The organism is Pseudomonas sp. EA_65y_Pfl2_P78 (assembly GCF_963970495.1).
Classification (GTDB): domain Bacteria; phylum Pseudomonadota; class Gammaproteobacteria; order Pseudomonadales; family Pseudomonadaceae; genus Aquipseudomonas; species Aquipseudomonas baetica_A.
Window position 1 is genome coordinate 57,672 of record NZ_CAXAON010000007.1, and the last position, 57,169, is coordinate 114,840.

The window sequence follows — 57,169 nt, forward strand, 5'->3', positions numbered from 1 at the left end:
TCCATGACAGACAGCGTCGGCGTGGCAGTGTCGTGGTGAACAATCATGGTCGGCGGCGTCCGTCATACACATGGGTGAAGACTGAACGCTTTTGACTCGCGCCGATACTGTAAGAACTAACAGGTGCAGAGTCGGCGCCGCCCAATTCAACTCAAAGATCCTCGATCAGGCTGTCGAGCCATGCATATTCAGTTTTGCTTCGATGCAACTCTTGCATGCTTTTTGTCGCGCAGATAATGCTGTCAGCATTATTGGCGGCCATGTGCGCGCGCATCTGCGGGTTTGCATTGAAGAGATCAACGGCCGTCTGAAGATCCGGAACGTCGCGCATTCCCAGGTAATGGCTGACCCCCGACAGGAACTCACTGTGGTCGTTCATAAAGACATTCAAATATTCGGCTGTCAGTCCACCGCGCATGATGACCTCGGAAACACCGCGCTCCGGAACGTCGTAAACGGTTAGCGGTTCCGACGTCAGAAAACCACGCGCCTCGACGCCCAGGTAGAAATAATCCGACGCGTTGGGTCCGATGGCCGCGAACCGATCGATTCTGTTGGTGTGCAACATTTCATGGCCCAGCGTCAGGCTCAACGCCCCGGCACGCAGGTATTTGCGATTGATGAACACCCGGCCATGGAAATCACCTTTGTACATCCAGGCCAAGTGATTGCCGGCAGTATCAACCCCCAGGAATTTATCGTCCCCCCAAAACCCTTGATACTCTTTGGAAACTGCCAATCCTCGCGAGACGCACTCAGAGAATCGCGGCGAAACGGTTTGGTGGTCGGTCCCAAAGTAGCTTTCGTAGACGGCATCGGCTTCCTGGTATTTCAGCGCGATTGCCCGACTGGCATCAGAGAACGTGCTTTGGACCACTCGCAACTCCGAGCGGATAATGGCTGCCTGCTCCGCAGGAAATTGCCGCAACCCACGCGCCACCAGAGTGGTGCCCGCGTCGAGTCCGAGCTCAAACACGTCATCCTTGCCGGTATGAATGCGGTCGCGTTCCAGTTTCCAGGTTTTGCTTTGCGGCTCGAAAAACAGTACCGGTCCCGAGGGCTCCAGTTCAGACAACAGGGTCGCTCGATACTCTCCGCTCGTCCGGTCTCGCCTGACCTGGGCGATCTTGCCGGGCGCGATATCGACGTACAGCCGCCCCTTGACCACCCTGAAGCCTTGAGCATTGGCCTCAGCCAGTTTCTCCGGAGGTTTCAACAGATAGTGTTCAAGTGTTTTAACCTCGGGGCGAATAGGCAAAATCCCGGCAGACAGCAACGGGGTAATCGTAACGGCCGGGACTGCAGGAACCGACGCGCCAGGGTCGCGGGCAACCTCCATGTGTGCTTGCTCCGCATCAGGGCGAAAATTCTTTATCGCAGGCCCATCTCCGTCCAGCGGATTGCCGGGTCTTCTGCGGGGTGAATCTACGTCTGCCGGGCTACGGATGGTCGACGAGGTAGTAGCGGGTTTGCGAACAATGCTCATGAAAAAATCCTTTTTTCTAAGTGAATCTCCCCTTAAAAAAAACCGGGCAGACATCGCGACAGTCGTCTATCGCGCAGGCGTCATTACATCCCGAAGCGGACAACGCGGTGCGGTACATATGTATTGCACAGACGTTGGGGTTTTATGCTTTGCCGTGAGTAGCGATTCACACCGAGAAGGAAAAATTTCGCACAGGAAAATCAGAGAACCTACAGGCCTGTTCCCTTTCCTTTGTCATCTGAAAGGCGCGGACCGGGCCAGGGTTTTTTCGGTCTGGCATTTGCTGAAGATGGCCAAGACGATGGTGGATCGTTCGATTGATTGTCTGGGGATGAAACCTTCTGGCTGAAGTACTTTGTCGCCAGTAAAACCGCTTTCGCGGGCAGGCTCGCACAGTCGGAATGCGTGCTCCTGTGTGTGGCGATGAGTTGCGCAGCAGCCCCCAGCCTGATGGCGTATATTCGCCAAACCTCCATCGCCCCACGCAGCCCAGCCATGAAGCAGACGCCCTCCGACCTTCAACAGATCACCGCCACCACCCTCGGCCACTACAACTCGGTGGCCGAAGACTTTCGCGAAGGCACGCGCGATCACGATGTCAGCCAGAACATTGATGCGCTGTTGCGGCACATTCAGGGTGCCGCGCCGTTCACCATTCTTGATTTCGGCTGCGGCCCAGGGCGGGATTTGCAGACGTTCACACGTTTGGGCCACGTCGCGGTCGGCCTCGACGGCTCGCAGGAGTTTGCGCGCATGGCCCGCGAGGACAGCGGTTGCGAGGTCTTGCAGCAGGACTTTTTGAAACTCGATCTGCCTTCAGAGCGCTTCGACGGTGTTTTCGCCAACGCCGTGCTCTTTCATGTGCCCTTGCAGGAGTTGCCACGGGTATTGCAGCAGTTGCGCAACGCACTGAAACCCGGTGGCGTGCTGTTCAGCTCCAATCCACGCGGGGATAACAGCGAGGGCTGGAACGGGCCGCGGTATGGCGCGTATCACGACCTTGAGGCGTGGCGCCGGTTGCTTACCACGGCCGGGTTCGTCGAACTGGAACATTACTTCCGCCCGGCCGGGCTGCCACGCGAGCAACAACCCTGGCTGGCCAGCGTCTGGCGCAAGGCCTGAGTCAGGGAGCAGCCTGCACCCGGTAGTGGCTGACGGCGCCGTCGGGCGTCAACACCGTGATGCTCTCGCCGGGCAAGGTCTGCCCCTGCACTTCACGCGATGCCTGATCAAAATTGGCCAGCAGTCGAGTGCCGTCTTCAAATGAAGTCTGCTGCACCTGCCGATCCTCGCTCAGCCATTGGAAACCGGTGAGTGCCTGAGTGGCCAGCCGCTCATGCAGCGGGCGGAAAAACGCATCCTGCCGCGCAATCAAAGGTAAGCGCTGCGCCAGCGTCGCCGCACTCAGGTGATACAGCGGCGGCACGTTGTAGAGCAACTGCGTGAGTTCGTTTTCTACCCGTACGTTGCTCAGCTTCAGGCTGTCGAACAACCAGTGATGCGTGGTGATGACCGAGCCGTGAAACACCGCCTGGTACAGCGGCAAACGGCTGGCCGGATCAAAGTGAATGCGTCGATACGGCGCTTTAATCGGCACCGGTTTGAAGAACACCGCCGGTTGCTCGGGTGGATACCATTGGCCCGTGAAGTATTCGGAGTCGCGGTTCTTGCTCATGTCGACATCACCCCATCCGATCACGGGCGTCTGCATACCATGGGCGAACAACACGCCCTGCGCCGTCGTCGCGTTGCCGTCCTCGGAACCGCTGGGCAGTTGCAGCGTTTCATTGATCCAGCGTGATGCCTGGACGTTACCTTCAGCGTTTTGCGCCTGGGTCATCGTCGAGCCCGGCCGATAGCTGTCGAACACCATGCCCGTGGCATAGGCGTCGAGGAACCAGCTGTTGAAACCAGCGGCAGCGCTGACCGCTTTGACTCGCTGCTCCAGCAACGGGCGCACGCAACGAGGATCGGTGTAATGGCCCGACTGCTGAAAGCCGGTTTTCGGCTCACCGCTTTGCAGCACGATGGCGCAGTCCACGTTGGCTTTGTCCCCCAGGTGCGCCGTCGTCCAGTCCGGGTTCTCGTCACGGCTCAGCGCCGTCTCGTAGGAGTCGTACGGTGCCATCAGATACCCCGCCGCCACGCCAGCGCGAACCGCCTCAGGATGCCAGAGTCCACCCTCCCAGCCTTCGCCGAGCCCCAGCCACAGGCGTGTCAGCCCGGCACTCTGCAAGCCTTTGATGGTATCGAGCGACAAGGTACTGCCCCAACGCTTAGGATCGTCCGTCAAGGCGTCAACAAACTCAGTGGCCAACTGCGCACGCAGCGCAGCGTACCCGTCGACCAGCGCTTGCATGTCGGGCTGCGCGCGGGCCTGCCAGGTTTTGCGCGCCTGCGTGGCCAGCGCACGGTTGAGACCGCGCAACAGGACGGTTTGCTGGTAGCGGTTGACCACCGTTTGGGTGGCGAGCAGTTGCAATGCCTCACGATCCATCCCGGCGCGCAGCGCGCTGGCGAGCTCGCCCTGGCCGCGTAACTGGCCAAGCAGTGCCGGCCAGTTACGCACATCCTTTGACCCCAGCAGATCATTGCCCCACAGGTAGACATGACTGGCACCCAACAACTTGCTGGCCTGCGGGGTTTTCTCAAGTTTGCTGTTCAGGGTTTCGTAGCGCCCGTTATCGATCAGCCATTGCCGGTAGCGCTTGGCCCCCGCCAACGGCTCGGCCGCGCCCAGGTACAGGCTGAAGGTCAGCGGCGTTGAAGGGGCGAGTGCAGTGAATTGGTGCCGCGCCGCCAACGCCAGCGTGTCGCCGTCAGCGCTGAACAGCAGTTGATTGTTGTAGGGGTTGGTCAGCAACCAGTTGAGGCTGAACCCATCATGCTCAACGCCCCACAGCGGCAGGCTCAGGTCCTGGGTCGTGTTGAATTCGCCCTGCCCCAGCAAAAACTGTCGCCACACCGGATCAGCCCGGGGCACGTAATGTCCTTCGGCCAGTGGCCAGATCAGGCCTTTGCCCATGGCGCTGCCGGGTTGGCGCAGGAACTCCAGTTCGGCGGGGTCGCGCGCGGTGATCGAGAAGGACAGGTCACGCTGATCGAGTTCTACGCTGAGCGACCAGGCGCCATCGTCCCATTGCCAATCGAGGCGATTGCCGCGTCTGACCAGTTGGCTGACCTTGTGCGCTTGCCCCCCCGATGATGCCTGCACGGTCGCGCTGTTGGCCGGGGTGACCCGTAACGCGAGCGTCGCGGGGTCGATCTGCACCTGCCACAGCGAGTTTTCCAACAGCGTTTCGGCCAGCGATGAGGGCGACAGGCACAGGCCGGCCATCAACAGCAGTTGGCGCAGCCAGCAAGCGACAGTCGACATCGGGTGTCCTCCTCCAAATGGAGGAGGGACGGTAACGCAATAAATCATGGTTGTAAGTCAGACCGTTCCCAAAGGTGTAACAGGCGCCCTCAACGGGCCGATGTTGAAGCGTCTTTCTTCGGCTCGCGAATCTTGTACCAGGCCACATACAGCGCCGGCAGGAACAGCAGCGTCAGCAGCGTCGCCACCACGATCCCGCCGATCATCGCGTACGCCATCGGCCCCCAGAACACTTCCCGGGCGATCGGGATCATGCCCATGCTCGCCGCCGCCGCAGTCAGCAGAATGGGCCGGCGTCGATGCTCGGTCGCCTCCACCACCGCATCCCACGGCGCATAGCCTTTGCTCTCGTACTCATCGATTTGCGTCACGAGGATCACCGAGTTACGGATGATGATGCCGATCAGCGCGAGAATCCCGAGGATCGCCACGAAGCCCATCGGCGTACCGGTCGGCACCAGCGCCAGCACCACGCCGATCAGCCCAAGCGGCGCGACACTGGCCACCAGAAACATCTTCTGCACGCTGTGCAACTGGATCATCAGGAAAGTCGCCATCAGGAACAGCATCAGCGGCAGAACCTTGGCTATCGGCCCCTGAGCTTTGCCGCTTTCTTCGACCGTACCGCCGGTGGCGACCTTGTAGCCCACCGGCAGTTTGTCGGCGAAGGCATCAATCGACGGTTTGAGCAGTTTCACCAGATCGGTCGGCTGGATTTCGTCGCGCACCGACGCCTTGATGGTGATGGTCGGCAAGCGGTCGCGACGCCACACCAGCGGTTGTTCCAGCTCATAACGCACCGTGGCGAATGCCAGCAATGGAATCGACGCGCCGTTGGGCGTGACGATCTGCAGGTTCTGCAGGGTTTCTGGCGTGCCCCGCTCGGAGTCCACCGCACGACCGACGACGTTGATCAGGTAGATATCATCATCGACCTGGGTCAATGGCGAGCCGCTGACGATGCTGTTCATCACGTTCGCCACGTCTTCGGACGACAGCCCGAGTTGGCGGGCCTTGTCCTGGGCGATGTCGATGCGCAGGACTTTGCCCGGCTCGTTCCAGTCATAGATGATCTCGCCGATGTGCGCGTTCTTGTCCAGTTCGGTGGCCAGGTCGATGGCGTGCTTGCGCACCTGATCGATGTCTTTGCCGCTGACCCGGTACTGGATCGGACGCCCGACCGGCGGGCCCATTTCCAGTGCCTGGACATAACTGCCGATGCCGACGAAATCTTTGCGCAAGCGCTCACGCAAGCGTTGACTCAAGGCCTCGCGTGATTCGAAATTTTTGCTGACGATCACCAGTTGTGCGTAGTACGGGTTTTGCAATTGCTGATCGAGCGGCAGATAGAAGCGGATCGCACCCTGACCGATATAAGTGCTCCAGCGCACGATGTCCGGATCACCCTTGAGGGTTTCTTCCAGTTTGTCGACGACCTTGCGGGTCTCGTTGATCGAGGCGTTCTGCGGCAGGTTCAAGTCGACCAGAATTTCCGGTCGATCCGAGGAGGGAAAGAACTGGTTCTGCACAAACCGCATGCAGAACACCGACAGCGCGAACAACAGCACGGTGATGCCGATCGCCCACCAGCGGTTGCGCATGCACCACAGCAGACCACCGTTGAAGGCCCGCCCGATACGCCCGGGCTCGGCCTCATGGGGTTTCACATTGGCGCTGAGAATGTGGACACCGATGACCGGCGCAAACAACACCGCCACCACCCACGACACCAGCATCGCCACCGCAATCACCGCAAACAGGGTGAAGGTGTATTCACCGGCCGAACTGGCGTTGAGACCGATCGGCACGAACCCGGCCACGGTCACCAGCGTACCGGTGAGCATCGGGAAAGCCGTCGAGGTATAGGCGAACGTGGCGGCCTGCTCCTTGGTCTCGCCCATCTCCAGGCGCGTGACCATCATCTCCACGGTGATCATCGCATCGTCCACCAGCAGGCCGAGGGCAATGATCAGTGCGCCAAGGGAGATCCGCTGCATGGTAATGCCGCTGTATTCCATGAACACAAACACCATCGCCAGCACCAGCGGAATCGAGCACGCCACCACCAGACCGGCGCGCACGCCGAGGCTGACGAAGCTCACGACCAAAACGATGATCACCGCTTCGAACAAAGCGCTGGTGAAACCGCCGACCGCCTCTTCCACCACCACGGCCTGATCGGACACGGTGTGAACGCCGACACCGACCGGCAAGTCTGCCGTGAGCTGATCGATGCGCTCGTGCAGGGCCTTGCCGAAGGCCTGAACGTTGCCGCCCTTCTGCATGGCAATGGCCAGCCCGATGGCCGGCTTGCCGTTGAAGCGGAACTCGGGCGTGGCCGGGTCGACGTAACCGCGACTGATGTCGGCGATGTCGGCCAGACGGTAGAAGCGGTCATTGAGCTTGAGATTCACCTCGGCCAGGTCTTTCTCCGAGGCGAACTGCCCCGAGGTCCGCACGGAAATCCGCTCCGGCCCGGCTTCGATCACCCCTGCCGGGGTCACCGCGTTTTGCGATTGCAGGCTTTGCACAACCTGACGCTGATCGATGCCCAGCGCCGCCAGTTTGCGCGTGGAGAAGTTCAGGTAGATCACTTCATCCTGCTGACCGACCATCTCGATCTTGCCCAGCCCCGGCACATCACGGATCTCCGCCCGGGCCTGTTCCACGTAGTCGCGCAACTGGCGCATCGTCAGGCCGTCGGTGGTAAACGCATACACCGAGCCGTAGACATCACCGAACTCATCGTTGAAACCAGGCCCTTGAATCCCTTTGGGAAACTGGCCGCGAATATCGTCGACTTTCTTGCGCACCTGGTACCAGATTTGCGGAATGTCCTTGGCACTGGTGGTGTCGCGCAGGTACACGTAGACCGTTGATTCACCCGGCCGCGTGTAGCTTTTCACGTAGTCGAGGGAGTCGAGTTCTTCGAGTTTTTTCTCGATGCGGTCGGTGACCTGCTTGAGGGTTTCCTCTTGGGTCGCGCCCGGCCATTTGGTCTGGATCACCATGGTCTTGATGGTGAACGAAGGGTCTTCTTCACGCCCCAGATTGAAGTACGAGAACACCCCCATGAGTAATCCGACGAACATCAGATACCAGACGAAAGACTGATGCTTGATGGCCCATTCGGAGAGGTTGAAAGAGCCTTTCATTGACTGTCCTCGTCAAGATTCACGGATTGTCCGGGTTTGAGGCTGTTGACGCCGGCGCTGACCACCTGCTCACCATTCTTCACACCGCCAGCCAGCACCACGGTGCCGTCGGTGCGACTGATCACGCGAACGTCGCGAGGGCTGACGGTTTTGCTTTGGGTGTCGATCACCCAGACGCGCGATTGGCCATCGACGTCCTGTATCGCCGTGGCGGGCAATTCGATGCGTGGTTTGATCGCCGAGCTGAGGGTCACGCTGATCGCCGTGCCGAGACGCAAACCGCTCGGGGTATCGGCCAGGGTCAAGCGTGCGCGGCGGGTGCGCGTAGCGCTTTGTGCCTGAGGCTCGATTTCGCGCAGGGTCGCTGTGGCGTTGATGCTCGGGTCGAGTTGCGCAGCGACCAGAAACACCACGTCGCGGGGGATCTGATCGACCAGGGTGTCGGGCAGGTCGATCACCGCTTCCTTGATATCGGGCTGCGCCAGGGTCACCACTTGCTGGCCGGCCGTCACCACTTGCCCGGCCTCGGCGTTCCACGCGGTGACCACGGCTTTGTGATCGGCGCGTAACTGGGTGTAGCCAAGTTGATCCTTGCTCTGATTGACCGCCGCCTGCGCCTGCTCCAGCGAAGCCTGGGTGGTTTTCAGATCCGTATTGGCGATGTCCAGTTGCGCTTGCGCACCGACCCCGCGATCAAACAGTGCTTGCTGACGCCTGGCGTTGGCCTGAGCGTTGATCAATTGCGCCCGGACCTGCGCCAGATCGCCCTGGGCTGAACGCAATTGGTTCTGCTGGTCGGAGGGGTCGAGGGTGGCGAGCAGCGTGCCCTTTTCAACCTCGGCGCCGACATCGACGTTACGGCTGGCGATGCGCCCGCCCACGCGAAAACCGGTGTTGCTCTCGTAACGCGCCTGAATGCTGCCGGCAAAACGCCCAAGGGTCTCCTCGTTCAGCGCTTGAACCCTGACCGACAGCACCGGACGCACCGGCTCCGTCGGCGGCTCGCTTTTCGAGCACGCGGCCAACAACACCGCCATGAACAACAGCCCCAGACGTTTCATGGCTGTGCTCCCGGTTGCAGATCCTTGTAAGTGTTTTCGGCAATCTCGACTTTGATGCCCGGATGCAACAACTGCCCACCGGCCACAATGACCTTCTCGCCGCCCTTGAGGCCGTCGCTGATGATGACTTTGCCGGTCAGGTATCGGCCGACCGTGACCGTGTGCAATTGCGCTTCACCTTGGTCGTCGACCATCCACACCGCCGGTTCACTGACTTTTTTCGTCAGCGCCGACCACGGCAGTTCCACCGCCGACGTGCCACTGCCCTTGGCAGTAGCGCTGACCACCGAACCGAGTTGCATGCCCGGCGGCAGGCTGTCGAGGGTCACTTTGACCTGCACCGTGCCGGACTGCGCCGACACCGCCGGCGTAATTTCGCGCACGGTGCCGGTGGTTTTGATCGCCGGGTTATCCAGCAGGCTGACCACAATCGAACGATCCGAAGGGCGCTCGGCCAGTAGCGACTCGTACACGTTGAACACCGCATCACGAGCACCGTCGCGGGCCAGCGTGAAGATCGGCGCAGTCGCCTGAACCACCTGGCCGACTTCGGCCTGACGCTCGGTGATGATGCCCGGTGCATCGGCAATCAATGAGGTGTAGCTGAGCTGATCTTTGGCATTGGCCAATTGCGCCTGCGCTGCGCTCAACGCACTTTGGCTACTGCGCAATGCCGCCTGCGCGGAATCGTATTCGCTCTGGCTGGTGTAACCCTTGGGCAACAGTTTCTGCTGACGCACGAACGCGGCCGCGGTCTGCTTGACCCGCGCCTGTTCGGCGGTCACTTGCGCCTGGGCGGAGTCGACATTGGTCTGCAAATCCTTGGGATCGAGTTTGGCCAACACTTGTCTGGCGCTGACGCGGTCACCGACATCGACCATGCGCTGGATGATCTTGCCACCGACCCGGAACGACAACTCGGTCTGCACCCGCGCCTGCACGTCACCGGTCAGGGTCACGGCGGCGGCGTATTCGGCGGGTTTCACCACTTGCACAAAGACCCGTGGCAAGTAGTCCTCAGGCGCTTCTTTCTTGCCGCAAGCGGTCAACAACGTGAACAGGCCCAGCATGACTGCTGTTTTCAATCCGGGACTCGCCATGCAGACTCCTTCCTGTGTACGAACGTGCAAGTGACGATACGACTGTGAGCTTAGAACAGGGTTCCGCGTCTGTATGCCCGATCCCTATACTCCCTGCGGTCGTTCACGGGGGCATTCCCACGCCGAGCGCCGGAACGATCAATGAGGAGCCCCATGCTCAAGACCCTCGCGGTGGCCAATTACCGCTCAATCAATAAATTGGTGATCCCGCTGGGCCGTCTGAACCTGATCACTGGCCCCAACGGCAGCGGCAAATCCAATCTCTATCGGGCCTTGCGCCTGTTGGCGGAGACCGCTCAGGGTGGCGTGGTCAACGCACTGGCCCGCGAAGGCGGACTGGACTCAACCTTCTGGGCCGGACCGGAAACCATCAGCCGGCGCATGCGCAACGGCGAAGTGGCGATCGAGCCGACGGTGCGCCAGGGCGTGAAGCGTCTGCGCCTGGGCTTTGCCGGGGAGGATTTCAGTTATTCGATTGCCCTCGGCTTGCCTGCGCCGACCCACTCCTGTTTCTCGCTTGATCCAGAAATCAAAAAGGAATGCATCTGGGCCGGGCCACTGTATCGCCCGGCCAGCCTGCTGGTGGATCGCGACGGCCCGATGATCCGCGCCCGCGACGGCCGCCGCTGGGACGTGCTGGCGCAACACACACCGAACTTCGACAGCCTGTTCGATCAGGTCGGCAACTTGCGCAGCTCACCGGAAGTGTTCCAGATGCGCGAATTCATTCGGCGCTGGCGCTTTTATGACCACTTTCGCAGCGATGCCGACGCCCCGGCGCGCCAGCCACAACTGGGCACGCGCACGCCGGTGTTGCATCACGATGGCCGGGATCTGGCGGCGGCGTTGCAGACCATCGTCGAAATCGGTGATCCCGAAGCGCTGCGCACCGCCATCAGCGATGCGTTTCCCGGCGCACGGCTCGACATCGCTCCGTTGGCGGGAGGACGTTTCGCCATCGAGTTTTATCAGGAAGGGTTGTTGCGACCGCTGTCGGCGGCGGAGTTGTCGGACGGAACGTTGCGCTATCTGCTGCTGGTCGCGGCATTGCTGACACCGCGACCGCCGTCACTGATGGTGCTCAACGAACCGGAAACCAGCCTGCACCCGGATCTGTTACCGGCGTTGGCACGCTTGATTATCCGCGCCTCTGAGCAGTCTCAGGTATGGGTGGTGTCCCATGCGCGGCGGTTGATATCAGCGTTGCAGCAAGACCCGGAGTGCAACTGCATCGTGCTGGAAAAGACGCTGGGCCAGACCGGGATTGTCGGGCAGCGAGTGCTGGATGAGCCGGCGTGGAATTGGCCTGACTGATGCTGATCCCCACGCGAACGGTTTTACGTGTTGGCGGAGAACAAATAACAAGGCTATTTTTCCTTTTGCTGTAGGAAGGATCTTTTTTTCAAAAAAGGCCTCCAAGGACGAACAGCTTTTGGCCAGACTCCCCCGGCCCAACCATCACAAGGAAGAGAATATGGCTGACTTAAAAGTGCCGCAGCGCCTGGATCCGCAGGACATCGTGAAATTGCTGGTGGCGTTGCGAAGGGCATTGAAGGCCCAGGCGGTCTGAGATCACGGTCAACAGCAACCTCACCCAGCCCTCTCTCGGTGGGCGAGGAAACTGAGCACACACAAAAACGCCGATGACTATTTCCAGCCATCGGCGTTTTCATATCCAAAACCTGGAAAGGGTTTGCCGAATCGTCAAATCAGAACGCCGGCAGTACCGCGCCGTTGTACTTCTTCTCGATGAACGCTTTGACTTGCGGGCTGGTCAGGGCAGCGGCCAGTTTCTTGATGGCGTCGCTGTTCTTGTTGTCCTCACGGGCCACCAGGAAGTTCACGTAAGGCGAGTCGGCGCCTTCGATCACCAGGGCGTCCTTGGTCGGGTTCAACTTGGCTTCCAACGCGTAGTTGGTATTGATCATGTCCAGATCAACTTCGTTCAGAACGCGCGGCAGCATGGCCGACTCCAGTTCCTTGAACTTGAAGTTATGCGGGTTCTTGGCGATGTCTTTTGGGGTCGCCAGGGCGTTTTTCGGGTCTTTCAGTTCGATCAGGCCAGCCTTCTGCAGCAGGATCAGCGCACGGCCGCTGTTGCTGCCTTCGTTCGGGATGGCGATGGTCGCGCCGTCAGGCAGTTCAGCCAGGGTTTTGTATTTGCTCGAGTAGCCACCGAACGGTTCAACGTGAACACCTTGCACGGTTACCAGGTACTTGGACTTGTCGTCCTTGTATTTGCCGGCGTTGAAGCTGTCCAGATAAGGCTTGGTCTGGAAGTAGTTGGCGTCCAGGCGCTTCTCGCCCACTTGCACGTTCGGCTGCACGTAGTCGGTGAAGACTTTGATTTCCAGATCCACGCCTTCTTTGGCGAGGGTCGGTTTGATCAGCTCAAGAATTTCAGCGTGTGGGACCGGCGTCGCCGCCACCACCAGTTTCTCGCCGGCCTGGGCCAGGGAAGCCGTCAGCGCAGCCGCCAATGCGGTAAACAACAGAACCTTTTTCATGCAGTGTCCTTATCGAAAATCACGGTCGTCATCGACGACGGCATCTAATAGCGGTGCCAGTGAAGGGCTATCACTGGCGTGAAGCGGACAATACCGGGATTTTTTATTCCCGGACAATAACGTTTATTCAGCTTCATATTCCATTTTGTTCATACAGAGTTACACGGCTCAAAGCCTCTCACTCAGGCTAATCAGCCACTCTTTCAATGCCTTGCGCTCGGCCACGCTGCCGCCAATGTCGATGTGCGTCACCAGCCGTTCGATCTGAAGCTGCGGCCCAGACGCCTCAGGCAGGTTCAGGTGCTGCGGCAAAATCTCGTCGCCGGTGCTCACCAGCAAGGCAAAGTGAATGACGTTTTCCAACTCGCGGGTGTTGCCCGGCCAATTGTGTTGCTCAAGTACATGCTGCGCCGCTGCGCTGATCAACGGCACCGGCAGACCCAGTCGCTGGCTATAAATGCCGAGAAAATATTCAGCCAGCGGCAGAATGTCGCCAATGCGTTCGCGCAGCGCCGGCAATGCCAACGGCCCCTCGCTGAGGTAGTGATAGAGCCGTTCGTGGAATTTCCCGGCGTCCACCGCTTGCGCCAGATCGATGCTGGTCGCGGCCACCAGACGCACATCCACCGAGCCTGACTGATGCGCACCGACGCGGGTGACTTCGTGGGTTTCCAGCGCGGCAAGCAATTTGATCTGGATCGGCAGCGGCAAGTCGCCGATTTCATCGAGGTACAAGGTGCCGCCATTGGCCGAACCGAACCAGCCTGCGCGACTGCTGGCCGAACCGCTGTAACTGCCGGCAGCGTAGCCGAACAGTTCAGCATCGGCGTAGGTCGGGCTGATCGCGCCGCAATTGACCGACACGAACAAGCCGCTGCGATCACTGGCGCGGTGGATGTGCCGGGCAAGCAACTCCTTGCCCGTTCCGGTCTCACCGCGAATCAATACTGAAATCGAACGCGAAGCCAGTTGCTCCAACTCTTCTCGCAACTGCCGCGAGCGCGGATCGACGAACACCAACGCCTTGGCGCGAATGCTCAGGGGGCTTTTTTCCGCATCGGGAAAGGTCAGCAATGGCTGACCGAACGTTTCAACACTCATGACTGACTCCCGCCCACAACCGCCAGGAGACGGGGGCGTTGCAAGAAACAGAAAAATCAGGCGCGACGTCGAGCGTTTTGTTCCATGCGGGTTTGCAGGCGATAGAGATAGGCAAAACCCTGTTCCCAACGCTGATGCCCGGATTTCACATTGATATGCCCGGCGCCAGCGAGAATCCCCGCCTCGGCGCCCCAGTTACGCGCCAGTTCCAGCGCTCGTGGCGCACTGACGGCGGCGTCGTTGTCGGAGCTGACGACCTGGCTTGGGAACGGCAGCAGATCACTCGGAATCGGCGCGAAGTTACGCAGCGCCGGCGCGCAGGTCGCACGCTCGACATCGGCCGGGGCGACCAGCAACGCACCGCGCACCTGAAGCAGGTATTGCAGCGGCGCAGTGGCGGCCCAGTGGGCAACGGTGATGCAGCCCAGGCTGTGCGCGATGAGGATGACGGGCGTGCTGTCGGCAGCAATCGCCTCGGCCAGTGCGCCAACCCAGTCCTCGCGGCGCGGGGTCAGCCAGTCGGTCTGCTCCACCCGTGCGCTGTTGGGCAGGCTGTTCTGCCAGTGGGTCTGCCAATGATCTTCTGGCGATCCTTGCCAGCCCGGCACAATCAGGTAGCGAATTGATTCGTTGTGCATGGGGGCGTTCTCCTGCGTGTCTGTTGCTGACCGAGTATAGGGAGGGGATTTATACCCGCGAAGGAATAAGAAGCTATTTATTAATACCCATATCGAATATCAAATAAAAAACCGGTCGGCGCGAGCAAATAAAAAAGGGCCGCACCCTGCCAAGGAGACGGCCCCGGAAAATCAAAAATTCTTTTACCGCGCAGTGATCACCGATAAGTGAGTGATCCCCGTCCCGGGCGACTTCGCTGTCGCCCAAGTGCAGATGCCAGCCACATCATCATCTCCCCACCGTATAAACGTTTCGCGCGAATTTGGTTTCGGTTTTATGAATCTTGAATTTGATTGGTCCCTTGACCGAGCCGTTTTGGACGACATCTACATTATTGATTGACGCACTCTCCCCGCCAGCACGGATCTGCGGGCCACACTCAGAGTCGGTCTACACTCCAGTCAGCGTCATCGCCTTCATCGTTGAGCACCGTGATAAACCATGATGTTTGCACCTGCTCCGCAAAAAACCCGTACCGCAAACATACCACGACTTGTACAGTACGAAATCGATTCTAAAACCAACCTCGGCGCGCGCCTTCGAAGCCAGCAAAGGCAAGTAAACACTGATCTTTACCCACTTCAGGAGAGTCTCAACCTGTCGCGCCGCAGTACGATTGGGTGTAATCCGCACTCAAATCAGACCGATTTACAAGATCAGTCCCCTCTCCCTCTGGGAGAGGGTGGGTAACAGCAACGTCAGGCCTCCACCGCCTCACCCGACACCACGACCTCATCCTTGCGAACAAACCGATTGGCCCGCCCGAACGTTCCGAAATCATTGAACCGCACGCCCATCTCACGCATCACTTTGTGCGCCACTGGCACGGTCATCTGGCGAATGTAGAACGGCTCCTTCACCACAAAATGGTGAATCCCGTGACTGCTGCCAAAGTTGAAGCAGAACGCCTGCAACGGCCACAACCACCATGGGTTCAACACCTGACATTGCTGCAGCACATTGCCCGGTTCGATATCCCCGTAGTAATGCATGTTCGAACTGATGAAGTGCAGGCAAAACGTGCGCAATACATTCGGGCCGATGATTACCACGGCGGCGATATCAATCACCTGCATCACGGACAACGTGGTCGCCGACCATTCAATCGGCGACCCCATCAGGTAGGCGATGCCATTGGCCGCATGAAAGCCGAGAAACACATACCAGGCGCCCCAATGCACCAGCGCCAGCGGCGCGTAGACCTTCAGCGTGCGTTTGAGGATGCTGAATTTATGCGCCCAGGTTTTCGCCCGCAGCAGGCGGATGATCGCCGACATCACGTTGTCGCCCACCATCAGCAACCGCGCAAAACCCCACGGCTCGCCATTGGTGATCGCCCGCTCTTCCATGTCGGTCTCAGTGCCGGAGACTTTGTGGTGATTGAGGTGCAGATGTCGGCGAATCCATGGGTTGATGGTGCTCGGCCGCGCCATCCACACCAGACCCATCATCACGTTGTGCGGTACGCGCTGTTTGCGGAAATACATGCTGTGGATCAGGTCGTGCTCAAGCTCATGGGTGAGCGAGGCAAAAAACGCATTGAGTAGCAGGCACACCCACCAGGCCATGTAGCCACTGATGTACAGCGCCGCCGAACCGATCATCCCGACCAGGGCAAAGGCCAGAATCCCCGCCCCAAGTGCATCCTGATGCTTGAGAATCGGGTAGCGCTCGCGCAGTTCCACGCCTTTGGCCAGCACCACTTGGCGAATATGCGCTGATCGCTGGGCTGCATTGTGTCGCTGGGGACTTGCAGAAGTACCGTCCATGCTTCCATCCTCTGGTCATTGATACTCGCATCCTGCCCTGTGCCGATTGCGAACGTGGTAGCCGTGCACGCCAACCTGTTGACCGGAAGCGCCAATCAGCATGAAGGAACCGACCTCCCTCGCCAGTTGGACCCGTGCCTTGCGCAAGCAACTCGATGCGCTGGGGCTGGACAGCGCTGACCTGTGCCAACAGGCCGGGCTTGATCCACAGTTGATGGACGACCCCAACGCGCGCTACCCACTGTCCGGCACCACAAGCCTGTGGGAGATCGCGGTGCAGGTCAGCGGTGATCCGGCGATTGGTTTGCGGGTGTCGCGGTTCGTCAGCCCGACCACCTTCCACGCGCTCGGTTATGCGCTGGTCGCCAGTGGCAGTTTGCGCGAGGTATTCGAACGCATCGTGCGCTATCACCCGGTGGTCAGCGATGCGCTGGAACTGGATCTGCGCCGCAGCGACGACCGCTATCTGTTCCGCCTGAAAGTCCCGCCAGGCAATCCCGCGCCGGCCTTCGAAGCCATCGACGCGTTTGCCGCCATCTATGTGCGCACCTGCCGCAATCGCCTGGGGCGTGACTATGCACCGCTGGCGGTGTACTTGCGCCGCCCGGAGCCGGCGGACGCACATCAATGGCACAAAGTCTTCCGCGCCCCCGTGCATTTCTCATCCGCCGAAGATCGCCTGGAGTTTGCCCTCGCCGACTTCGACAGCCACCTGGACGACGCCAACCCGGAACTGGCCGAACACAACGAAGCGGTACTCAAACGCACCATGGCCCAGCTTCAGCCGCTGACCTGGGAGCGCAAGGTGCGCGACGCCATCGAAGAACAACTGCCCGAAGGCGAGCCCGGCGCCGAACGCATCGCCCAGGCCTTGCACCTGAGCTTGCGCAGCCTGCAACGGCATCTGGCGGATGAGGGTTGCCGCTTCGATACGCTGCTCAACGAGAGCCGCGAGAATCTTGCACTGCAGCATTTGCGTGATCCGCAGTGTTCATTGAGCGAGATCAGCTACCTGCTCGGCTTCGCCGACACCAGCAGCTTCAGCCGCGCGTTCAAGCGCTGGACGGGGCTGACGCCGGGGCAGTTTCGGGATGGGTTGCGCTGAGCGATATTTTTATTGGATTCACTGGCCTCTTCGCGGGCAAGCCCGCGAAGGCGTCAGTCAGATCACCACAAAGCCCAGCTCAAACACCGTGCCCGTCGCATCACTACTGACCCGCACCTGGCCGCCATGCAATTGCATGATCGATTGCACAATCGCCAGCCCTAATCCGCCCGAATCACCCGGCTCGGCGCGGGCCGGGTCAACGCGGTAGAAGCGGTCGAACAGTTTGCCCAGATGCTCAGAGGCGATGGCCGGCCCCAGGTTGTGAACCTGTAACCAGCACCAGCCCGGCTCATCGCGACGGCGCAGGCTGATGACGGTGCCGGGATCGGCGTGGCGCACCGCATTGGCCAGCAGGTTGCCGAGGGCACGTTGCAGCAGTTGTTGATCGGCGTGCAGTTCGCCGTGCAATTGGTTTTCCAGCAGCAGGCGGCGGTCATCGGCCAAGGCTTCGAAGTATTCACACAGTTCGCTGCCGACGCCGTGCAGCTCCAGCGTACGCCGCTCGAGCGCTCGTTCGGCCTGTTCGGCCCGGGCGAGGAACATCAGGTTTTCGGCCATGCGTTTGAGCCGTTCGAACTCTTCCATGTTCGAGGCCAGCACGTCCTGATACTCCGATGCGCTGCGCGAGTGATTCAGCGCCTGACCGTTGCTCGCCAGCAATGTGTGCAGCGGTGTGCGGATCTCGTGGGCAAGATCGGCAGAAAACTGCGACAAGCGCTGCACGCTGTCCTCCAGACGCGCCAGCATGCCGTTGAGCGCCTGTACCGGCTCAAGCAGTTCGGCGGGCGTGCGGGCGACGGGCAAACGTTGATCGAGGCTGCGCAGATCAATGCCGCGTAACGCTTCGCTCAATTGCCGTAACGGTTGCAGGCCCCGGCGCAGCAACAGCAATCCCAAACCGAAGGCCAGCACGGCACCGAGGCCGACCGCCAGATACAAACACAAGCGATAGCTGGCGAGCATCTGTTCGCGCTCACTCAGCACTTTACCGGCGATCACCGTCAGCGACTCGCCGTTGGGCCCTTGCGCTTCGCCGGACAGCAGGGCCAGTTCGGCGCCGTCCGGTGCTTGCCAGGTCAGCACGTCGTGGCGTTGCGGGGTTTGCCCACGGGCGATGGCGTTGATCGGCGGCAAATCGCGGTGACGCGGGTTGATGGCGATCACGTTCGCACCATCGGCGCGGCGCACCAGCAAGAGGCTATCGAGATTGCCGAGCATGTTCTGGTACAGGCGCGGCCGTGCCTGCAAAGCGTCGAGGCTGTCACTGTCGGCAAGCAAGGCGCGCACTTGCTCAAGACGCCCGAGCAAGGCCAAGTCATCGCGGTAGGCGATTTGCGCGGCGAGCGAGCGGTAAAGGAACACGCCAATCGCGCTCAGCACCAACGCGCAGACCACGGCGAACGCCAGCGCCAGACGCCAGGCGATCGACCTAGAGCGCATCGTCAGGGGCTTCCAGTTGATAGCCAACCCCGCGCACGGTGTGGATCAGTTTCGGCATATACGGATCATCGACTTTCGCCCGCAGACGACGCACCGCGACTTCTACCATGTTGGTGTCGCTGTCGAAATTCAGGTTCCACACCTGCGAGGCGATCAGCGTGCGCGACAGCACTTCGCCCTGGCGACTGGCGAGCAGTTGCAGCAGGGCGAATTCTTTGTTGGTCAGGGCGATACGCTGGCCGCCCCGACTGACCCGTCGGCGCAGGACGTCGATCTCCAGATCGGCAATGCTGTAAGACTCGGCTTCGCGCATCGGCCCGCGTCGCAGCAGCGTGCGCACCCGCGCCAGCAGTTCGGCGAAAGCGAAGGGTTTGAGCAAGTAGTCGTCGGCGCCCAGTTCGAGGCCACGCACGCGGTCTTCAATGGCGTCCTTGGCGGTGAGGAACAACACCGGCGTGGCACCGCGCTGACGGATCAGTTGCAGCAATTGCCAGCCATTGAGGCCGGGCAGCATCACGTCCAGGATAATCAGGTCATATTCCTGCTGCTCAATGTAATAGCGCCCGTCGAGGCCATTGAGCGCCACGTCCACGGCAAATCCCGACTCGCCCAGGCCCTTGGCGAGGAAGTTCGCGGTTTTGGCTTCATCTTCTACGACCAGCAAACGCATGGCACACCTCGATTGATCAGGCACACAGGCTAGGCGCCTTCGGCGGTGTTGCCCATTACAAACTTGTAATCAGACTGACGAGGTTCTGACGAAGACGGACGGATAAGGTGGCGACCTTCGCTTTCGGAGCCTGCCCATGACCCTCAAATACCTTGTAGCCAGCCTGGCCCTCGGCCTCAGCGGCAGCGTTTTCGCTGCCCCCGAACTGCCGCGTCACGCCGACCTCGACCTGAAAACCGCACGCCTGCTGGCCGATACGGCGCAGCGCAATTGCACCGGCACGGTGTCGGTCCTCGACCGTGGCGGCAACTTGTTGGTGACGATGCGCGGCGACGGCGTCGGCCCACACAACACTGCTGCCAGCCAGCGCAAGGCCTACACGGCGCTGTCGACCAAAACCCCAACCCGGCTGTTCGCTGAACGCGCTCGCAGCAACCCGCAAACCGCCAATCTCAATACCCTCGACGAACTGCTGCTACTGGGCGGCGGCATTGCGCTGTTCGCCGGTGATGAACTGGTCGGCGCCATGGGCGTGGCCGGTTCCGGCGGTGGCGAGCAAGACGAAACCTGTGCAATCCGCGCCGCCGACAAGGCCGGCCTGTCCATTACCCGCCCCCAATAAGGAGCTTCATCATGACCACTTTGCGCATGACGTTCGCCGCCCTCGGCCTCAGCGCGTTTTCCAGCCTGGCGTTGGCCGCTGGCAACCCACTGAGCGTCCACGTACTCAATCTGGAAAACGGCCTGCCCTCAGCGGGTGTCAACGTGACGCTGGAAAAACACGTCGGCCAGAACTGGCAACCATTGGCCGAAGGCACCACCAACGAACAGGGACGCATCGGCGAACTGTTCCCGGCCAAACAGCCTTTTGAGGCCGGTGAATACCGCGTGGTGTTCAAGACCGGCGATTATTTCAAGCAAACCAGACGCGAGACGTTTTTCCCGGAGATTCCGGTGATTTTCGAAGTGAAGCAGACGGACCAGCATTACCACATCCCACTGCTGCTGAGCCCTTACGGCTTCTCGACCTATCGCGGATCCTGAAATCAACACAGATCAAAAATGTGGGAGCGGGCTCGGTTGCCCGCTAGATCGCGGCGAGGGCGCGCAATCGCTTGGCGTCGAGGATCTCGATTTCGCCATACCCAAGGCCGATAATCCCCTGCCCCTGCAAGTCCTTGAGAATCTGGTTGGTGGTCTGCCGTGACAGCGACAGCATCGACGCCAACTGCTCCTGCGGCAGTTGCAGCACCCGGCGCGGCGCACCGAGTTCGCCGTAGCCCTCGGCGATCATCAGCAATCGATGCGCCAGTCGTGCCGGGGCCGGCAGCAGACTCAGCTGTTCGAGATTGATGAAAGCAAGACGCAGTTTATGGCTCATCAGCAGCGCCAGATGCCGCCAGTACACCGGCTGTTCGTCGAGGATTTTCAGCAGCGTGGCAGGCGGGATATTCAGCAGGGTGCACGGCCCGACCGCATAAGCATCGTGAGTGCGTGGCTGGCCATCGAACAGGCAGATTTCGCCGAACCAGTGCGGCGCTTCCACCAGACTCAGCAACGCCTCCTTGCCCTGCTCGCTGACCGCACCGATGCGCACGGCACCGTCGAGCACCGCGTACAAACCGCACGGTGGATCACCTCGCTGGAACAGCCGTTGCCCCGCCGTCAGCCGCCGCTCCCGGGCCACTGCCAGCAGACTATCCTGAAAGGACGCAGGCAGATGGCTGAACCACTGGCCGGTCAGCAGCCGTGAACGCATATCCATGAACACTCCTGATTGTCGCCTGCCTGACAGTACCAACGCTGAACCCTGGGCATGATGCGATCACCCTACAGGAGGAACAACAATGAAAAGCCTCGTCGATCACCTGAGTCAATACGCCGCCTACCACCGTGATCCGCGCAACATCGCCAGCCACTTTATCGGCATTCCGCTGATTGTGGTGGCCGTGGCTGTTTTGCTGTCGCGCCCCGAGTGGTCGGTGGGCGTGTTGTGGCTATCGCCAGCCGTTCTCGTGGCGCTGGCTTCGGCGTGGTTTTACCTGCGCCTGGAAGTGAAGCTCGGTTTTTTGATGACGGTGCTGATGGGCCTTTCGGTCTGGGCCGGGCACGTGCTGGCGCAGCAGAGCACCCTGGTCTGGCTGAGCAGCGGTTTGGCGATGTTTGTGATCGGCTGGGCGATCCAGTTTGTCGGCCATCACTACGAAGGCCGCAAACCGGCGTTTGTCGATGACATTTCGGGGCTGATTGTCGGGCCGCTGTTTGTGGTGGCCGAACTGGCGTTCATGCTCGGGATGCGCCATGAACTGAAAGAGCAGATCGAGGCGCGAGCGGGGGTGGTGCGGGTCAATCCGAATCGGGCGGCGGTGTAGACCGCTTTCGCGAGCAAGCCCGTTCCCACAATGGAATGCGTTCCCACTGCGGGAGCGGGCTTGCTCCGGGCGGCGATGCGACGAAGCTTTTGACGTTAGAGGCTGGCGATTTTCTGCCAGACCTTCGGCTTGAAGAACAGGGTTTCCCCTTTGGCCAGCCCCGTCAGGCTGTCGTGATCCTTCACCACTTCGGCTTCGATCAGATCTGTCTGCCCCTCAACCTTCAGCGTCACCCGCGTGGTCGCACCCAACGGCCGGATATCGCGGACTTCGGCGGCGTGATGATCCTCCAGCTCATGCCGTGACAGCGACACTTCATGGGGACGGAACAGCACATGATTGTCATCGCCCAAGTGCAGACGGTTCGAATCACCCAAGAAGTGATAAACGAAATCGCTGGCCGGGTTTTCGTAGACGTCGCCCGGTGAGCCGATCTGCTCGATCACGCCTTTGTTCATCACCACGATGCGGTCGGCGACTTCCATCGCTTCTTCCTGGTCGTGAGTCACGAACACCGAGGTCAGGTTGATGTCTTCGTGGAGCCGCGCGAGCCAGCGGCGCAGTTCTTTACGCACCTTGGCGTCAAGGGCGCCGAAGGGCTCATCCAGCAACAGCACTTTGGGCTCCACCGCCAACGCACGGGCCAGAGCAATGCGCTGACGCTGACCACCGGACAGTTGCTCGGGGTAACGATCCGCCAACCAATCCAGTTGCACCATGTTCAGCAGTTCATGAACTTTGGTCGCGATCTGGCTTTCGCTCGGGCGCTGGTTTTTCGGTTTCATGCGCAGGCCGAACGCGACGTTGTCGAACACCGTCATGTGGCGGAACAAGGCGTAATGCTGAAACACGAAACCGACGTTGCGATCCCGCACGTCGTGGCCGGACACGTCTTCACCGTGAAAGACGATGTTGCCCTGATCCGGGGTTTCCAGACCGGCAATAATGCGCAGCAAGGTGGTTTTGCCACAACCGGATGGGCCGAGCAGCGCCACCAGTTCACCGCTTTGAATGTCCAGGCTGATGTTGTCCAGCGCCTTGAACGCATTGAAATTCTTGCTGACGTTACGCACTTCGATCGACATGAATTATTCCTCCGCGGCGCTGGCGCGCAGGCGGTTGATACGGTTTTCGCTCCACTGCTTGGCCAGCAGGATGAAGAGCGCCAGGATCAGCAACAGGCTCGCCACAGCGAACGCGGCCACATGGTTGTATTCGTTGTAGAGAATCTCGACGTGCAGCGGCAAGGTGTTGGTCACCCCGCGAATGTGCCCGGAAACCACCGACACCGCACCGAACTCACCCATGGCCCGCGCCGTACACAACACCACGCCATAGATCAGGCCCCACTTGATGTTGGGCACCGTGACGTGCCAGAACATCTGCCAGCCATTGGCGCCGAGCAGACGCGCGGCTTCCTCTTCCTGCGTGCCTTGTTCCTGCATCAACGGAATCAGCTCACGGGCCACGAACGGCACGGTGACGAAAATCGTCGCCAGCACGATGCCCGGCAATGCAAAGACGATCTGAATGTCGTGATCCTGCAGCCACGGCCCGAACAGGCCTTGAGCGCCGAACATCAGCACGTAGACCAGACCGGCAATGACCGGCGACACCGAGAACGGCAGATCGATGAGCGTCACCAGTAGGCTTTTTCCACGGAACGCGTACTTGCTCACGCACCACGCCGCGCTGACGCCGAACACCAGGTTCAGCGGCACCGAAATCAGTACGGCGAACACGGTGAGCTTCAGTGCCGACAGTGCATCCGGTTCAAAGATCGCGGTGAAGAATGCGCCAAGGCCATTCTTCAAGCCTTGGGACACCACGATGAACAGCGGCAACAATAGAAACAGCGTGAAAACCAGCCAGCCGAGGCCGATCAGGATTCTGCGCGAAGTGGCACTGCCACGGCGCGCTGCGTTGGCCGAAGAGGCGGCGGCAATAGACGATTGGGACATGTTCGCGCCTCCTTATGGGGTTTCGATGCGCCGCTGCAGCAAGTTGATCAGCAGCAACAGGACAAAGGACACCACCAGCATCAAAACGCCGATGGCGGTGGCGCCGGTGTAATCGTACTGGTCGAGTTTGACCATGATCAGCAGCGGCAAAATCTCGGTTTTCATCGGCATGTTGCCGGCGATGAAAATCACCGAACCGTACTCGCCGACGCCACGGGCAAAAGCCAGGGCAAAACCGGTGAGCCAGGCGGGCAGCAGCGCCGGCACCAGAATGTAACGGAACACCTGCAACGGCTTCGCTCCCAGACACGCAGCAGCTTCTTCGACTTCACGGGGAATGTCGGCCAGCACCGGTTGCACCGTGCGCACCACGAACGGCAGGGTCACGAAGGTCAGCGCCAGGGTGATGCCCAGCGGGGTGTAGGCGATCTTGAAACCCAGGTCTGTGGCGAACTGCCCGACCAGACCGGTCGGCGCGTACAGCGCAGTCAAGGCGATACCCGCCACCGCCGTCGGCAGGGCGAATGGCAGATCGATCATCGCGTCGATGACCTTGCGCCCCGGGAAGGTGTAGCGCACCAGCACCCAGGCCAGCAGCGTGCCGATGATGCCGTTGATGATCGCGGCACACAGCGCGGTACCGAAGCTCAGCTTCAGGGCGGCCAGCACACGCGGCGCGGAGATGATCGTCCAGAACTGATCCCAGGTGAGTTGCGCGGCGTGGACGAACATCGCCGCCAGCGGGATGAGCACAATCAGGCTGAGGTACACCAAGGTGTAACCCAGCGTCAGCCCGAAGCCGGGTATGACGGGGGAGATACGACGCGACATAAAAGTCCTTGGTTAAAAAGCCTTCCGCTGAACGCATCAGGCTCGTGGTGTGGCTGAAGTCAGATTACTGCGCCTGATAAATCTGGTCGAACACGCCACCGTCGTTGAAGAATTTCGGCTGTGCGGCTTTCCAGCCGCCGAAGTCCTTGTCGATGGTCACCAGTTCCAGTGTCGGGAACTGCTGGGCATATCTGGCGGCGACAGCCTTGTCACGCGGACGGTAGAAGTTCTTCGCGGCGATTTCCTGGCCGGCCGGGCTGTACAGGTGTTTGAGATAGGCTTCGGCGATCTGCGCATTGCCCTTCTTCTCGGCGTTCTTGTCGACTACGGCCACGGGCGGTTCAGCGAGGATCGAGAGTGAAGGCACGACGATGTCGAACTTGTCCGTGCCGCCGTCTTCTTTCAGCGCCAGGAACGCTTCGTTTTCCCAGGCCAGCAACACATCACCCTGACCGTTGTTGACGAAGGTAATGGTCGAGCCGCGAGCGCCGGTATCGAGAATCGGCACATGCTTGAACAGGGTCTGTACGTACTCCTTGGCTTTGGCTTCATCACCGCCATTGGCTTTCAGGCCGTAGGCCCAGGCGGCGAGGAAGTTCCAGCGCGCACCGCCGGAAGTTTTCGGGTTCGGAGTGATCACCGAGACGTCGTTCTTGACCAGATCACCCCAGTCCTTGATGCCTTTGGGATTGCCCTTGCGCACCAGGAACACGATGGTCGAGGTGTACGGCGTGCTCGCCTGCGGCAGGCGCTTGTGCCAGTCGGCCGGCAGGGTTTTGCCGAGTTTGGCGATTTCGTCGATGTCACCGGCCAGGGCCAGGGTCACGACGTCGGCACGCAGACCGTCGATCACCCCACGGGCCTGCTTGCCCGAGCCGCCGTGGGATTGCTGGATTCTCACCGTGTCGCCGGCATGTCCTTGCTGCCAGAACTGGATGAATTCGGCGTTGTAGTCCTGATACAGCTCACGCGTCGGGTCATACGACACGTTGAGCAGTTCGTAATCCTTGGCAACCGCGCAACCGGCAAACGCAGCACTGGCCACGGCGGCCAACGCGTAACGGCGAATCGACGACATGGTGAAAGCTCCTGGAATTCTGGGTGATGGCTTTTTCTTATGAATATCTGCAATCGAGTTGCCGGTCGGGATCTTTTAGCCCGGTTGCTTGCCCGGCTGCTGCAAGCGGAATTTCTCTTTGCGCTCGATCTGGACCACTTGCGCGTTGTGCACAGTGATCTCCACTGCGCCAAAGCGCAGGTCGCGCAGGGCACTCTGGATCTCACGCAAAATGGTGGCTTCGTCCTGACCGTCAACGCTACGCAGGGATGCGCTCATGGTGCTGCTCCTTTGAAGGGGATTGGCCTGGCAGCGGAGGGCACTGCGTTGGCGTGGGAGCAATATAAGAGAGGCACTGTTATTCTTAAAAATACTATTTAAGAATTTTTATATAACCGAAAAGAATTATCTATACGGACAAGGGGTTGCGATCTGTTGATCTTCAATCGATCAATGGCGCTCGCGACCAATCGATCTCCGGCGCCGGTACCGGCCGTCCAAACCAGTACCCCTGCCCCAGATTGCACTCCTGCTCCAACAGAAACGCCGCCTGCTCAACCTGTTCGATGCCCTCGGCATGCACCTGCATGCCCATGCTGCGGGCCAGCGCGATGATCACCCGGACAATCGCCACATCATGTTCGTCCCCGGGCAATCCGGCGACGAACCCCTGATCGATCTTGAGTTTCTGCACCGGCAAGCGCTTGAGCCGCAGCAGCGATGAATAGCCAGTGCCGAAATCATCAATGGCCAAACGAATGCCCAATTCGCGCAAGCGATGCATCTGCTCCAGCGCCACTTCCGGGTCGTCCATCACCGCACTTTCGGTGACCTCCAGTTCCAGATAGGCCGGATCCAGCCCAGTGTCGTGCAGCACCTGCGCCACCTGTTGATACAACTCGCGTCGAGCAAACAGCCGCGACGAGACATTCACCGCCACAAACGCCAGCAACACCCCGGCTTTCAGCCATTGGCACATTTGCCGGCAAGCCTGCTGCATGACCCACGCGTCGATCTCGGCGATCAACCCGGTGCGCTCGGCAATCGGGATGAATTCGGCCGGCGACACCAGGCCGCGCTGCGGATGCTGCCAACGCACCAAGGCTTCAACGCCGATCAGGCGCCCGGTTTTCAGGTCATGCACCGGTTGGTAGTAGACCCGCAGCTCCTGCTGCTCCAGCGCTCGGCGCAATTCGAAAGCGATTTCGACCCGTCGCTGGGCATGGGCCGTCAGCTCTTCGGTGTACAAGGCGTAACCGTTGCGCCCGTTGCTCTTGGCCTTGAACAGCGCAGCATCGGCATTGCGCAGCAGTTGTTCGGCGCTCAGCGCATCGCTGGGAAACAGGCTGATGCCGACACTGGCATTGATGAACAACTCATGACCTTCGATACAAAACGGCTCTTTGAGCGCGTCGAGAATGCGCCGGGCCAACGCCGCTGCCTGCACCAGTTGTGGACAACACTCGGCCAGCACCGCGAATTCATCGCCTCCGAGTCGCGCCAGAGTGATGCCGGGACCGAACAAGTCCTGCAACCGCGCAGCCACGGCCTTGAGCAGTCGATCACCGACGTTGTGACCGAGGCTGTCGTTGATCATCTTGAAGTGATCCAGATCGAGCATCAGCAGGGCGCAGCCGCGTTTTTGGAGCTGCGCCGAGGCCAGCGCCTGCTCGGCGCGGTCGCTGAACAGCAGGCGATTGGGCAGATCGGTCAGCGGATCGTGGTGAGCGAGGTGCTTGAGTTCATGCTCGGAGTGCTTGATCGCACTGATGTCGGAGAACACCGCCACATAGTGACTAAGGCGCCCCTGATCATCGTGTATGACGCGGATGGTTTGCCACTGAGGATAAATTTCGCCGCTTTTACGGCGGTTCCAGATCTCACCGCTCCACTCGCCCTGCGACGCCAGCGTGGCGAACATCGCCTGATAGAAACCCGGCGGATGATGGCCAGACTTGAACAGGCTTGGCTGCTGACCCAGAACTTCCTCGCCTTGGTAACCAGTGATCTCGATGAACGCACGATTGACGTGCACGATCAGCCCACGATGGTTGGTGACCAGTACGCCTTCACGCGTGCAATCGAACACAGCCGCCGCCTGCCGCAGGCGTTCGCGATCAGCATGCCGCTCGCGCAAACGCGCGCCAATCCCCAGAAACGCACACAAACGCGCCCGCGCCAGAAAGATCAGCCCGGCACTGAACGCCGCCAATACATAACCGTTGATCAGTTGCCAACGGGCAAGATCGACGGCGTTATCGAAGAAACTGTTTAATAAATAACCAGCCCCCTGCAGCCAGACGACTGCAACTACAAGATAGAGCAGCGCTGCACGCAAGGCATCGCGATAAGTGGCTGACATTCGGCCGTCCATGTCCCTACAAAAAGGTTGGGATTATAGGTCAAGAAACATCCAGCGACTCTTATCTGAAAGGGTGACTGGTTTTATCTGTGTGCTTGGTGATAATGCAACGGCTGTTTTTATCTTTATCGAGGGCCCTATAGCCTATGTGGTACGAAGGTTTTCTTGGTTTGTCGGCCTGGTCACTGGTCGCCGTCACCCTGCTCATGACCCATGTGACAATTGTCGCCGTCACGGTCTATCTGCACCGTTACTCCGCCCATCGCTCGCTGGAGCTGAATGCCGGGCTCAAACACTTTTTCCGCTTCTGGCTGTGGCTGACCACAGCGCAGAACACCCGCGAATGGACCGCCATCCACCGCAAACACCACGCCAAATGCGAAACCGAAGAGGACCCGCACAGCCCGGTCATCAAAGGTCTGTCCACTGTGCTGCGCACCGGCGCCGAACTGTACCGCGCCGAAGCGCAAAACCCCGAGACCCTGCGCATCTACGGCAAAAACTGCCCCGAAGACTGGATCGAACGCAACGTCTACAGCCGCTATCCGCTGCTGGGCGTGGCCATCATGGGCGTCATCGACCTGCTGCTGTTCGGCACCATCGGCATCACCATCTGGGCGATCCAGATGATGTGGATCCCGGTGTGGGCTGCCGGCGTGATCAACGGCCTGGGCCATGCCGTCGGCTACCGCAACTTCGAATGCCGCGACGCGGCGACCAATCTGGTGCCGTGGGGCATCCTGATCGGCGGCGAAGAACTGCATAACAACCATCACACCTACCCCAACTCGGCCAAGCTGTCGGTGAAGAAGTGGGAGTTCGACCTCGGTTGGGCCTGGATCAAAGTCTTCAGCTTCCTGCGTCTGGCCAAGGTGCAACGTGTCGCGCCGATTGCTCACCGTGTCGAAGGCAAGGGCAACCTGGACATGGACACCGCCATGGCGATCCTCAACAACCGCTTCCAGATCATGGCCCAGTACCGCAAGCTGGTCATCGGCCCGCTGGTCAAGCAAGAGCTGGCCAAGGTCGATCATTCGGTGCGTCACCAGTTCCACCGCGCCAAGCGTCTGCTCTCGCGGGAAACCAGCCTGCTGGAAGATCGTCATCACCTGCGTATCCAGACCATGCTCGAGCACAGCCAGGCACTGAAGGTAATTTACGAAAAACGTCTGGCCCTGCAACAGATCTGGGTCAAGACCAGTGCAAATGGCCACGACATGCTCGCCGCCATCAAGGAATGGATTCACGAGGCCGAGGCCAGTGGCATACATTCCCTGCGCGAATTCGCCGACCAGTTGAAAACCTACTCGCTGCGCCCTGCAGCGGTCTGAGACCGTTGATCGGTGCGTCCGGACTCCCGGGCGCACCCATCGGAACTTAGCCCGCAATCCCCTATCTCAAAGACACTTCGCCACCCCGGCGGGCCGTACTGTGGTCGTTGTCGAATTCCGGCACGCCCTTTGAGATCTGTGCCGATGGTCAACAACAACCAAAAAGACTCATCCCTCCCGCAATGGCCCGAGGCCGCGCAAACCCTCATGGCGTTGATGCACGCCCAAGGCGAAGTCGCCCGGCTGAGCGAGCGCGAGCAACTGTTCAGCGCCCTGCTGGTCAGCGTCAATGCCGTGCTGTGGGCCTTCGACTGGGAAACCCGGCAGGTGCTGTACGTCAGCCCCGCCTATGAACGGATTTTCGGCCGCTGCGCCGGCCTCTTGCTCGCCGACTACAACCAGTGGCGCGACAGCATCTACCCCGACGATCTGGACTACGCCGAACGCAGCCTCGCCGACGTCCTGCACAAAGGCGCCGTGGAAGATCGCGAATACCGGATCATTGCCGCCGACGGCCAGGTACGCTGGATCAGCGATAAATGCTTCATCAATCGTCAGGACGAACCCGGACAACCGGTGGTGATTGTCGGTATCGCCGAGGACATCACCGATAAAAAGCAGATGGAAACCGAGTTGCAACGCCTGGCCACTACCGACGTGCTGACCCAAAGCAGCAATCGGCGCCACTTCTTCGAATGCGCCAATCGCGAATTCGAAGAGGCGCGCCTGCAAGGTTCACCACTGGCATTCCTGCTGCTGGATATCGATGACTTCAAAGTGATCAACGACAGCTACGGCCATCCCGAGGGTGACAATGTGCTGCAACGGATCGCCGAGTGCGGTCGCGGTTCGCTGCGACGAGGGGATCTGTTCGGGCGTATTGGTGGGGAAGAGTTTGCCGCCGTGTTCCCCGGCTGCGCGCCAGACATGGCGATGCAAGTGGCCGAACGGCTGCAACGAGAGATCCAACGCTTGAGTTTCAACCACAACGGCCAGACGTTCGGCATTACGGTGAGCCAGGGTCTGACCTGCCTCAAGGAGGGCGATGGCAGCCTCGACAGCCTGTTCGCCCGTGCGGATGCAGCGATGTACGAAGCCAAACGCCAGGGCAAAAACCGGATCATCTCTGCCTGACAACACAAAACAACTGTGGGGTTGTGAAAACTCCGGTTATTTGCGCATCCGCATCAATTCCGGCAGCCCGATCTTGAGCAACCGCGCCGTGCGGCTCTTCGCCAGTTCCTCAACACCTTCATGCTCCGTCAGGCGAGCCATCTGCGCTGCCATGTTCATCACCAGCGCCTCGCGGGAATACACCCCGCCGCCGAGCTGGTAGACCGAAGCAATCAGCTCACGCAACTCCAACGGCAAACGCCAGCGTGTACGCAACGCCGAACCATACGCCGCGCCAAACTCGGCCAGCGCGTCGCCGACTTCCTCACACTCATCCAGCTCCCCGCCGGCCTGCTTCCACTCCTGCAGACAGCGCAGCAACGCCAGATCGCCCAAACGATGCAACATGCCGGCGCAATAGCAGCGCTCCTGATCCAGATCGAGCAAGCGCGCCAGGGTGCGAGCGTACTCCGCGGTGTGCAGCGACAGGCCCCAGTAACGCTCGGCATAGTCCGCCAGACACGGATCGCTGAGCCTGGTGCTGCACTTGAGCGCCAACCCCAGAATCAGGTTCATGCTTTGCCCAGTCCCCAGCCGATGCAGCGCCTGCGCCAACGTCTGCACCGGTGCACCGTGGTGCTGCGCCGCGCTGTTGGCTGCGGCGATCAATACGGCGGTGATCTGCGGGTCTATGCGGATTTCCTCTTCCAGCAGCTTCAGGTCCAGCCCATTGGGATTGAGGCTGCGTTTGACCGCCACCTGCACATCGGTCATCAGCGGGGCGCCGTCAGTCTGCTCGCGGCGCCGCTCAAGGAACACCGACAAGGTCATGCCCGGCGCGAGTGCCGGCACTTCGCAGAAAAGTTCCTCACCGGCATTGAGCAACAAACCTTGCAGACGCTCCGTCAGGCTTTCCATGTTCAGGGGTTTGGTCAGGTACGCCGTCGGCGCCAGCGGAAGGGCTTCGCGCACGCTCGCGCTGTCGTTGCGGCTGCTCATCAGAATGAACGGCAGCGGCGGATTGCGTTTGCGCTGGCGCACGCTGCGCAACACGCTCAAGCCATCGACACCGGGCAGCTCCCAATCGACGATGGCCAGGTCATAGGGCACTTCGCTGAGCAGCGAGAGGGCTTGCTGGCCGTCGGCACACAGATCCAGCCGCGCATCGCAGCGCACGTTGAGCAGCACTTGTTTGAGCAGATCACGAGACCATGGGTCGGCCTCGGCAATCAGCACTCGGGGTACGGCGGGTAAATCAACGGCAGTCATGCGCGCTCTCCCTTGCAATGCCTGAACCTTAGCCAATGCGAGCTATTCGATACAGCGCTAAACCTGATGATGTGATTCCACAGACGAAAAAAAACCCGCCGAAGCGGGTTTTTTGTCTATCCAGTCACACAGCGCCCGACCTTACAGCTCGGAGAAGCACTCTTCGATGATCGCCAGACCTTTGTCCAGTTGCTCATCCGGCGAGGTCAGCGGTACGAGTACGCGCAGAACGTTGCCGTAGGTGCCGCAGGACAACAGGATCAGGCCCTTGTCGCGAGCCTTGGCCACAACGGACGCCACAGCGGCAGCGTTCGGCTTGTGGCTGTCGCCGTTCTCGAACAGCTCGACGGCGATCATTGCGCCCAGGGCACGGACTTCGCCGATGACCGGGTACTTGGCCTGGATGGCTTTGAGGCCAGTGACCAGTCGCTCGCCGACAGCCTTGCAGCGATCCAACAGTTTTTCTTCTTCGAAAACTTCCATCACCGCCAGAGCCGCCGCGCAAGCGATCGGGCTACCGGCGTAAGTGCCACCCAGGCCGCCTGGAGCGATGGCGTCCATGTATTCGGCCTTGCCGCACACACCGGCCAGCGGGAAGCCGCCAGCGATGGATTTGGCGAAAGTGGTCAGGTCGGCAGCAACGCCCATCTGCTCCATGGCGAAGAAGGTGCCGGTACGGCCAGCGCCGGTCTGCACTTCGTCAGCGATCAACAGAATGCCGTGCTGGTCGCACAGGGCGCGCAGACGCTTCATGAACTCCTTAGGCGCGACGTAGAAACCGCCTTCGCCCTGAACCGGCTCGATGATGATGGCAGCGATGTCACGCGGCTCAGCGTCGTTCTTGAAGATGCGCTCGATAGAAGCGATCGAATCGTCGATGCTCACGCCGTGCAGTTCGTTAGGGTACAGCGCGCGGAAGATGCCGCCTGGCATCAGGCCCATGCCGGCCGAGTAAGGCACGACTTTACCGGTCAGACCCAGGGTCATCATGGTGCGACCGTGGTAAGCGCCGGTGAAGGCGATCACGCCAGCGCGCCCAGTGGCGGCACGGGCGATTTTCACGGCGTTTTCCACCGCTTCGGAACCGGTGGTGACCAGCAGGGTTTTCTTGGCGAAATCACCTGGCACCTTGGCGTTGATTTTTTCGCACAGCTCAACGTACGGCTCGTAGGCCAGCACCTGGAAGCAGGTGTGGGTCAGCTTGTTCAGCTGTTCGGTCACGGCGGCGATGATTTTCGGGTGCACGTGGCCGGTGTTCAGTACAGCGATACCGCCGGCGAAGTCGATGAATTCACGACCTTCAACGTCAGTCACGGTAGCGTTCTTCGCGGATTCGGCGAAGATCGGGTGAATCTGGCCAACACCACGAGGTACGGCAGCGGTACGGCGGGCCATCAGTTCAGCGTTAGTCTTGCTCATTACAGTCCTCATTCGCCGCTCATCGGGCGGCGTGGTTCAAGGATTAAGCGGGAGGAAGCGACGGTGGCAGCATGCGATGATCGACTGCCACGGCGTTCCCGGCCGCAGAGAAAATTCCGGTTTGAAACGACGCAAAGGGACAGCGCTCTCGTGCCCTTTGCGTTTGCAGCAATCCCTTTCCCGGCTTAGATGCCCAGGCAGAGGTATTTGATTTCCAGGTAATCTTCGATGCCGTACTTGGAGCCTTCACGGCCCAGGCCCGACGCCTTGATGCCGCCGAATGGCGCGACTTCGTTGGAGATCAGCCCGGTGTTGACGCCGACCATGCCGTATTCCAGGGCTTCCGCCACACGGAACACACGGCCCAGGTCACGAGCGTAGAAGTAAGAGGCCAGACCGAACTCGGTGTCGTTGGACATCGCGATCACTTCGGCTTCGTCTTTGAAGCGGAACAGCGGCGCCAGCGGACCGAACGTTTCTTCCTTGGCGACCGCTGCGTCTTTCGGCACGTTGGTCAGGATGGTCGGCTCGAAGAAGTTGCCTTCCATCGGCTTGCCACCGGCCAGCACGGTGGCACCTTTGGCCACAGCGTCAGCGATGTGTTCTTGCACCTTGGCCACGGCTTTTTCGTCGATCAGCGGGCCAGTGGTGGTGCCGTCTTCCAGACCGTTGCCGATCTTCAGTTTGGCCACGGCCACTTTCAGCTTCTCGGCGAAGGCGTCGTAGACCGAATCCTGAATGTACAGACGGTTGGCGCAGACGCAGGTCTGACCGTTGTTGCGGTACTTGGAAATGATCGCGCCTTCAACGGCCTTATCCAGGTCTGCGTCGTCGAACACGATGAACGGCGCGTTGCCGCCCAGTTCCAGCGAGACTTTCTTGATGTCCTTGGCACATTCGGCCATCAGTTGACGGCCGATTTCGGTCGAACCGGTGAAGGACAGCTTGCGCACGATCGGGTTGCTGGTCAGCTCGCTGCCGATGTCGCCGGCGCTGCCGGATACCACGCTGAACACGCCCGCAGGAATGCCGGCACGCTGGGCCAGTTCAGCCAGTGCGAATGCGGAGAAAGGGGTTTGCGAAGCAGGCTTGAGCACCATGGTGCAACCGGCAGCCAGCGCCGGGCCGGCCTTACGGGTGATCATCGCGGCCGGGAAGTTCCACGGGGTAATGGCTGCGGTCACGCCGATTGGCTGCTTGATCACGATCAGGCGTTTGTCCGGCTGGTGGCCCGGAATCACGTCGCCGTAGATGCGCTTGGCTTCTTCGGCGAACCACTCGATGAACGAAGCGGCGTAAACGATTTCGCCCTTGGCTTCAGCCAGCGGCTTGCCCTGCTCGAGGGTCATCAGGCGAGCGAGGTCGTCCTGGTTTTCGATCATCAGCTCGAACCAGCGACGCAGTTTGCCGGCACGCTCTTTGGCGGTCAGTGCACGCCAGGCCGGCAGCGCTTTATCAGCGGCTTCAATGGCACGGCGGGTTTCGGCAGCGCCCATCTTCGGCACGGTACCGAGAATTTCGCCGGTGGCCGGGTTGTTGACCTTGATTGTCTGACCGTTGTCCGCATCGACCCAAGCGCCATCAATGAAGGCTTGCTGGCGGAACAACTGGGTGTCTTTAAGCTGCATGTCGGCTTTCCTTAACAGCACCGCGGCCTGCGCGGAGCAAATTATGATTGTAGAAAGGCGCCTCGCAAGGCTGCCGTCAGGGAAATCAGTGACCGGGTGAGGCGCATCAATCGTGCACGACTCGAAACACCTGCGCTTCAACGCCCAGTCAACGAGCGTTTGAAATCTCAAACGGATCGTAGGAGCAAAGGGTTTAAAGGACAATAGGGCGTTCGAAAAAAAGAACAAAAACGGCGTGTTTGTGAAGTTTTTCAGATCAACGAGCAAAACGCCCCCGCCGCAGGAAAACCATAGAACACCCCCGTCAAAGCGCCAAGCGAGGGTTTTGCAGGACGTTACCGCTTTATGGAATACAGCGACTCCAGCCGACACGCGCACTGACAATACGCCCCAAAACCCGGCATGGACGCCCCGAGCCGACCTAGGTATGATGTCGCCCGCTGCACCAGTAGCTCAGCTGGATAGAGTACTGCCCTCCGAAGGCAGGGGTCGTGGGTTCGAATCCCGCCTGGTGCACCATTGATTTAAACGAGAAAGCCCCGGACTGTAATGGTCCAGGGCTTTTTTGTGGGCGTCGGCTTTTCGGGTGAATAATTCCAGCTTTTTGATCAATGAAGCCTCGGCCGGGCGGGCAGTTGTCAACTTAGAGTTGACAACTGCCTTCCAACGCAACGACCAAAAGCCATGAGTTGCTGGGTTTCACCGAGCATCCAAACTTCAACCATCACTCCGTCGTCCAATCAAACTCATCGTAATCCTCATCCTCTTCGTCTTCCTCCCCAACCTCCTCTTCAAAGACGTCCTCTTCCTCAAGCACATCCTCTTCCTGCTGGCTCAGCAGAAACTCCTTACGCGCTTCGGTAATCGCGCGGCGCATCTCTTCGCCCTTTTGCGGGCAGTTGAGGAGTTGGGCGATGCGGTCGATTTTTGGTGCCACGGTGTTCTCCAGCGATTCAGCTATGGCCCGATATTGCGCGTTTTTGCGGGGCAATGCCAAATGGCTGGGCGAACAGGCGATCAGTTCTGCTGGATTTGCTGGAGCCGGGCGTCGAGGTCGGCGTTCGGGTAGCGTTTGTGCAGTTGGTTGAACAGGGTGTCGGCGACTTTTGATTGGCCGGATTCGCGCAGGCGCAGGACTTCGCGCAGTTGTTCGTCGAGGCCGTTGGCGGGGGCGGCGGCGCGTTTGCTGAGTTTGGCTTCGTCGGCGCGGTTGGATTGGCTTTGCATAGGCGCGGCCATTTCCGCCATCGGTGCGGGGGCGGCCAGTGATTGCGCTTCGGGCGCTTGTTTACGGGCCATTGAGGCAGCAGGTTTGGCCGCCGGGGCGAAGTCGAATTGGGGTTGCGGTTCGGGGGCGCGTTGCACCAGTGACAGCATCAGGGCCACGCCGACGAGGCTGGCGAATGCGACTTGCCAGCGTGGTTTGCGGCAGGCGTCGAGCCAGCGTTGCCACAGGCCTGGCTTCGGTGCCGAGACTTCGCGGTGGGCAGCCTTGAGGATGAACGCGTCGAGGTGCGCGGGCGGCTCGGCATTGTGCTGTTCGCGAACATGTTTGATCACAGGATCTTCGGGTGTCTGGCGGGCGTCAGTCATGTCAGTACCTCCTCGGCCAGCAGCCGACGCAGTTTTTGCTGGGCGTAGCGCAAGCGGCTCTTGACGGTTTCCAGCGGTGTTTCGGTGAGGCTGGCGATTTGTGCCAGGTCGAGGTCGCCGTGGGCGCGCAGCAGGAACACTTCGCGCTGGTCGGCGGGCAGGTTTTGCAGAGCGGTTTCGAGGCGTTGGCTGTCGCGGCTGAGGCTCAACAGTTGCTCGGGATCGGTCGCCTCGTCACTGACAGCGTGGGTTTGCTCATCGTAACTGTCGTGCAGCGGTTGCTGGGCGCCGTGCTTGCGCCAGTGATCGATCAGGCGATTGCGGGCGATCTGGAACAGCCATGTACGAAAGGTCGCCCGTCCTTGTGGCTGACTGGCGCTGCGGATCAGGCTCAACCAGGTTTCCTGAAACACTTCGTCGGCCAGTTCGGGTTTGCCGCTCAAGCCGAGCAGGAACCGATACAACGCTTGGCGATGGCGGGCGTACAAGATCTCGAACGCCGCGCCGTCGCCCTCGCGGTAGCGCGCCAGCAACGCTTCATCGCTGCTGGCGGTTGAGCTGTCTGGCGAAGCAAACAGCTGACCGATGAAGCCTTTGAGGCGACTCACTATTCAATCCGTCGCTCAGTGGGCTGCGCATTCGATGCGGTTGAACTGCGCAGGCTCTGCGCCAGTTCGACCAATTGCACGAACTCGTTGCGCAGGCCGAAACGGTCATCGCCTCGCGCGCCACGGGCCAGCGCTTCGGTGTCCTTGAGGCTGAAATCGCCGGTGTAGCGACCGTCCTTGAGTTGCTGGGAAAACGCAGCAACCGCCGCCGCAAAGCGCAGGTCTTCGCTGGCCGGTGCAACCTGATTGGCAATCGGCCGCTCGATCAGCAGACTTTTCCCACCTTCGGGCTGTTGATATCGCACACGCAGCATCGCCAATTCTCCGTTCTTCTGCGCAACAACCGCACTCGATTGACCATAGCGCAGTGGCTCCAGCCAGCCCTTCTCGCCTGCCGGAACAATTTCGTACAGCGCGGTCACCGTGTGTCCTGCGCCGATTTCGCCTGCATCGACTTTGTCATTGCTGAAATCCTCACGCTTGAGTGCACGGTTTTCGTAGCCGAGCAGGCGATATTCACTGACCTGCGCCGGGTTGAACTCCACCTGCAATTTGACGTTTTTCGCCACCACGGCAAGGGTCGAGGCGAGTTGATCGACCAATACTTTGCGTGCTTCGCGCAGGTTGTCGATGTAGGCGTAGTTGCCATCGCCAGCGTCCGCCAGTTGTTCCATCAGGTGTTCATTGTAGTTATCCACACCGAAACCCAGGGTGGTCAGGGAAATTCCGGTTTTACGTTTATCCACAGCCATTTGTTTAAGGCTGTCGAAGTCGCTGACGCCGACGTTGAAATCACCGTCGGTGGCCAGCAGGATGCGGTTGATGCCTTTGGGGATGAACGCCTGTTGGGCCATTTGATAGGCCAGTTCGATGCCCGACGCGCCAGCGGTCGGGCCGCCGGCGGTCAATTGCTCGATGGCGTTACGAATCCTGGCTTTTTCCCGCCCGGAAGTGGGTTCAAGCACCACGCGGGCGTCGCCGGCATACACGACCAGCGACACCCTGTCCTGCTCGCGCAATTGATCGACCAGCAGTTTCAGTGTGCTTTTGACCATCGGCAGACCTTCGCGGCGATCCATCGAGCCGGACACGTCCACCAGAAACACCAGATTGGCCGGGGCCAGTTCTGCCACGGCGCGGTCGGAAGCCTTGATGCCGATGCGCAGCAAGCGTGTGTGCGGGTTCCATGGCGACGCCGCCAGTTCGGTGGTCACGCCAAACGGTGAGCCGTCACTGGGCAAGGCGTAGTCATAAGGGAAGTAATTGACCATTTCCTCCAGCCGCACCGCGCCTTCCGGCGGCAGGCGTCCCTGATTGAGCAAGCGACGGACATTGGCATAGGCGCCCGTGTCGACGTCGGCGCTGAAGGTCGAGACCGGGGTTTGGGCCACGCTGTGGATGGGGTTGTCGGCCAGCGTTTGATATTGCTCACGCGGCTCGTCGCGATAGCCTTGTGGATAACTTTCCCGCGCAGGCATCGCTGCGAAACTGGCAATCGGTGCAGGGCGAACACTGCGCTTGGCCTGCGCACTGTCAGCCAGCATCGCCTCCTGTTGAACCGATGGCTGGGCCGGCGCGGGGACAGCAACGGATTGCGGGTTGGAGGAAACACCGCAACCGGCGATGGACAACAGCACGCTGACCGCAGCAGGTCGCAGAAAAGGCAGGGAACGGGACATGGGGGCTGACCTCGGGATGAAATTGATCATTCATCCACTGAGACGGGCCGTCCGTTGCGTTTGGGTTAACGCCGTTGAAATATTTCTGCTGTGGATAACGCCGCAGACTTCGCAGCGTTCTCGGCGCATTCAAAACAGGCTGAGCGGTACATTCGCCACCAGACGGAACTCGTCGTAACTGCCGTCGATCTGCCCGCCACTCGCGCGGTGGTTATAGACGATACTGCGCAGCGCCGTATTTTTCAGGGTGCCGGACTGCACCACGTAGGCGAGCATCAAGCCATTTTCGTTGTGCTTGGCACCGTCCAGCCCGCGCACGTTGTAGCCTGTGTTGCGTCCGTCGCGGTCGCCGCTGTAGTGGGTGCCATCGATGCCCCAGCCCTTGGCGTGCCACAGGCTGGCGGTCAGGCCCGGCACGCCGTAGCTGGCGAGGTCGAAGTCATAGCGTAGTTGCCAGGATTTTTCGTTCGGACCGTTGTAGTCCGAGTACAGCGAGTTGGCCATGTAGTTGCCTGTGGACTCCCACACGTAGTCGAAATATTCGTTGCCGAACACCTGCTGCCACGCCGTAGTCAGAGCGTGCGCGCCATGGGCGGCGGTGATTGCCAGGCTGTAGGCGTGGTTGTCGATGAAGCCCAGGTTTTGTTCACCCTGATCGCGTGTGCGGTAGTAGTTGAGGCTGGTTTTCAGCGCGAGGTTGGCGCGATCCCCCGTTACGTGAGTCGCGCCCAGATAGTATTGCTGCCACATGTCCTCGAACCGCGAGCCGTAAGCGCTCAATGTCAGACCGTAGGGCGCTTTGGCTGTCGCGCCGAGATAGCTGATACGTGAACCGCTGTAGGCGCGATTGCCGAAGGTGGTGGTCAGGCGTTCGCTGCCAGTGCCGGTACGCGGGATGGCGCGCTCGAAGCTGCCCGCTTGCAGCGCCAGCCAGTCGAGTTCGTTGCTGTTCAGGCCAATGCCCTGAAAGGTTGACGGCAAGGCACGGTTGTCCTTGTAGCGCAGGATCGGGTTTTCCGTGAGCATCCGCCCGGCCTTGAGTTCGGTGCTCGACACTCGCAGTTTCACGTCGCCGACACCCAGACGACTCCAGCTCGGGACCGCGTCGCCATCGCTGTCGACCAGCACCCGGTCACCGCCATTGGCCACCGCACCGTGCCCACGCTCAAGGGTCACTGCGCTGAACAGCGAGGCATCGACACCGAAGCCCACCCAACCTTCGGTGTAGCCCGAGATGTAATTGAGCATCGCGGTCTGCACCCAGGTGTCGCGCTGGCGTGTGGGCTGTGCGACGCCGGCCTTTTTGATCACCAGGTGGGTACTGCGCCGGGTGTGCTGGTTGGAATAGTAGTGGCGCAAATTCAGGTTGAGGTGGCTGCCATCAATCAGACCTATCGCCTGATCCTGCGCTGTGACGGGGTCACCGGCACAAGCGGGCTGGGCGATGAGCAGCATTGGCAGCAACGCCCGACGTACATGTGATTGCATGGAAAAAGGCCTTTAAAAAAGAGTGCACGCAGCCTAAGCGTCTGGCGCTTGAGCGGCCTACGGGCACGGCCAGGGATCAGTGGGGCGGCGCAGACGGCCAGTGTTTGATCGGGCCGCGCCAGCCTTCGTAAGCCTTGGCGCACTGCAACAACCATTGATCGGCAAACCGCGGTGCAACCATTTGCAGGCCGATCGGCATACCCGCTGATGTGAACCCGCAGTTGATCGACAAGGCCGGTTGCTCGCCCATATTCCATGGCAGCGTGAACACGATGTGTTCAAAAGGCTGGCGCGGGTCATTGCCGGGCGAGGGCCATTCAGCGGGAAAGCTGCTGACCTGATTGGTCGGCGACAACAGCAAGTCGACGTCGCCGAACAACTGCGCGCAGCGACGACGGATTTCAAAGGTCTGATTGAAACCTTCAACCGCATGCACCGCGCTCATCTCGGCCGCCGGTGCCGCCCAGTCCTGAATGTAGGGCAAGACGTTGTCGCGTTGCGCCGTGCTCAAGCTTTGCAGTTGCGACAGCTGGCGGGCGCGCCAGAAATCATCGAGGCCGTCGAGCAATTGTCGATCCATCAGCGACCCGATCAAGTGCACCTGCGCGCCATGCGCCTCGAACATTCGCGCGGCATCTCGCACCGCTTCACAGACTTCATGTTCAGGCTGGAAGCCGCAGCCGGGGTCGAGCATCAGCCCGATGCGTAGACCCTGCATCGACGGTGTTTGCAGGTTCCAGTCCAGCGCTTGCGCCGGCAGGCTGGTGGCGTCGCGCGCATCCGGTAACGCCAGATAACGCATCATCAGCGCGCAATCATCCACGGTGCGGGTCATCGGCCCCGCGCAACGGCCGGTGTAATACGGATCAATCGGGATCCGTCCAAGCGTTGGCTTGAACCCCACCAACCCACACCAGCCGGCCGGCAAGCGTACCGAGCCGCCGATGTCGGTGCCGACATGCAGCGGACCATAACCCGCCGCCGCCGCAGCCGCCGCGCCGGAACTCGAGCCGCCGGGGTTTTGCGTGGTGTCCCACGGGTTGCGCGTGATGCCATGGAAACTCGACAACCCCGACGACAGCATGCCGAAATCCGGCACCGTGGTTTTGCCCAGAATGATCGCCCCGGCTTCACGCAAACGCGCGGCCGGCGGCGCGTCGGCAGTCGCCGCGATCAACGTCGTGGCGCGCGAACCTTGGGGGATGCAATCGCCCTCAGTGGCGATCAATTCCTTGAGTGTCACCGGGATGCCGTCGAGCATGCCGCGTGGGGTTCCACGACTCCAGCGTTCAGTCGACGCGCGCGCCTGATCGAGTACGCGCTGCGGATCGAACGCGTACAGCGCATTGATGCTCGGTTCCCAGCGCTCGATGTGCGCCAGCAGGTGATCGTAGTAGTCCAGCGGCGACAACTTACCGCTGGCAAACAAGGCCAGCAGTTGTGCCGCCGACAAGTCATGTAAATCAGTCATCCAATAGCCGTCCGTGCAAAACCATAGTGCGCAGGCTGCAAAATGTCTGCCTTAGCGCTCGGCAACCAGCGTCTGACTGGTTTGAGCCGTATCGCGCCCACCGAAATATGCGGCGCAGGCAACGCCCACCGCGCCCATCACCAGGCTGTACGCCACGCACACCCACGGGCTCCACGGCATCAGCCCGATCAACAACAGCGGTGTGGTGCTCGCCCACAGTGCATAGGCAATGTTGTAGGTAAACGAAATGCCCGAGACGCGGATGTGTGCGGGAAACAGGCTAACCATCACCGACGGCACTGCGCCGACCACACCACACCCCAATCCCGCCAGCGCATACGCCAGCCCCAGCCACGCACCGCCACTGATCAGGCAGCCATAAAGCAGGGCCACGCCGACCGGCAGCAGCACGCTGTACAACATGACCGTGCGCCAGGCGCCGAGCCGGTCGACGATCAACCCGGCCAGCACACAACCGATATTCAGGAAGACAATACCGAGGCTGCTCAGGGCGAATGTATGGCTGGGGCTCATGCCGAAGCTTTTTTGCATGACCGTCGGGGTGATCACCACCAGCACCACCACTGCCGACGTCAGCACGCAGGTCAGAATCATCGCCGGCAACAACATGTGCCGATGCTCGCGCATCACGGTGCGCAACGGCAGTTCGGCGTCAGCCTCACGGCGCGCCTGCAAAGCCATGAACACCGGCGTCTCGCTCAGCCAGCGACGCAGCCAGACACCGATCACGCCGAACAGTCCGCCGAGCAGAAACGGAAAGCGCCACGCGTAATCGAGAATTTCCGCGGGAGTGAATATTTGCGCCAGCAGGGTCGCGGTCAGCGCTCCGAGCAAATAGCCAAAGGTCAGTCCGGCTTGCAGGAAACCCAGCGCATAACCGCGATGACCGGCCGGCGCGTGCTCGGCGACGAACACCCAGGCACTCGGCACTTCCCCACCGACTGCGGCGCCTTGCAACACACGCAGCAGCAACAGCAGCAACGGTGCGAAGTAACCAATCTGAGCGTAGGTCGGCATGATGCCAATCAGCAGGCAGGGCAACGCCATCATCAAGATGCTCAGGCTGAACACGCGCTTGCGCCCCAGCTGATCGGCGAAGTGCGCCATCAGAATTCCGCCGAGCGGTCGTGCCAGATAGCCAGTGACAAAAATGCCGAAGCTTTGCAGCAATCTCAGCCACTGCGGCATTTCTGGCGGAAAGAACAGCTGACTGAGGGTCAGTGCGAAAAACACGAAGATAATGAAGTCGTAGATTTCCAGTGCACCACCCAGGGCTGCGAGGCCCAGGGTCTTGTAGTCAGACCTGGAAAACCGATGGGATCGCGAACCGGTCAGGGCAGTCATGGGCAAACTCTGAATAGACAGATAGAGAAAACGACGCCTGCCAACAAGGGCCCGAACGAACGGCCCCCCAGGCGCGCCAACTGATCAATTTCAACAGCGCGACATCGTCCACGCAAAAGGTCATGTAAACAACCAAACCGAGGCTCTGTGTTGCTTTTTAGCCGAAATCTGTACATTGAGTTTTCTTCCGATTAAACAATAATCAGGCCTCCCTAACTCCCTGAATATCTGGCCAATCATGGAAGAAATTACAAGTAACTTCGCCGATTTCGCTAATCCTGACATAGAATCCATTGCCATCGTCCGAGGACGTGTCCTACAGGCGCTACAACAGTATTTGCTTGAGCGTGACTTCAAACAGTTGATGCCGATTCTGATGTCGCCCATCACAGATCCGCTGAATCACGCGGTGTATCCCGCTGAACTTCAATATGAAGAACGGCGCCTGAAACTGACCGCCAGCATGATCTTCCACAAGCAGTTGGCATTGACCGCCAAAGGCCACGACAAGATCTTTATCGTGGCGCCGAACATCCGCCTGGAAAAGGCCGAGATCAAGGATTCGGAAAACCATTTGCTGGAGTTCTCGCAGTTCGATTTCGAGATCCGCGACGGTGACATGCATCAGGTCATGGCCCTTATTGAAGGCCTGATAAAGCATGTGTTCGCCGAGGTCACTCAGCACTGCGCCGCCGAACTGTCCCAACTCGGCCGCCAACTGCCGCATTTCGCCACAGCGTTCCCGATCTACAGCTGCGACGCGTTGCGCGCCGAACATGGCGACGACTTCGAGAAGATCATGTCGGCCAAAGCGCACACGCCGTTTTTCGTCACCAACTACCGTCGCGAGTTCTACGATCGCGAAACACCGGGCAAGCGCGGCACTTACAACAACTACGACCTGATCTATCCCGATGGCTATGGCGAAGCCCTGTCCGGCGCGGAGCGTGAGTTCGAGTACGAGCAGATCGTCTACCGCATGAACGAGCTGTCGATGGACCTGCAGCCGTTCGCCAACTACCTGGAAGTCGCCCGGCGCGGCTTGCTGCACCCGAGCGCCGGTGGCGGTCTGGGCATCGAGCGTCTGCTCAAGTTCATCTGTGGCAAGCGACGCATCCGCGATGTAGCGCTGTTCGACCGCACGGTCGGTACCCGCTTCCTGTTCTGATCCGGACCTGACTCTCACAGCCTGCTCCGCTGCCGCGGCGGCAGGCTTGGCCATGGAGAAACATAATGTCTGCACTGCGTATTCACTGGTGCTCACCGCTCGATAGCGGTCAGCAAAAGGCCTCGGAAAAATACGACACCGGCGCCCTCGACTTCGCCGGGATCGTCGATTTCGCCAAGGAAGCCGATGAGCTGGGCATCGACTCGCTGTTGATGGGCATCAGCTACCACATGCCCGATCCGCTGCCGATGATTGGCGCGCTGGTGCGTGAGACCGATCGCGTCAAATTCATTCTGGCTTACCGTCCGGGGCTGGTGCCGCCGACCCTGTTCACGCAGATCGTCAACACCGTGTCGTGGATGTCGGACAAGCGTATCTCGCTGAATCTGGTCGCCGGCATTTCCCCGGACGAACAAGCCTATTACGGCGACTTCGTGGCGCACGACGGACGCTATGAGCGCACCGGCGAATTCCTCGACATCCTCAATCGATTCTGGAGCGGCGAATCACCGCTGACCTACCACGGCAAGCACTACCGCATCGAAAAAGCCCAGCTCGGGTTGCCGTTCAAGGATGCCGAGCGTCCGCGTATTTATCTCAGCGGCGCCTCGGACGTTGCCCAGCAGATCGCCATCCAGCACAGCGATTGCTGGCTGCGTTACGGCGATACACCGCAAGGAATTGCCGAGGCCGCCCGCACGGTTTTGCAGTCCGGTTGCTCGGTGGGAATTCGCATGCACGTACTCGCCCGCGAAACCCGCGCCGAAGCGCTGGCGGCGGTCGAGAGCATGATGGAAAACCCGGACGAACAGCATCGCGAATGGGTGCGTGAGTTCGTCGGACGCTGCGATTCGGAAGCGGTGAAAACCTCGTTCCGCCTTGCCGACAAAGCTGAACACGACTGGCTGTCGCCGATGCTCTGGTCGGGTGCCGTGGCCTATCGTGGCGGTCCGGCATTGTGCGTGGTCGGCAGCTATCAGGAAGTCGCCGAATACTTGTTCGAGTACAAAAAAGTCGGCGTCAGCGAGTTCATTTTCTCTGGCTGGCCAACCCGCGACGAAATGCGCCGTTTCTGCAAATACGTGCTGCCTTATCTGCGCGAGCTGGAAACCGTCTGGGACCGCGAGCATGCATGACATCAACGACGCTGCACGCAATAGCGCGATTCGTTGGTTCGGTGCCGGGTTGCTGTGTGCCTTGCTGGCGGAGCAGACCGTGCTGTTTGCCGTGCCGTTGATGATTTTCCAGCTCACTGGCAACGTGCGCTATTCCGGCGTGGCGTTTGCGCTGGAGTGGCTGCCGGCACTGATTGCCTATCCGTTCGCCGGGTTGCTGGCTGACCGGTTTGGTGGGCGCCTGCTGTTTCGCGGCGCCAATACTGCGCGGGGACTGAGCCTCGCCGTGACACTGGGGATCTGCTGGTATCAGCCGCAATGGATGATCTGGGCGTTGATCGGCAACGGCATCGTATTGTCGGTGCTAATGGCGCCGGTGCGCATGGCGGTTGAAAAAAGCGTGCCGCTGATCGCCGGCCCTGAACGCCTCGCTCACTGTCAGTCGCTGGTGCAGAACATGGAGCTGCTGGCCATGGCGCTGGGCCCGGCACTCGCCGCCGGGTTGGCGATGTATGCCGACAAGCGCTGGCTGCTGGGGCTGGCGGCAGTCGCACTGTGTGCTGCGGCGCTGTTCTGGACAGGTTTGCCGACGGCGCGCTCCGTCAGTCGCCCGACCAGCGTGTTCAAGGATCTCGCGCTCGGCTGGCGCCTGTTGCTTGGCAACCCGCCAGTGCTGTCGCTGGCCGGGCTGAATTTCAGCATCAATCTGGCATTCGCTGCCGTGCTCAGCGCCAACGCGTTCGTCATCAGCGGCGTGTTCAGCGCCGCCGACGGCGTGTTTGGTCTGATGAATGCAGGGGCCGGCGCGCTGGGTCTGTTGAACTTCATTCTGGTGCCGCGACTGTTGGCGCGCATGTCGATTTATCGACTCGGTGCACTGGGTTTTGCCTTGCTGTGCCTGGGCCTGATCTGCATGGGCGTGGCCAGCGGTGTGTTGCTGTATGCCCTGAGTTTCCTGCTGGCAATGGCCGGATGCGCACTGTTCAACGTGTTCAACCGTACGCAGCGGATCAAGGCGATCGAGAGCGCTCATCTGGGCAAAGTCATGGGGCCGTTTTATCTGGTCAACCTGCTCTCTTATCCCCTGGGTGGTTTGCTCACCGCCAGCGTCGGCCACGTCTACGGCGTGCAGGTGCTGATTCTGGTGCTGGCACTCGTGCTGACCGTGCCCGGCACTCTGCTGTTCATTTTAACCACCCGGCGCTTTCGCCTCGCCCTCGAAGGTCCATCGCTCGCCATGGAGGCATCCCAATGAAAACTCGGCCTCACTGCCTGCTCGCCACCGTCGAGTCTGACTCGCACATGTGGAATCTGGTGTACCTGCAACTGTGGCTGGGCGAGCACGGCTTGAACGTGAAGAACCTCGGCAGTTGCACGCCGATGGACACAGTGCTCAGTGCATTGCAACAGCGCCGCACGCAGTTGCTGGTGGTCAGCAGCGTGAATGGCCACGGTTACTCCCAGGGTCTGGAGCTGATCCGCAAGGTGCGCCAACTGCACCCGCAACTGGCCTGCGTGATCGGCGGCAAGCTGACCACTTCCGAAAATGAAACCCTGGCAGTCCGGCAAGCCTTGATCGATGCCGGTTACAACCAGGTGTTCGTCGGCCCCGACGCTATCGACACCTTCAGCCGCTATCTGGGCTCGCTGCACGCGCAGCCCGACGCTGACTCCGTACTCGCCGACAGTGTGACGTCCTGGGGCTGACCCTCCGGCCACGACTGACTTCACTCATTCATAGGATTACCACGATGCACATCGTAATCGTCAACCGCTGGCCGCGCTTTCGTGATGGGCGCCGCTGGGACAACGAACTGACTCGCTACGAAGATTTCTTCGACCATCAACAACACCGGATCAGCTACGTGGTCGATGCACTCGGCGCCGACGGCGTACTCGCTCCGGCGCAGCATATCGCTCATCAGGTGCAGGTCGCTGACGTCAACCAATACGAGCAACTGCTCGGCGCGGTGCAGGAAGTCATCGAACGCGTCGGCCCCGTCGATCAGTTGATTGCCCTGTCCGAGTTCACCCTGGAAATCGCCGCGCGCGTGCGCCAGACCCTGAACATTCCCGGACACGGCCCGGATGAAGTGGCGGTTTACCGCGACAAGGCACGCATGAAGGAAATCCTGCAAAACCATGGCCTGCCGGTGCCGCCGTTTGCGCGTTGCGAGTCGGTGCAACAGGCCGTGGATTTTGCCCGGGAAATCGGTTTCCCGCTGATCGTAAAACCAGTGGACGGCGCCGCGAGCATGGGCGTGGAGAAGGTCGAAAACGAGATTGAACTGCGCACGCTGCTCAATAGCATCGACCTGTCGCGCTATGAGATCGAAGGCTTCATGCACGGCCAGACCTACCACATCGACGGCTTCGTCGATGTCGACGGCAGCGTGCCGTTTCAGGTGGTGTCGCGTTACATCAACAGTTGCCTGGATTTCGCCAAGGCGCAGCCACTGGGCTCGGTGATCGTCCAGGCATCGGCCCTGCGTACGCGCATCGAGGCTTTCAGCCAACAGATCATGCGTGCCCTCGATCTGCGCTGCACGGCGTTCCACCTGGAAATTTTCGTCGAACCGGACGACTCGCTGGTGTTCCTCGAAATCGGTGCGCGGGTCGGCGGCAGCGAAGTCCCGCACCTGATCAACAAAGTGTTCGGAGTCAATCTCTACGAGCATTGGCTGCGCCGCCTCGCCGGCGATCAAGTGCCGGTGCCCGCCGTCAGCCACGACCCGAGCGGCGGCTGGCTGGTGATCCCGAAACCCGCTGCCCTGCCGTGCCGGGTAGTGCAAGCCGATTCGTTGCGCGAAACCGTGCCCAGTCTGTGGCGCGAGTTGCTGCCCGAGCCGGGGCAGATTCTCGAGTCCGGCGGCAGCTACGACGCCCTGCACAGCGGACGCTTCATTTTTGTCGGCGGTAGCGAAGTGGCCACTGAAAACGATATCCGCCACACCACTCAGGCATTCCAATTCCAGGCGGAACCACTATGAACGCCCCCACTTCCCAAGCCTTGAACGACGAACCGCTGCTGGGTCAGATCAACCACTATTTGCGCGCCGACGAACGTCGCGCAGTGGCTGTCCTCGGCGAGCGTCTGATTGACGCTGCGGGCGGTCTCGACGGGCTGACCGGCTACAAATTGATGGTCGCTTACGGCGGCGGTAAAGACAGTTCTTACACCGTGGCCATGCTGCGCGCCACCCAGTTACAGCTGTCAATCCTGCATGGCCGTACCTTTCAGTTGCGCATCGCCAACATGCGCCATGCCGGCGTGCCGGATGCGGTGATGGCCAACATTGATCGGGTCTACCGCGCGCTGCACCTGTTCGATGATCCGCGAGTAGAAATGCTGGTGGTCGATCACCGCCAGATTCGCCCGTTCGAACGGCATCTGCCGTTCCCCGACGATGTACAGGCGATGAACCGTTTCGACGTGCTGATGAACGGCCACCGCACCGCTGGCGACGGTCGCCCGACCTTCTGCAACAGCTGCAACCTCGCCGTGGCGGATTTCTATGGTCGCGCCGCGTGGTGGCAGGGCGGCGTCGATGCAGTGGTCACCGGTGATTCGCGCAAAGAGCAGAAGCACTATTTCACCTGGATCATGCGTCTGGCGCAGCGTCTCGGGCTGGATGTCGAAGAATGCCGCCGGCAGGGCTTTCGCGGGTTGCTGCAAGCACTGGATGGCGTGGCCCAGCGATATTTCATCGAACTGTTCGGCGAAGGCTTCGATCAGCATCGCGAGGAACGACGCGTTGCCTGCGGTGACGACAACGCCGATCCAGCGTTCATCAGCATTTATGATCTGGTCAGCTACAAGGTCGAGGATCATTGGGAGCTGATTACCGAATTCCTCGATTTTCGCTTCGAAGAGCTGGCATTCAGCTTCACCGAATCCGATTGCGCCAACCCGATGTTGATGGCGCACTTTCGCGGGCTGAAGGCCGAGTACGTGCAGGGTCGCAGCTACAACCAGGGGATTGCCGAATACCTGGAGCTGGCGCAGGCGCTCATGCGCAAGAAAGAAATGCCCCAGCGCCTGATCGATCTGGCCATGTCGGCCTATGTCGATGCGCCGGGCATGCAGGCGCGCCGCACGCTCGCCGAGCGCTTCGCCGAGCAGGCGTTCGGTCTCAATGAAATGCAATTGGTGTGTATGCAGTTTGCGCCGTTCGTTGATCGTGGCCGCGAGTTCTCCAGCTTCGTCGGGCTATGCCATCCGCAGCGTCTGGCCGATCTCGACAACCTGCACCGAGTGCTCGCAGGCGAGCACGACGAGCCGGCCCTCTGTCAGTGGCTGAGCGAGGTCAGTGGCCTGCCGCTGCCGGCGTTGCGCAGTCTGTACGCCCATCAACGCATCGATTTCGACAGCGACGTCACGCTGATCGCACGGGTGCGCGCTGGTGATCCGCACAAGGGACGCATCAGTCGCTACGACCCGGCGACCGGTGAAACCGTGGTTGAACTGGTCTCGGGACGCTAAAGCATGACGGCGTTCAACGGCGGCCATTTTCAACAGTTCATCGAGCGCGCCCGCGTCCGAAATGAGCTGGTGGTGCAACCGCGCATGGGTTTTGGCGCACTCAGCCAGATGCGTGCGGGGCTGGCGAGCGTCGCCGCCCTGCCCTGCGCGGCCATCGGCACCATCACGCTCGACAGCTACACCCGGGTCGGCGATTACCAGAGTGCGTTGCAATGTCTGAACAGTTCGGCGCCGATGAACGGGTTCCCGATCATCAGCCATCCGATCGAAGCGGTACGCGGCATGCTCGCAGGACTGTACAGCGCAGAGTTTCCGATCCAGATCCGCCACGGCACGGCCAAACCGCAGAATGTGTTCCAGCGTCTGGCGGCATTGGGTCTGGACGCAACAGAGGGCGGCCCGGTGTCGTACTGCATGCCCTACAGCCGCCTGCCGTTGGCCGAGGCGGTCAGTGCTTGGGCGCAAAGCTGTCAGGTGCTGGCCGGCGCAACTGAACATGCACATATCGAGAGTTTCGGCGGCTGCCTGTTGGGGCAGTTGTGCCCGCCCTCGCTGCTGATCGCCATGACCTTGCTGGAGGCCCTGTTTTTCCGTCAGCACGGGGTGCGCGGCGTCTCGTTGAGCTACGCCCAAGGCACTTCGATGGAACAGGATTTCGGCGCGTTGCAGGCATTGCGCGAATTGGCCGCCCAGTATCTCGACGGCGATCACTGGCATGTGGTGGTGTATTCGTACATGGGCGTGTTCCCGACCTCCCGCCACGGCGCACGGCGTTTGATTTGCGACAGTGCGCGGCTGACCAAGGCTGCCGGTTGCGAGCGGTTGATCGTCAAGACCGTCGCAGAATCGCGGCAAATTCCCTCGGTCGAGGACAACCTTGATGCCTTGTGCATGGCCGCCGAAGTCGCTGCTGGCGAACTCCCGACGGTAGACGCGGGCAGCGCCGCCTATTACCAGGAAACGCTGTTCGAAGCGCGGCGACTGGTGGAGACCGTGCTCAATCTGCACGCCGACATCGGCGTGGCACTGGTGCAGGCCTTCGCGCGCGGCTTGCTCGACATTCCCTACTGCCTGCACCCGGACAACCCGGGCCGCGCCACCACCCGTATCGACGACCAGGGCGTGTTGCGCTGGGGCAACACCGGCCGTTTGCCGTTGCCTCGCAGCAGTGGCTGGTCGGTCGACGGCCCCGGTATCAGCTCGTCCGAGCTGTTTCAGATGTTGCATTACACGGTGAACCGTTATGACCAACCCTTGCATTGATTCCAGCGCGGCGCCGTTGATTCTGGTCGATGCTTACTCGACCGGAGCCCTGCTGGCCCGCTCACTGGCCGGACAGCGGCCTCTGCTCCATGTGCGTTCACGCGCACACATGCCGGCCGCATTTGCCGCGAGCTGCCCGACAGAATTGTTCGCCAAGGACTACAGCGTCGCCGAGGAAGGCCTTGAACCATTGTTGCTCAAGCTCGCCGCCTATCGCCCGGGCGCCGTGCTGACGGGCAGCGAATTCGGCGTAGAACTGGCGGACTTGCTGGCCGCACGTCTGGGCCTGCCCGGCAATAATCCGGCGACCTCCGCCGCGCGTCGCGACAAGTCATTGATGGCTGAACGCGTGGCCGAGGCCGGGTTGCCAGTGGCGGCACAGCTGCGCACCCGCTCGCTGGAGCGAGCGCTGGTCTGGTTCAAGGCCCGCGGCGGCGAAACCGTGGTGGCGAAACCGCTGGACAGTGCCGGTTCGGATAACGTGTTCATCTGCCACGATGCGCTGCAACTGGAAGCCGCCATCGAGTCGATCCTCGGCGCCACCAATCTGATGATGCTCAACAATGAACAGGTGCTGCTGCAGGAATACCTGACGGGCGCCGAGTACGTGATCAACAGCGTCAGCCACGCGGGCGAGTACTGGATCACCGACGTGTGGAAATGCTCGAAGACCTTCGCCGCCGACGGCCGCAAGATCTACGACCGCGAGGACCTGCTGCCGGCGGACGCCCACGAGCTGCCGCAACTGATTGAGTATGTGCAAGGCGTGCTCGATGCGCTGGGGATCGTGCATGGCCCGGCGCACACCGAGTTGATCCTGACCGGCAATGGCCCGCGCCTGCTGGAAACCGGTGCACGCCTGTCCGGACTGGCCTGCCCGCCCGCCCTGCAAGCGGCCACCGGCAACGATCAGGTAGCCCTGACCTGCCAAAGCTATCTGGACCCGGCGCGTCTGGCGCAGTGGCCCAAACGCTATCAGCTGTTGCAACACGCGCGGGGCATGAACCTGATCGCCCACCGCCACGGGCTGTTCGCGCAAGCGCATGTGCGCCAACGCCTGGAAGCCTTGCCAAGTTTTCACAACGCCAGGTTCCGCTTCGCCGAAGGGGCAAGGATTGCCCCCACCGTAGACCTGAACAGCTCACCGGCTGCGGTGTTTCTACTGCACCCACAGAGCGAACGCATCGACGCTGATTACGACGCATGGCGTGGATGGGAAAGGGATGGGTTGTAACCACTGACGCCCCCGACCACGGGGCTTAACAAGGAAGAGAGCCATGAGCCTGCATACCCGAACCAAACGACTTACCGTTCCTCAATTGGTCGCGATGAAGGGGCAACAGAAAATTGTCTCCCTGACTGCCTATACGAGCTGGATGGCCAGATTGATGGACCCTGTTGTCGACTTCATCCTGGTGGGTGACTCGACCAACATGGTCGGACTTGGCCGCCACTCAACGCTGGACATGAGCCTGGAGGAAACCATCGTTTTCACCCGCGCCGTGGTCAGCAGTACCCGGCTGGCCTGCGTAATCGCCGATATGCCGTTTGGCAGCTATCAGGAATCGCCGCAGCAGGCCTACCGCAACTGCGCGCAGGTGATGGCGCGCACCGGTTGCGATGCGGTCAAGCTCGAAGGCGGCGCGGTGTTCGCCGAAACCGTGGAGTTTCTGGTCAAACGCGGCATCCCGGTGATGGCGCATCTCGGCCTGATGCCGCAATACGTCAACACCATGGGCGGCTTCAAGGCCCAGGGCATGAATGAGGCTGGCGCCATGAACCTCGAAGCCGATGCACGCGCACATAGTGAGGCCGGTGCGTTCAGTCTGTTGCTCGAAGGCGTGGCCGAAGGCGTGGCGCGCCGGATCAGCGACTTTTCCCCCGTGCCGACCATCGGCATCGGTGCTTCACCGGCGTGCGATGGTCAGGTGCTGGTGACCGAGGACATGCTAGGGCTGGGCGGTGATCACGTACCGCGCTTCGTCAAGCAATACACCGATGTTGGCGCGCAGATTCGCCAGGCGTGTGAGGCGTTCGCCGACGAAGTGCGCGCCGGCACATTCCCCGAACCCCGGCATTGCTATGGCATCAACTGAGCGCCGGCCATCGAACCTTCATCCTGAATGGCCTGAGTCAGCACTTTCAGCGCGTGGGTGATGTCCTTGCTCCAGTCGATGGTGTAGCTCAGGCGCAAATGATGCTGCCACGCCCCCTGCTGGCTGAAGATTTCGCCGGGTGCAATCACGATGCGTTTGGCCAACAAGCGCTCAAATACCCCGCGCATGTTCACCGGGCGCGTGGCCTCGATCCAGAACGCCGCGCCGCCCTGCGGCGCGACAATGCGTAACTGACCCTCCGTGTGTTCGTGCAGCATGGCTTTCATGCGCTGCATGCGGTCGATCAGCATGCTGCGCAACATCTGCGTGTGTTGGTCGATGCGCCGTGTGGTGTAGAGCTTGGCAATCGCTTTTTGCCGAATCGGCGACAAACGAAAGGCTCGCTCCAGAAACAGCCGATGCAGCTCGGGCCCTTGAAAGCGGCTGAGCACAAAGCCATACGGCGCCTCCGAACCGATGATCTTGTCGAACGTGGAAAACACCAGCAGCCGTTCCGGGTCGGCAAAGTCACGGTAGCGCGCGGCTTCAGGGACGAAGCTGAATTCGCCATAGCAGTCATTTTCGAACAGCCAGACCCGCCGTTCCGCCAGCCAGCGGCAGATCACTTGCTTGTCTTCGGCGGGCATCAGGCTGCCGTGGGGAATGTTCACGGTGGAGGACAATACCGCCAGAGTGATGGGTTCTCGCTGCAACAACGCCTGGACTTTGAGCAAGTCAAAGCGGCCATCGTCACCCAGCGGCACTTCGATGACGCGGATGTTCGCCGCGTGCAGTTGCCGCAGAATCGCCCACGAGCACGGCGATTCCACCAGCGCCACAGTGCCGGTCAGCTTCAACGCCTCAAGGGACAAATCAAGCACGCTGCGCAGATCGGAACCGATGTAAACATGCTCGGCACGCCAGTAGCAGCGCGTCGAACGGGTGTAACGATCGGCCAGAACACTGCGCAATTCGGTTTCGCCAAACGGTTGATACAGCGGCGCATGCGAGCGCGGGTATTGGCGCGTCAGTTCGCGTTCGGTCATCAATAACGGGTTTTCCAGCGACAGCAGCATGGCCGGGGCATCACTGCTCAGCGCCAGCATTCCCGGTTGCCGGGCGTTGGAGAACACGTTGTCGAGCAGGTTCGGCGAGCCTTCGTTGATCAGCGCGGATGGCATGGCGCGGGTGTAGTAGCCAAGCTTGGGCCTGGCGTAGATACGCCCTTGGTCTTCCAGCAAGGAATAGGCGTATTTGGTCGTGGACACTGACACATTCAAGCGCTGCGCCAATTGTCGCAGCGACGGCAGCTTCTGTTCTCCCTCAGGGCTCGCAGCTTCGATCAGTTCGACGAGATAGCGGTATACGGCCTGATAGGCAAATGTCGAATCTTTATTTGGGTTCATGCTCAATCGCTTTAAATCCTGGTGCGTTAGGTACTGCGCTTACCACGCGCGGTCGGGACCACGGGGAAAACGCTTGCACTCGGCCATCCATGCCAACGCTCGGGCATCGAACGGATGCCCGCAGGTTTGAAAACATCATCAGCAATGGACGTTGCGAAGGGGTGAAGTCGCTATCTGGAACCAGCGGGGTGTTGCGCAAGTTTTCCGCTGGATGAATCACGCACATCATCCATAGGGTAAGCCTCCTGCCCGGCGTCGATCGTCAAGAACAGCGCCGATAGTGCTCGCTTTTATCAGTCGATACCAAGCGCGACCGCATTCAGCGATGATAACGCCGCACCACGCTGCTGTTACGCAGCACATGGCCTTTGATTTTTTCCATCAGTTCGGCGCGGGTCAAACCGGCCGGCAGTGCGTCCGGGGCCAGATCCAGGGCGTAGAGCTGAATGATGTAATGGTGCGCGCTGTCACCGACCGGCGGGCATGGGCCCATGTAGTGGGTGTTGCCCTTGCTGTTGGTACCGCCGACGCCTTGATGGTTCGATTTGGCGCCCACACCGGCCGGAATCTGCCGGGTGCTGGCTTTGATGCCGTAATGAATCCAGTGATCGACGCCCAAACCTTTCTGGCCGTCCGGGTCGTGCATGACAATCGCGTAGCTCAGGGTGCCAGCGGGACCTGCGCTCCAGCTCAGGGCCGGCGACTGGTTCTTGCCGTTACAGCCCGGCGCATCGCTGGCCGCTGCCGAGGTGAACAGTCGATTATCGGAAACACCGGGAATGCTGAGCGTAAAACGCTCCTGGGCCTGCGCCGGAAACTGCACGCAAAGGGCAACGGCAATGGCCGCCAGCCAAGGGTTGAGAGAGGTCAATCGGGTCATTCCGGGAGCACCTTGTACAGTGAGGCCGTCGTCGGCCTGCAAACTATAGCTGTACCTGCCGTGCCATGGCAGCAGCAAATGCCCGAACCTAGCACCGCGCCGCACACTCACGAGAGCAATACCCGCGAGCAAACCCTGCGCGGTGCCGCCCGTTCAGCGGCTCATGGGCTCAGCGGCTGACGATTGTCGTCGTCCTCGGCATGCAGAAAGATCACGCGCGGGTGCTCCAGCGGCGCCAGGGGTGGCGGCAGCTCCGCCAGTTCCACCGGCCGCAAGTTCAGCACCACGTTGCTCACGTCACCCTCTTGATCGTTGTGAATGGTCATCACCCCGGGCGTACGCAGCTTCTGCAAACGCTCGTCGCACAGCTTGAAGCTCTTGCTCAACCCCTCGTCATCGGCCACCGGCGCTGGCAAACGGCGTTGAGCGAAACCGCGGCTTTTGCGCTGTTGGTAACGCGCCCAAGCGATCAGGATCACCGCGTTGACCACCGCCACCCACAGATAAATCTGCAAGGTGGCCAGCGCATCAAACGCCGAGCTATCGATCCGCGGCGCACCTTCGTGGCTTTCGATCAGCGGCCACAACCCTCGCACCATCAGATACAACAGACCAATCCAGGCAATAACGGTAAAGAATGCATCGACCACGACCAGAAACGGCCGCTGGCGAGTCCGGATGATTTTCATTTGATAACCTCCTCTTCATCGTCCCCGATCGGTTTGATACCCCGATCAGGACTGACCCAGCGCGCACGCTTCTGATGTTGACCAAACAGCACCTTGGGGAAACTCACAAGCGTGGTCAGCAAGCTGACTAGCCAGAACGCAATCGGGTACCACACCACCCAGAACATGGTTTTGCCCAGCCCCGGTTCGTAGCGCCGATCAATGATGATGCTGACGGCGAACTGCACGAGGCAGACGAAGGCCAGCAACAACCCGGTAAACGCCGGCGGCATCAGGTGATCCACGGCGATGGCTTCGGGCATGACCACGAACTTGCCGACACCCCAGAAGATCACCGACAGCAGGAAGGTGAACGCCCAACCGGTCGACAAGCAGTATTCGAACAACAGCGGCCACAGATAACGATGGCGGTATTGCCAGATCCCGCGGATGTTCTTGAACAGCACCTCGGCGCCGCCCTGGGCCCAACGCAGACGCTGCTTCCACAAACCAGCGAGGGTTTCCGGCATCAGGATCCAGCACAGTGCGCGCGGCTCGTAGAAGATGCTCCAGTGGTCCAGTTGCAGCTTCCAGCTGATGTCGATGTCTTCGGTGATCATGTCCGGGCTCCAGTAACCGACCCGGTGCAGCGCGGTGCGGCGGAACGCGACGATCACACCCGACACGGTGAAGATCCGCCCGAATACCCGCTGCGTGCGTTTGATCAAACCGATGATCGAGGAGAACTCACCCACCTGCACCCGCCCGACCAGCGTCGAGCGTGTACGAATCCGTGGGTTGCCGGTGACCGCGCCGAGGCGGTTGTTATCCAGCATGGGCGCCACCAGATAGGCCGCCGTGTTCGGCGCCAGCAGCGCGTCACCGTCGATGCACACCAGATATTCGCTGCGCGCGGCGATAGCGCCCATGCGCAGGGCGACTGCCTTGCCCTGGTTTTCTGCCAGATGCAGAACCCGCAATCGCGGGTCTTCCTTGGCCAGCCGGTCGAGCACTTGGGCGGTGTTGTCCTTGGAGCCGTCATTGATCGCGATGACTTCGATGTTCGGGTAATGCTGGGCCAGCGCCGCATGG

At 60.6% G+C, this 57,169-nt stretch carries 51 protein-coding genes and 1 tRNA gene (2 of these 52 only partly in view); 19 read left to right on the forward strand and 33 right to left on the reverse strand.

What is annotated here, in order from left to right; all coding sequences use genetic code 11:
- Together AACY02_RS08700 and AACY02_RS08705 are read right to left on the reverse strand one after the other, a co-directional pair.
- Window positions 1-47: the 5' portion of an RHS repeat domain-containing protein gene (locus AACY02_RS08700; protein WP_339431582.1), read on the reverse strand. The gene continues 2,773 nt to the left of window position 1, outside the view; 47 of the gene's 2,820 nt are visible here — the first part of the coding sequence; its start codon is at window positions 45-47; its stop codon lies off the left edge, out of view.
- Window positions 48-151: 104 nt separating this feature from the next.
- A complete protein-coding gene (locus AACY02_RS08705) occupies window positions 152-1,486 on the reverse strand; it encodes a hypothetical protein (protein WP_339431583.1) in 1,335 nt (444 codons plus the stop codon).
- Here AACY02_RS08705 and AACY02_RS08710 point away from each other — a divergent pair.
- Window positions 1,485-1,835, forward strand: a complete 351-nt coding sequence (locus AACY02_RS08710; protein ID WP_339431584.1) for a hypothetical protein — start codon at window positions 1,485-1,487, stop codon at window positions 1,833-1,835. The two genes, AACY02_RS08705 and AACY02_RS08710, sit on opposite strands and share 2 nt — an antisense overlap.
- A 146-nt stretch (window positions 1,836-1,981) precedes the next feature.
- Window positions 1,982-2,608, forward strand: a complete 627-nt coding sequence (locus tag AACY02_RS08715) for a class I SAM-dependent methyltransferase (protein ID WP_339431585.1) — start codon at window positions 1,982-1,984, stop codon at window positions 2,606-2,608.
- Window position 2,609: 1 nt separating this feature from the next.
- Here AACY02_RS08715 and AACY02_RS08720 read toward each other — a convergent pair whose 3' ends face one another.
- The 4 genes from AACY02_RS08720 to AACY02_RS08735 form a co-directional block, all read right to left on the reverse strand.
- Window positions 2,610-4,862 carry a glycoside hydrolase gene (locus AACY02_RS08720; RefSeq protein ID WP_339431586.1) on the reverse strand — a complete coding sequence of 751 codons (2,253 nt, stop codon included), beginning with the start codon at window positions 4,860-4,862 and terminating at the stop codon, window positions 2,610-2,612.
- An 89-nt stretch (window positions 4,863-4,951) separates the two neighbouring features.
- Window positions 4,952-8,017 (reverse strand): efflux RND transporter permease subunit, encoded by a 3,066-nt coding sequence (locus tag AACY02_RS08725; RefSeq protein WP_339431587.1) that lies wholly within the window; start codon window positions 8,015-8,017, stop codon window positions 4,952-4,954.
- Entirely contained in the window at window positions 8,014-9,078 is a 1,065-nt protein-coding gene (locus AACY02_RS08730; protein WP_339431588.1) for an efflux RND transporter periplasmic adaptor subunit, read from the reverse strand. Before AACY02_RS08730 ends, AACY02_RS08725 begins: the two co-directional genes overlap by 4 nt.
- Complete coding sequence (locus tag AACY02_RS08735; protein WP_339431589.1) at window positions 9,075-10,178, reverse strand: efflux RND transporter periplasmic adaptor subunit; 1,104 nt, start codon at window positions 10,176-10,178, stop codon at window positions 9,075-9,077. The genes AACY02_RS08730 and AACY02_RS08735 overlap by 4 nt, the downstream gene beginning before the upstream one ends.
- A 153-nt stretch (window positions 10,179-10,331) precedes the next feature.
- Between AACY02_RS08735 and AACY02_RS08740 the strand changes: the two genes are divergently transcribed.
- A complete protein-coding gene (locus AACY02_RS08740) occupies window positions 10,332-11,492 on the forward strand; it encodes an AAA family ATPase (protein ID WP_339431590.1) in 1,161 nt (386 codons plus the stop codon).
- Between the two features lie 395 nt (window positions 11,493-11,887).
- Here AACY02_RS08740 and AACY02_RS08745 read toward each other — a convergent pair whose 3' ends face one another.
- The 4 genes from AACY02_RS08745 to AACY02_RS08760 all read right to left on the reverse strand — a co-directional run bounded on the left by AACY02_RS08745 (window position 11,888) and on the right by AACY02_RS08760 (window position 16,233).
- Complete coding sequence (locus AACY02_RS08745; protein WP_339431591.1) at window positions 11,888-12,685, reverse strand: MetQ/NlpA family ABC transporter substrate-binding protein; 798 nt, start codon at window positions 12,683-12,685, stop codon at window positions 11,888-11,890.
- 168 nt (window positions 12,686-12,853) lie between these two features.
- Window positions 12,854-13,786, reverse strand: a complete 933-nt coding sequence (locus AACY02_RS08750) for a sigma 54-interacting transcriptional regulator (protein ID WP_339431592.1) — start codon at window positions 13,784-13,786, stop codon at window positions 12,854-12,856.
- A 56-nt stretch (window positions 13,787-13,842) separates the two neighbouring features.
- A complete protein-coding gene (locus AACY02_RS08755) occupies window positions 13,843-14,424 on the reverse strand; it encodes an alpha/beta hydrolase (protein WP_339431593.1) in 582 nt (193 codons plus the stop codon).
- Window positions 14,425-15,162: 738 nt separating this feature from the next.
- Window positions 15,163-16,233 (reverse strand): fatty acid desaturase, encoded by a 1,071-nt coding sequence (locus AACY02_RS08760; protein ID WP_339431594.1) that lies wholly within the window; start codon window positions 16,231-16,233, stop codon window positions 15,163-15,165.
- Between the two features lie 100 nt (window positions 16,234-16,333).
- On the opposite strand from AACY02_RS08760, the gene AACY02_RS08765 reads away from it, so the two are divergent.
- Window positions 16,334-17,338 carry an AraC family transcriptional regulator gene (locus AACY02_RS08765; RefSeq protein WP_339431595.1) on the forward strand — a complete coding sequence of 335 codons (1,005 nt, stop codon included), beginning with the start codon at window positions 16,334-16,336 and terminating at the stop codon, window positions 17,336-17,338.
- A 57-nt stretch (window positions 17,339-17,395) separates the two neighbouring features.
- Here AACY02_RS08765 and AACY02_RS08770 read toward each other — a convergent pair whose 3' ends face one another.
- Together AACY02_RS08770 and AACY02_RS08775 are read right to left on the reverse strand one after the other, a co-directional pair.
- Window positions 17,396-18,781: a heavy metal sensor histidine kinase gene (locus AACY02_RS08770; RefSeq protein ID WP_339431596.1), complete on the reverse strand. Its 1,386-nt coding sequence runs from the start codon at window positions 18,779-18,781 to the stop codon at window positions 17,396-17,398.
- A complete protein-coding gene (locus tag AACY02_RS08775) occupies window positions 18,771-19,451 on the reverse strand; it encodes a heavy metal response regulator transcription factor (RefSeq protein ID WP_339431597.1) in 681 nt (226 codons plus the stop codon). The genes AACY02_RS08770 and AACY02_RS08775 overlap by 11 nt, the downstream gene beginning before the upstream one ends.
- A gap of 136 nt (window positions 19,452-19,587) precedes the next feature.
- On the opposite strand from AACY02_RS08775, the gene AACY02_RS08780 reads away from it, so the two are divergent.
- The gene (locus AACY02_RS08780) at window positions 19,588-20,073 is read left to right on the forward strand and encodes a GlcG/HbpS family heme-binding protein (RefSeq protein WP_339431598.1); all 486 of its coding nucleotides are present in this window, start codon (window positions 19,588-19,590) and stop codon (window positions 20,071-20,073) included.
- An 11-nt stretch (window positions 20,074-20,084) separates the two neighbouring features.
- Entirely contained in the window at window positions 20,085-20,495 is a 411-nt protein-coding gene (uraH, locus tag AACY02_RS08785) for a hydroxyisourate hydrolase (RefSeq protein WP_339431599.1), read from the forward strand.
- Window positions 20,496-20,538: 43 nt separating this feature from the next.
- On the opposite strand, the gene AACY02_RS08790 is transcribed toward uraH, so the two are convergent.
- On the reverse strand, window positions 20,539-21,216 hold the full coding sequence (locus AACY02_RS08790; protein ID WP_339431600.1) for a Crp/Fnr family transcriptional regulator: 678 nt from the start codon (window positions 21,214-21,216) through the stop codon (window positions 20,539-20,541).
- A gap of 82 nt (window positions 21,217-21,298) precedes the next feature.
- Between AACY02_RS08790 and AACY02_RS08795 the strand changes: the two genes are divergently transcribed.
- On the forward strand, window positions 21,299-21,823 hold the full coding sequence (locus AACY02_RS08795; RefSeq protein WP_339431601.1) for an Mpo1 family 2-hydroxy fatty acid dioxygenase: 525 nt from the start codon (window positions 21,299-21,301) through the stop codon (window positions 21,821-21,823).
- Window positions 21,824-21,918: 95 nt separating this feature from the next.
- Here AACY02_RS08795 and AACY02_RS08800 read toward each other — a convergent pair whose 3' ends face one another.
- From AACY02_RS08800 to dibA, 6 genes are all read right to left on the reverse strand, one after another.
- Complete coding sequence (locus AACY02_RS08800) at window positions 21,919-22,908, reverse strand: sulfate/molybdate ABC transporter ATP-binding protein (protein ID WP_339431602.1); 990 nt, start codon at window positions 22,906-22,908, stop codon at window positions 21,919-21,921.
- A gap of 3 nt (window positions 22,909-22,911) precedes the next feature.
- Window positions 22,912-23,784 (reverse strand): sulfate ABC transporter permease subunit CysW, encoded by an 873-nt coding sequence (cysW, locus tag AACY02_RS08805; RefSeq protein WP_339431603.1) that lies wholly within the window; start codon window positions 23,782-23,784, stop codon window positions 22,912-22,914.
- Window positions 23,785-23,796: 12 nt separating this feature from the next.
- Window positions 23,797-24,615: a sulfate ABC transporter permease subunit CysT gene (cysT, locus tag AACY02_RS08810; protein WP_221730987.1), complete on the reverse strand. Its 819-nt coding sequence runs from the start codon at window positions 24,613-24,615 to the stop codon at window positions 23,797-23,799.
- A gap of 64 nt (window positions 24,616-24,679) precedes the next feature.
- Window positions 24,680-25,693 carry a sulfate ABC transporter substrate-binding protein gene (locus AACY02_RS08815; RefSeq protein ID WP_339431604.1) on the reverse strand — a complete coding sequence of 338 codons (1,014 nt, stop codon included), beginning with the start codon at window positions 25,691-25,693 and terminating at the stop codon, window positions 24,680-24,682.
- A 75-nt stretch (window positions 25,694-25,768) separates the two neighbouring features.
- Window positions 25,769-25,951, reverse strand: a complete 183-nt coding sequence (gene oscA, locus AACY02_RS08820) for a sulfur starvation response protein OscA (protein WP_041477433.1) — start codon at window positions 25,949-25,951, stop codon at window positions 25,769-25,771.
- A 163-nt stretch (window positions 25,952-26,114) separates the two neighbouring features.
- A complete protein-coding gene (dibA, locus tag AACY02_RS08825) occupies window positions 26,115-28,034 on the reverse strand; it encodes a phosphodiesterase DibA (RefSeq protein WP_339431605.1) in 1,920 nt (639 codons plus the stop codon).
- 146 nt (window positions 28,035-28,180) lie between these two features.
- Here dibA and desA point away from each other — a divergent pair, with 146 nt between their 5' ends.
- Together desA and AACY02_RS08835 are read left to right on the forward strand one after the other, a co-directional pair.
- Window positions 28,181-29,365 (forward strand): delta-9 fatty acid desaturase DesA, encoded by a 1,185-nt coding sequence (gene desA / locus AACY02_RS08830; RefSeq protein WP_339431606.1) that lies wholly within the window; start codon window positions 28,181-28,183, stop codon window positions 29,363-29,365.
- Between the two features lie 144 nt (window positions 29,366-29,509).
- Window positions 29,510-30,499: a GGDEF domain-containing protein gene (locus AACY02_RS08835; protein WP_339431607.1), complete on the forward strand. Its 990-nt coding sequence runs from the start codon at window positions 29,510-29,512 to the stop codon at window positions 30,497-30,499.
- Between the two features lie 36 nt (window positions 30,500-30,535).
- Here AACY02_RS08835 and AACY02_RS08840 read toward each other — a convergent pair whose 3' ends face one another.
- The 3 genes from AACY02_RS08840 to gabD all read right to left on the reverse strand — a co-directional run bounded on the left by AACY02_RS08840 (window position 30,536) and on the right by gabD (window position 34,794).
- Window positions 30,536-31,747 (reverse strand): response regulator, encoded by a 1,212-nt coding sequence (locus tag AACY02_RS08840; protein WP_339431608.1) that lies wholly within the window; start codon window positions 31,745-31,747, stop codon window positions 30,536-30,538.
- A 141-nt stretch (window positions 31,748-31,888) separates the two neighbouring features.
- On the reverse strand, window positions 31,889-33,166 hold the full coding sequence (gene gabT, locus AACY02_RS08845) for a 4-aminobutyrate--2-oxoglutarate transaminase (RefSeq protein ID WP_339431609.1): 1,278 nt from the start codon (window positions 33,164-33,166) through the stop codon (window positions 31,889-31,891).
- A gap of 185 nt (window positions 33,167-33,351) precedes the next feature.
- A complete protein-coding gene (gene gabD / locus AACY02_RS08850) occupies window positions 33,352-34,794 on the reverse strand; it encodes an NADP-dependent succinate-semialdehyde dehydrogenase (protein ID WP_339431610.1) in 1,443 nt (480 codons plus the stop codon).
- 442 nt (window positions 34,795-35,236) lie between these two features.
- On the opposite strand from gabD, the gene AACY02_RS08855 reads away from it, so the two are divergent.
- A tRNA-Arg gene (locus tag AACY02_RS08855) sits at window positions 35,237-35,313 on the forward strand.
- 205 nt (window positions 35,314-35,518) lie between these two features.
- Here the strand turns inward: AACY02_RS08855 and AACY02_RS08860 are convergent.
- From AACY02_RS08860 to AACY02_RS08890, 7 genes are all read right to left on the reverse strand, one after another.
- The gene (locus AACY02_RS08860) at window positions 35,519-35,791 is read right to left on the reverse strand and encodes a hypothetical protein (RefSeq protein WP_339431611.1); all 273 of its coding nucleotides are present in this window, start codon (window positions 35,789-35,791) and stop codon (window positions 35,519-35,521) included.
- A gap of 20 nt (window positions 35,792-35,811) precedes the next feature.
- Window positions 35,812-36,387 carry a hypothetical protein gene (locus AACY02_RS08865; protein ID WP_339431612.1) on the reverse strand — a complete coding sequence of 192 codons (576 nt, stop codon included), beginning with the start codon at window positions 36,385-36,387 and terminating at the stop codon, window positions 35,812-35,814.
- The gene (locus AACY02_RS08870) at window positions 36,384-36,965 is read right to left on the reverse strand and encodes an RNA polymerase sigma factor (RefSeq protein ID WP_401158969.1); all 582 of its coding nucleotides are present in this window, start codon (window positions 36,963-36,965) and stop codon (window positions 36,384-36,386) included. The genes AACY02_RS08865 and AACY02_RS08870 overlap by 4 nt, the downstream gene beginning before the upstream one ends.
- Window positions 36,966-36,994: 29 nt before the next feature.
- A complete protein-coding gene (locus tag AACY02_RS08875) occupies window positions 36,995-38,674 on the reverse strand; it encodes a vWA domain-containing protein (RefSeq protein WP_339431614.1) in 1,680 nt (559 codons plus the stop codon).
- A gap of 129 nt (window positions 38,675-38,803) precedes the next feature.
- Window positions 38,804-40,162 carry an OprD family outer membrane porin gene (locus AACY02_RS08880; RefSeq protein WP_445261465.1) on the reverse strand — a complete coding sequence of 453 codons (1,359 nt, stop codon included), beginning with the start codon at window positions 40,160-40,162 and terminating at the stop codon, window positions 38,804-38,806.
- 76 nt (window positions 40,163-40,238) lie between these two features.
- Window positions 40,239-41,633, reverse strand: coding sequence for an amidase (locus AACY02_RS08885; protein WP_221730975.1), 1,395 nt, complete (start codon window positions 41,631-41,633; stop codon window positions 40,239-40,241).
- A 51-nt stretch (window positions 41,634-41,684) separates the two neighbouring features.
- Window positions 41,685-42,998, reverse strand: coding sequence for an MFS transporter (locus tag AACY02_RS08890; protein ID WP_339431615.1), 1,314 nt, complete (start codon window positions 42,996-42,998; stop codon window positions 41,685-41,687).
- Window positions 42,999-43,236: 238 nt separating this feature from the next.
- Between AACY02_RS08890 and AACY02_RS08895 the strand changes: the two genes are divergently transcribed.
- The 9 genes from AACY02_RS08895 (at window position 43,237) to panB (ending at window position 53,123) form a co-directional block, all read left to right on the forward strand.
- Window positions 43,237-44,166, forward strand: a complete 930-nt coding sequence (locus AACY02_RS08895; RefSeq protein WP_339431616.1) for an asparagine synthetase A — start codon at window positions 43,237-43,239, stop codon at window positions 44,164-44,166.
- A 65-nt stretch (window positions 44,167-44,231) separates the two neighbouring features.
- Window positions 44,232-45,302 carry an LLM class flavin-dependent oxidoreductase gene (locus AACY02_RS08900; protein ID WP_047299258.1) on the forward strand — a complete coding sequence of 357 codons (1,071 nt, stop codon included), beginning with the start codon at window positions 44,232-44,234 and terminating at the stop codon, window positions 45,300-45,302.
- On the forward strand, window positions 45,295-46,536 hold the full coding sequence (locus tag AACY02_RS08905) for an MFS transporter (protein WP_260455749.1): 1,242 nt from the start codon (window positions 45,295-45,297) through the stop codon (window positions 46,534-46,536). Before AACY02_RS08900 ends, AACY02_RS08905 begins: the two co-directional genes overlap by 8 nt.
- A complete protein-coding gene (locus AACY02_RS08910) occupies window positions 46,533-46,988 on the forward strand; it encodes a cobalamin B12-binding domain-containing protein (protein WP_221730971.1) in 456 nt (151 codons plus the stop codon). The genes AACY02_RS08905 and AACY02_RS08910 overlap by 4 nt, the downstream gene beginning before the upstream one ends.
- A 44-nt stretch (window positions 46,989-47,032) precedes the next feature.
- Window positions 47,033-48,271 (forward strand): ATP-grasp domain-containing protein, encoded by a 1,239-nt coding sequence (locus AACY02_RS08915; protein WP_339431617.1) that lies wholly within the window; start codon window positions 47,033-47,035, stop codon window positions 48,269-48,271.
- Window positions 48,268-49,764: a hypothetical protein gene (locus AACY02_RS08920; protein WP_221730969.1), complete on the forward strand. Its 1,497-nt coding sequence runs from the start codon at window positions 48,268-48,270 to the stop codon at window positions 49,762-49,764. The genes AACY02_RS08915 and AACY02_RS08920 overlap by 4 nt, the downstream gene beginning before the upstream one ends.
- 3 nt (window positions 49,765-49,767) lie before the next feature.
- Window positions 49,768-51,027: a methylaspartate mutase gene (locus AACY02_RS08925; protein ID WP_339431618.1), complete on the forward strand. Its 1,260-nt coding sequence runs from the start codon at window positions 49,768-49,770 to the stop codon at window positions 51,025-51,027.
- A complete protein-coding gene (locus tag AACY02_RS08930; RefSeq protein WP_339431619.1) occupies window positions 51,008-52,261 on the forward strand; it encodes an ATP-grasp domain-containing protein in 1,254 nt (417 codons plus the stop codon). Before AACY02_RS08925 ends, AACY02_RS08930 begins: the two co-directional genes overlap by 20 nt.
- A gap of 43 nt (window positions 52,262-52,304) precedes the next feature.
- Window positions 52,305-53,123: a 3-methyl-2-oxobutanoate hydroxymethyltransferase gene (gene panB, locus AACY02_RS08935; RefSeq protein ID WP_339431620.1), complete on the forward strand. Its 819-nt coding sequence runs from the start codon at window positions 52,305-52,307 to the stop codon at window positions 53,121-53,123.
- Here the strand turns inward: panB and AACY02_RS08940 are convergent.
- The 4 genes from AACY02_RS08940 to pgaC all read right to left on the reverse strand — a co-directional run.
- Window positions 53,108-54,529 carry an aminotransferase-like domain-containing protein gene (locus AACY02_RS08940; RefSeq protein WP_339431621.1) on the reverse strand — a complete coding sequence of 474 codons (1,422 nt, stop codon included), beginning with the start codon at window positions 54,527-54,529 and terminating at the stop codon, window positions 53,108-53,110. The genes panB and AACY02_RS08940 overlap by 16 nt on opposite strands.
- Before the next feature lie 319 nt (window positions 54,530-54,848).
- Entirely contained in the window at window positions 54,849-55,409 is a 561-nt protein-coding gene (locus AACY02_RS08945; RefSeq protein ID WP_339431622.1) for a YbhB/YbcL family Raf kinase inhibitor-like protein, read from the reverse strand.
- A gap of 161 nt (window positions 55,410-55,570) precedes the next feature.
- A complete protein-coding gene (gene pgaD / locus AACY02_RS08950) occupies window positions 55,571-56,098 on the reverse strand; it encodes a poly-beta-1,6-N-acetyl-D-glucosamine biosynthesis protein PgaD (RefSeq protein ID WP_339431623.1) in 528 nt (175 codons plus the stop codon).
- A protein-coding gene (gene pgaC, locus AACY02_RS08955) for a poly-beta-1,6-N-acetyl-D-glucosamine synthase (protein WP_339431624.1) crosses the window boundary here: on the reverse strand, window positions 56,095-57,169 show its 3' portion. Its footprint extends 281 nt past the window's final position; only the last 1,075 of its 1,356 coding nucleotides appear in the window; the start codon falls outside the window, past its right edge; the stop codon is at window positions 56,095-56,097. Before pgaC ends, pgaD begins: the two co-directional genes overlap by 4 nt.

Bases quoted from the DNA above. Each gene is read 5' to 3' on its own strand.
- AACY02_RS08740 (WP_339431590.1), top strand. From the start codon at position 10,332: ATGCTCAAGACCCTCGCGGTGGCCAATTACCGCTCAATCAATAAATTG.
- AACY02_RS08770 (WP_339431596.1), bottom strand. From the start codon at position 18,781: ATGCGCTCTAGGTCGATCGCCTGGCGTCTGGCGCTGGCGTTCGCCGTG.
- AACY02_RS08705 (WP_339431583.1), bottom strand. From the start codon at position 1,486: ATGAGCATTGTTCGCAAACCCGCTACTACCTCGTCGACCATCCGTAGC.
- AACY02_RS08720 (WP_339431586.1), bottom strand. From the start codon at position 4,862: ATGTCGACTGTCGCTTGCTGGCTGCGCCAACTGCTGTTGATGGCCGGC.
- AACY02_RS08910 (WP_221730971.1), top strand. From the start codon at position 46,533: ATGAAAACTCGGCCTCACTGCCTGCTCGCCACCGTCGAGTCTGACTCG.
- cysW (WP_339431603.1), bottom strand. From the start codon at position 23,784: ATGTCCCAATCGTCTATTGCCGCCGCCTCTTCGGCCAACGCAGCGCGC.
- AACY02_RS08745 (WP_339431591.1), bottom strand. From the start codon at position 12,685: ATGAAAAAGGTTCTGTTGTTTACCGCATTGGCGGCTGCGCTGACGGCT.
- panB (WP_339431620.1), top strand. From the start codon at position 52,305: ATGAGCCTGCATACCCGAACCAAACGACTTACCGTTCCTCAATTGGTC.
- AACY02_RS08755 (WP_339431593.1), bottom strand. From the start codon at position 14,424: ATGCACAACGAATCAATTCGCTACCTGATTGTGCCGGGCTGGCAAGGA.
- AACY02_RS08865 (WP_339431612.1), bottom strand. From the start codon at position 36,387: ATGACTGACGCCCGCCAGACACCCGAAGATCCTGTGATCAAACATGTT.
- dibA (WP_339431605.1), bottom strand. From the start codon at position 28,034: ATGTCAGCCACTTATCGCGATGCCTTGCGTGCAGCGCTGCTCTATCTT.
- AACY02_RS08885 (WP_221730975.1), bottom strand. From the start codon at position 41,633: ATGACTGATTTACATGACTTGTCGGCGGCACAACTGCTGGCCTTGTTT.
- AACY02_RS08880 (WP_445261465.1), bottom strand. From the start codon at position 40,162: ATGCAATCACATGTACGTCGGGCGTTGCTGCCAATGCTGCTCATCGCC.
- gabD (WP_339431610.1), bottom strand. From the start codon at position 34,794: ATGCAGCTTAAAGACACCCAGTTGTTCCGCCAGCAAGCCTTCATTGAT.
- cysT (WP_221730987.1), bottom strand. From the start codon at position 24,615: ATGTCGCGTCGTATCTCCCCCGTCATACCCGGCTTCGGGCTGACGCTG.
- AACY02_RS08915 (WP_339431617.1), top strand. From the start codon at position 47,033: ATGCACATCGTAATCGTCAACCGCTGGCCGCGCTTTCGTGATGGGCGC.
- AACY02_RS08930 (WP_339431619.1), top strand. From the start codon at position 51,008: ATGACCAACCCTTGCATTGATTCCAGCGCGGCGCCGTTGATTCTGGTC.
- AACY02_RS08945 (WP_339431622.1), bottom strand. From the start codon at position 55,409: ATGACCCGATTGACCTCTCTCAACCCTTGGCTGGCGGCCATTGCCGTT.
- AACY02_RS08790 (WP_339431600.1), bottom strand. From the start codon at position 21,216: ATGGATATGCGTTCACGGCTGCTGACCGGCCAGTGGTTCAGCCATCTG.
- AACY02_RS08800 (WP_339431602.1), bottom strand. From the start codon at position 22,908: ATGTCGATCGAAGTGCGTAACGTCAGCAAGAATTTCAATGCGTTCAAG.
- AACY02_RS08780 (WP_339431598.1), top strand. From the start codon at position 19,588: ATGACCCTCAAATACCTTGTAGCCAGCCTGGCCCTCGGCCTCAGCGGC.
- AACY02_RS08925 (WP_339431618.1), top strand. From the start codon at position 49,768: ATGACGGCGTTCAACGGCGGCCATTTTCAACAGTTCATCGAGCGCGCC.
- AACY02_RS08710 (WP_339431584.1), top strand. From the start codon at position 1,485: ATGAAAAAATCCTTTTTTCTAAGTGAATCTCCCCTTAAAAAAAACCGG.
- AACY02_RS08815 (WP_339431604.1), bottom strand. From the start codon at position 25,693: ATGTCGTCGATTCGCCGTTACGCGTTGGCCGCCGTGGCCAGTGCTGCG.
- AACY02_RS08920 (WP_221730969.1), top strand. From the start codon at position 48,268: ATGAACGCCCCCACTTCCCAAGCCTTGAACGACGAACCGCTGCTGGGT.
- AACY02_RS08765 (WP_339431595.1), top strand. From the start codon at position 16,334: ATGAAGGAACCGACCTCCCTCGCCAGTTGGACCCGTGCCTTGCGCAAG.
- desA (WP_339431606.1), top strand. From the start codon at position 28,181: ATGTGGTACGAAGGTTTTCTTGGTTTGTCGGCCTGGTCACTGGTCGCC.
- gabT (WP_339431609.1), bottom strand. From the start codon at position 33,166: ATGAGCAAGACTAACGCTGAACTGATGGCCCGCCGTACCGCTGCCGTA.
- AACY02_RS08795 (WP_339431601.1), top strand. From the start codon at position 21,299: ATGAAAAGCCTCGTCGATCACCTGAGTCAATACGCCGCCTACCACCGT.
- AACY02_RS08895 (WP_339431616.1), top strand. From the start codon at position 43,237: ATGGAAGAAATTACAAGTAACTTCGCCGATTTCGCTAATCCTGACATA.
- pgaD (WP_339431623.1), bottom strand. From the start codon at position 56,098: ATGAAAATCATCCGGACTCGCCAGCGGCCGTTTCTGGTCGTGGTCGAT.
- oscA (WP_041477433.1), bottom strand. From the start codon at position 25,951: ATGAGCGCATCCCTGCGTAGCGTTGACGGTCAGGACGAAGCCACCATT.
- AACY02_RS08725 (WP_339431587.1), bottom strand. From the start codon at position 8,017: ATGAAAGGCTCTTTCAACCTCTCCGAATGGGCCATCAAGCATCAGTCT.
- AACY02_RS08890 (WP_339431615.1), bottom strand. From the start codon at position 42,998: ATGACTGCCCTGACCGGTTCGCGATCCCATCGGTTTTCCAGGTCTGAC.
- AACY02_RS08715 (WP_339431585.1), top strand. From the start codon at position 1,982: ATGAAGCAGACGCCCTCCGACCTTCAACAGATCACCGCCACCACCCTC.
- AACY02_RS08730 (WP_339431588.1), bottom strand. From the start codon at position 9,078: ATGAAACGTCTGGGGCTGTTGTTCATGGCGGTGTTGTTGGCCGCGTGC.
- AACY02_RS08900 (WP_047299258.1), top strand. From the start codon at position 44,232: ATGTCTGCACTGCGTATTCACTGGTGCTCACCGCTCGATAGCGGTCAG.
- uraH (WP_339431599.1), top strand. From the start codon at position 20,085: ATGACCACTTTGCGCATGACGTTCGCCGCCCTCGGCCTCAGCGCGTTT.
- AACY02_RS08760 (WP_339431594.1), bottom strand. From the start codon at position 16,233: ATGGACGGTACTTCTGCAAGTCCCCAGCGACACAATGCAGCCCAGCGA.
- AACY02_RS08735 (WP_339431589.1), bottom strand. From the start codon at position 10,178: ATGGCGAGTCCCGGATTGAAAACAGCAGTCATGCTGGGCCTGTTCACG.
- AACY02_RS08840 (WP_339431608.1), bottom strand. From the start codon at position 31,747: ATGACTGCCGTTGATTTACCCGCCGTACCCCGAGTGCTGATTGCCGAG.
- AACY02_RS08940 (WP_339431621.1), bottom strand. From the start codon at position 54,529: ATGAACCCAAATAAAGATTCGACATTTGCCTATCAGGCCGTATACCGC.
- AACY02_RS08875 (WP_339431614.1), bottom strand. From the start codon at position 38,674: ATGTCCCGTTCCCTGCCTTTTCTGCGACCTGCTGCGGTCAGCGTGCTG.
- AACY02_RS08835 (WP_339431607.1), top strand. From the start codon at position 29,510: ATGGTCAACAACAACCAAAAAGACTCATCCCTCCCGCAATGGCCCGAG.
- AACY02_RS08775 (WP_339431597.1), bottom strand. From the start codon at position 19,451: ATGCGTTTGCTGGTCGTAGAAGATGAAGCCAAAACCGCGAACTTCCTC.
- AACY02_RS08905 (WP_260455749.1), top strand. From the start codon at position 45,295: ATGCATGACATCAACGACGCTGCACGCAATAGCGCGATTCGTTGGTTC.
- AACY02_RS08750 (WP_339431592.1), bottom strand. From the start codon at position 13,786: ATGAGTGTTGAAACGTTCGGTCAGCCATTGCTGACCTTTCCCGATGCG.